Source organism: Sphingobacterium sp. JUb20 (genome assembly GCF_004342035.1).
Taxonomy (GTDB): Bacteria; Bacteroidota; Bacteroidia; order Sphingobacteriales; family Sphingobacteriaceae; genus Sphingobacterium; species Sphingobacterium anhuiense.
This window is the reverse complement of sequence record NZ_SLYV01000013.1, coordinates 1-57,671: the sequence shown is the minus strand read 5'-3', so window position 1 is coordinate 57,671 and position 57,671 is coordinate 1. Positions and strand designations below refer to the sequence as shown.

General features: G+C 37.2%; 48 protein-coding genes and 3 tRNA genes (1 of these 51 running past the window's edge). 21 read left to right on the top strand and 30 right to left on the bottom strand.

All coding sequences use genetic code 11. The features are described from left to right. The 3 genes from EDF66_RS20585 to EDF66_RS20575 all read right to left on the bottom strand — a co-directional run. Positions 1-934, bottom strand: the 5' portion of a protein-coding gene (locus tag EDF66_RS20585) for an EamA family transporter (protein WP_132844747.1). Its footprint begins 134 nt before the window's first position; only the first 934 of its 1,068 coding nucleotides appear in the window; its start codon is at positions 932-934; its stop codon lies off the left edge, out of view. 20 nt (positions 935-954) lie between these two features. Further along, entirely contained in the window at positions 955-1,428 is a 474-nt protein-coding gene (locus tag EDF66_RS20580; RefSeq protein ID WP_021189230.1) for an Lrp/AsnC family transcriptional regulator, read from the bottom strand. A gap of 206 nt (positions 1,429-1,634) precedes the next feature. Beyond that, positions 1,635-2,153 carry an FUSC family protein gene (locus EDF66_RS20575; protein WP_132844746.1) on the bottom strand — a complete coding sequence of 173 codons (519 nt, stop codon included), beginning with the start codon at positions 2,151-2,153 and terminating at the stop codon, positions 1,635-1,637. A 162-nt stretch (positions 2,154-2,315) separates the two neighbouring features. On the opposite strand from EDF66_RS20575, the gene EDF66_RS20570 reads away from it, so the two are divergent. Further along, complete coding sequence (locus EDF66_RS20570; RefSeq protein WP_132844745.1) at positions 2,316-5,234, top strand: FAD-binding and (Fe-S)-binding domain-containing protein; 2,919 nt, start codon at positions 2,316-2,318, stop codon at positions 5,232-5,234. Positions 5,235-5,320: 86 nt separating this feature from the next. Further along, positions 5,321-5,956, top strand: a complete 636-nt coding sequence (locus tag EDF66_RS20565; RefSeq protein WP_132844744.1) for a hypothetical protein — start codon at positions 5,321-5,323, stop codon at positions 5,954-5,956. A 57-nt stretch (positions 5,957-6,013) separates the two neighbouring features. Here EDF66_RS20565 and EDF66_RS20560 read toward each other — a convergent pair whose 3' ends face one another. Together EDF66_RS20560 and EDF66_RS20555 are read right to left on the bottom strand one after the other, a co-directional pair. After that, complete coding sequence (locus EDF66_RS20560) at positions 6,014-8,605, bottom strand: DUF5686 and carboxypeptidase-like regulatory domain-containing protein (RefSeq protein WP_132844742.1); 2,592 nt, start codon at positions 8,603-8,605, stop codon at positions 6,014-6,016. A 313-nt stretch (positions 8,606-8,918) separates the two neighbouring features. Continuing rightward, on the bottom strand, positions 8,919-10,613 hold the full coding sequence (locus tag EDF66_RS20555; protein ID WP_243656102.1) for an RluA family pseudouridine synthase: 1,695 nt from the start codon (positions 10,611-10,613) through the stop codon (positions 8,919-8,921). Between the two features lie 156 nt (positions 10,614-10,769). Here EDF66_RS20555 and EDF66_RS20550 point away from each other — a divergent pair, with 156 nt between their 5' ends. From EDF66_RS20550 to EDF66_RS20540, 3 genes are all read left to right on the top strand, one after another. Continuing rightward, positions 10,770-11,240, top strand: coding sequence for a Dps family protein (locus tag EDF66_RS20550; RefSeq protein ID WP_132772702.1), 471 nt, complete (start codon positions 10,770-10,772; stop codon positions 11,238-11,240). 74 nt (positions 11,241-11,314) lie between these two features. Continuing rightward, positions 11,315-12,121, top strand: coding sequence for a hypothetical protein (locus EDF66_RS20545; protein WP_132844740.1), 807 nt, complete (start codon positions 11,315-11,317; stop codon positions 12,119-12,121). A 6-nt stretch (positions 12,122-12,127) separates the two neighbouring features. Continuing rightward, on the top strand, positions 12,128-12,919 hold the full coding sequence (locus EDF66_RS20540; RefSeq protein WP_132844738.1) for a zinc-dependent peptidase: 792 nt from the start codon (positions 12,128-12,130) through the stop codon (positions 12,917-12,919). Positions 12,920-13,059: 140 nt separating this feature from the next. Here EDF66_RS20540 and EDF66_RS20535 read toward each other — a convergent pair whose 3' ends face one another. Further along, positions 13,060-14,835, bottom strand: coding sequence for an ABC transporter ATP-binding protein (locus EDF66_RS20535; RefSeq protein ID WP_132772705.1), 1,776 nt, complete (start codon positions 14,833-14,835; stop codon positions 13,060-13,062). Between the two features lie 172 nt (positions 14,836-15,007). On the opposite strand from EDF66_RS20535, the gene EDF66_RS20530 reads away from it, so the two are divergent. The 7 genes from EDF66_RS20530 (at position 15,008) to EDF66_RS20500 (ending at position 20,504) form a co-directional block, all read left to right on the top strand. Continuing rightward, positions 15,008-16,081 carry a Glu/Leu/Phe/Val family dehydrogenase gene (locus tag EDF66_RS20530; protein ID WP_031287814.1) on the top strand — a complete coding sequence of 358 codons (1,074 nt, stop codon included), beginning with the start codon at positions 15,008-15,010 and terminating at the stop codon, positions 16,079-16,081. A 56-nt stretch (positions 16,082-16,137) separates the two neighbouring features. Continuing rightward, the gene (gene nusB, locus EDF66_RS20525; protein ID WP_021189220.1) at positions 16,138-17,085 is read left to right on the top strand and encodes a transcription antitermination factor NusB; all 948 of its coding nucleotides are present in this window, start codon (positions 16,138-16,140) and stop codon (positions 17,083-17,085) included. 10 nt (positions 17,086-17,095) lie between these two features. Beyond that, positions 17,096-17,563, top strand: a complete 468-nt coding sequence (locus EDF66_RS20520; RefSeq protein WP_021189219.1) for a DUF1573 domain-containing protein — start codon at positions 17,096-17,098, stop codon at positions 17,561-17,563. A gap of 21 nt (positions 17,564-17,584) precedes the next feature. Beyond that, the gene (gene yajC / locus EDF66_RS20515) at positions 17,585-17,896 is read left to right on the top strand and encodes a preprotein translocase subunit YajC (protein WP_021189218.1); all 312 of its coding nucleotides are present in this window, start codon (positions 17,585-17,587) and stop codon (positions 17,894-17,896) included. Positions 17,897-18,016: 120 nt separating this feature from the next. Next, positions 18,017-18,967: a hypothetical protein gene (locus tag EDF66_RS20510; RefSeq protein ID WP_132772709.1), complete on the top strand. Its 951-nt coding sequence runs from the start codon at positions 18,017-18,019 to the stop codon at positions 18,965-18,967. A 1-nt stretch (position 18,968) separates the two neighbouring features. Continuing rightward, entirely contained in the window at positions 18,969-19,550 is a 582-nt protein-coding gene (coaE, locus tag EDF66_RS20505) for a dephospho-CoA kinase (protein ID WP_031287811.1), read from the top strand. A 6-nt stretch (positions 19,551-19,556) separates the two neighbouring features. Beyond that, entirely contained in the window at positions 19,557-20,504 is a 948-nt protein-coding gene (locus tag EDF66_RS20500) for an MBL fold metallo-hydrolase (RefSeq protein ID WP_132844736.1), read from the top strand. A 67-nt stretch (positions 20,505-20,571) separates the two neighbouring features. On the opposite strand, the gene EDF66_RS20495 is transcribed toward EDF66_RS20500, so the two are convergent. The 5 genes from EDF66_RS20495 to EDF66_RS20475 form a co-directional block, all read right to left on the bottom strand. After that, positions 20,572-21,762 carry an MFS transporter gene (locus EDF66_RS20495; RefSeq protein WP_132772712.1) on the bottom strand — a complete coding sequence of 397 codons (1,191 nt, stop codon included), beginning with the start codon at positions 21,760-21,762 and terminating at the stop codon, positions 20,572-20,574. A gap of 94 nt (positions 21,763-21,856) precedes the next feature. After that, on the bottom strand, positions 21,857-22,663 hold the full coding sequence (gene metQ / locus EDF66_RS20490; RefSeq protein WP_132772714.1) for a methionine ABC transporter substrate-binding lipoprotein MetQ: 807 nt from the start codon (positions 22,661-22,663) through the stop codon (positions 21,857-21,859). 18 nt (positions 22,664-22,681) lie between these two features. Continuing rightward, positions 22,682-23,335 carry a methionine ABC transporter permease MetI gene (gene metI / locus EDF66_RS20485; protein WP_132772716.1) on the bottom strand — a complete coding sequence of 218 codons (654 nt, stop codon included), beginning with the start codon at positions 23,333-23,335 and terminating at the stop codon, positions 22,682-22,684. Continuing rightward, positions 23,328-24,347, bottom strand: coding sequence for a methionine ABC transporter ATP-binding protein (locus EDF66_RS20480; RefSeq protein WP_132844734.1), 1,020 nt, complete (start codon positions 24,345-24,347; stop codon positions 23,328-23,330). Before EDF66_RS20480 ends, metI begins: the two co-directional genes overlap by 8 nt. A gap of 158 nt (positions 24,348-24,505) precedes the next feature. Beyond that, positions 24,506-25,471 (bottom strand): TIGR01777 family oxidoreductase, encoded by a 966-nt coding sequence (locus tag EDF66_RS20475; RefSeq protein ID WP_132844733.1) that lies wholly within the window; start codon positions 25,469-25,471, stop codon positions 24,506-24,508. A 91-nt stretch (positions 25,472-25,562) separates the two neighbouring features. On the opposite strand from EDF66_RS20475, the gene EDF66_RS20470 reads away from it, so the two are divergent. Then, on the top strand, positions 25,563-27,473 hold the full coding sequence (locus EDF66_RS20470) for an AAA domain-containing protein (protein WP_132844731.1): 1,911 nt from the start codon (positions 25,563-25,565) through the stop codon (positions 27,471-27,473). A gap of 94 nt (positions 27,474-27,567) precedes the next feature. Then, positions 27,568-28,182 (top strand): hypothetical protein, encoded by a 615-nt coding sequence (locus EDF66_RS20465; protein ID WP_021189931.1) that lies wholly within the window; start codon positions 27,568-27,570, stop codon positions 28,180-28,182. 145 nt (positions 28,183-28,327) lie between these two features. Here the strand turns inward: EDF66_RS20465 and clpB are convergent, their stop codons facing one another. Beyond that, positions 28,328-30,931 (bottom strand): ATP-dependent chaperone ClpB, encoded by a 2,604-nt coding sequence (gene clpB / locus EDF66_RS20460; protein ID WP_132844729.1) that lies wholly within the window; start codon positions 30,929-30,931, stop codon positions 28,328-28,330. Between the two features lie 280 nt (positions 30,932-31,211). Here clpB and EDF66_RS20455 point away from each other — a divergent pair. Continuing rightward, positions 31,212-31,284 (top strand) — tRNA-Thr (locus EDF66_RS20455). Positions 31,285-31,307: 23 nt separating this feature from the next. Then, positions 31,308-31,380 (top strand) — tRNA-Thr (locus EDF66_RS20450). 145 nt (positions 31,381-31,525) lie between these two features. Here EDF66_RS20450 and EDF66_RS20445 read toward each other — a convergent pair. Then, complete coding sequence (locus tag EDF66_RS20445) at positions 31,526-33,871, bottom strand: glycosyl hydrolase family 95 catalytic domain-containing protein (RefSeq protein ID WP_132844727.1); 2,346 nt, start codon at positions 33,869-33,871, stop codon at positions 31,526-31,528. A gap of 443 nt (positions 33,872-34,314) precedes the next feature. Further along, positions 34,315-35,019 (bottom strand): TIGR00730 family Rossman fold protein, encoded by a 705-nt coding sequence (locus tag EDF66_RS20440; protein ID WP_037526690.1) that lies wholly within the window; start codon positions 35,017-35,019, stop codon positions 34,315-34,317. 119 nt (positions 35,020-35,138) lie between these two features. Here EDF66_RS20440 and recR point away from each other — a divergent pair, with 119 nt between their 5' ends. The 3 genes from recR to EDF66_RS20425 all read left to right on the top strand — a co-directional run bounded on the left by recR (position 35,139) and on the right by EDF66_RS20425 (position 40,579). Beyond that, on the top strand, positions 35,139-35,753 hold the full coding sequence (gene recR / locus EDF66_RS20435) for a recombination mediator RecR (RefSeq protein WP_021191006.1): 615 nt from the start codon (positions 35,139-35,141) through the stop codon (positions 35,751-35,753). A gap of 140 nt (positions 35,754-35,893) precedes the next feature. Beyond that, positions 35,894-37,162 (top strand): Gfo/Idh/MocA family oxidoreductase, encoded by a 1,269-nt coding sequence (locus EDF66_RS20430; RefSeq protein ID WP_132772727.1) that lies wholly within the window; start codon positions 35,894-35,896, stop codon positions 37,160-37,162. Between the two features lie 18 nt (positions 37,163-37,180). Continuing rightward, a complete protein-coding gene (locus EDF66_RS20425; protein WP_132772729.1) occupies positions 37,181-40,579 on the top strand; it encodes a family 16 glycoside hydrolase in 3,399 nt (1,132 codons plus the stop codon). A 159-nt stretch (positions 40,580-40,738) separates the two neighbouring features. On the opposite strand, the gene EDF66_RS20420 is transcribed toward EDF66_RS20425, so the two are convergent. The 12 genes from EDF66_RS20420 to xerD all read right to left on the bottom strand — a co-directional run bounded on the left by EDF66_RS20420 (position 40,739) and on the right by xerD (position 50,786). Then, positions 40,739-41,068 carry a DMT family transporter gene (locus EDF66_RS20420; protein ID WP_132772730.1) on the bottom strand — a complete coding sequence of 110 codons (330 nt, stop codon included), beginning with the start codon at positions 41,066-41,068 and terminating at the stop codon, positions 40,739-40,741. A 97-nt stretch (positions 41,069-41,165) separates the two neighbouring features. Further along, positions 41,166-41,726 (bottom strand): Crp/Fnr family transcriptional regulator, encoded by a 561-nt coding sequence (locus EDF66_RS20415; protein WP_132844726.1) that lies wholly within the window; start codon positions 41,724-41,726, stop codon positions 41,166-41,168. 479 nt (positions 41,727-42,205) lie between these two features. Beyond that, positions 42,206-42,418, bottom strand: coding sequence for a hypothetical protein (locus tag EDF66_RS20410; RefSeq protein ID WP_021191783.1), 213 nt, complete (start codon positions 42,416-42,418; stop codon positions 42,206-42,208). A 34-nt stretch (positions 42,419-42,452) separates the two neighbouring features. Then, positions 42,453-43,163 (bottom strand): siderophore-interacting protein, encoded by a 711-nt coding sequence (locus EDF66_RS20405; protein ID WP_132844724.1) that lies wholly within the window; start codon positions 43,161-43,163, stop codon positions 42,453-42,455. A gap of 78 nt (positions 43,164-43,241) precedes the next feature. Then, positions 43,242-44,105 (bottom strand): AraC family transcriptional regulator, encoded by an 864-nt coding sequence (locus tag EDF66_RS20400; protein WP_132844722.1) that lies wholly within the window; start codon positions 44,103-44,105, stop codon positions 43,242-43,244. A 97-nt stretch (positions 44,106-44,202) separates the two neighbouring features. Then, a complete protein-coding gene (locus EDF66_RS20395) occupies positions 44,203-44,811 on the bottom strand; it encodes an alpha-ketoglutarate-dependent dioxygenase AlkB family protein (RefSeq protein ID WP_132844720.1) in 609 nt (202 codons plus the stop codon). Between the two features lie 29 nt (positions 44,812-44,840). Further along, the gene (locus EDF66_RS20390) at positions 44,841-45,692 is read right to left on the bottom strand and encodes a methylated-DNA--[protein]-cysteine S-methyltransferase (RefSeq protein ID WP_132772738.1); all 852 of its coding nucleotides are present in this window, start codon (positions 45,690-45,692) and stop codon (positions 44,841-44,843) included. Between the two features lie 44 nt (positions 45,693-45,736). Continuing rightward, positions 45,737-46,240 (bottom strand): GNAT family N-acetyltransferase, encoded by a 504-nt coding sequence (locus tag EDF66_RS20385; protein ID WP_243656101.1) that lies wholly within the window; start codon positions 46,238-46,240, stop codon positions 45,737-45,739. A gap of 370 nt (positions 46,241-46,610) precedes the next feature. Then, positions 46,611-46,682: transfer RNA gene (locus tag EDF66_RS20380), tRNA-Arg, on the bottom strand. A 73-nt stretch (positions 46,683-46,755) separates the two neighbouring features. Next, a complete protein-coding gene (locus tag EDF66_RS20375) occupies positions 46,756-47,295 on the bottom strand; it encodes a hypothetical protein (RefSeq protein ID WP_132844719.1) in 540 nt (179 codons plus the stop codon). 20 nt (positions 47,296-47,315) lie between these two features. Continuing rightward, positions 47,316-49,628 carry a TonB-dependent receptor gene (locus tag EDF66_RS20370; RefSeq protein WP_132844717.1) on the bottom strand — a complete coding sequence of 771 codons (2,313 nt, stop codon included), beginning with the start codon at positions 49,626-49,628 and terminating at the stop codon, positions 47,316-47,318. 252 nt (positions 49,629-49,880) lie between these two features. Next, positions 49,881-50,786, bottom strand: a complete 906-nt coding sequence (gene xerD, locus EDF66_RS20365; RefSeq protein WP_132844715.1) for a site-specific tyrosine recombinase XerD — start codon at positions 50,784-50,786, stop codon at positions 49,881-49,883. 88 nt (positions 50,787-50,874) lie between these two features. On the opposite strand from xerD, the gene EDF66_RS20360 reads away from it, so the two are divergent. Next, on the top strand, positions 50,875-53,730 hold the full coding sequence (locus tag EDF66_RS20360; RefSeq protein WP_132772741.1) for a M16 family metallopeptidase: 2,856 nt from the start codon (positions 50,875-50,877) through the stop codon (positions 53,728-53,730). 79 nt (positions 53,731-53,809) lie between these two features. Here the strand turns inward: EDF66_RS20360 and EDF66_RS20355 are convergent, their stop codons facing one another. The 4 genes from EDF66_RS20355 to EDF66_RS20340 all read right to left on the bottom strand — a co-directional run bounded on the left by EDF66_RS20355 (position 53,810) and on the right by EDF66_RS20340 (position 56,619). Further along, positions 53,810-54,271: a copper resistance protein NlpE gene (locus tag EDF66_RS20355; RefSeq protein ID WP_132772742.1), complete on the bottom strand. Its 462-nt coding sequence runs from the start codon at positions 54,269-54,271 to the stop codon at positions 53,810-53,812. Between the two features lie 132 nt (positions 54,272-54,403). Next, the gene (locus tag EDF66_RS20350) at positions 54,404-54,691 is read right to left on the bottom strand and encodes a SelT/SelW/SelH family protein (protein WP_021191773.1); all 288 of its coding nucleotides are present in this window, start codon (positions 54,689-54,691) and stop codon (positions 54,404-54,406) included. Between the two features lie 104 nt (positions 54,692-54,795). After that, positions 54,796-55,680 carry a 4,5-DOPA dioxygenase extradiol gene (gene ygiD, locus EDF66_RS20345; protein ID WP_132772744.1) on the bottom strand — a complete coding sequence of 295 codons (885 nt, stop codon included), beginning with the start codon at positions 55,678-55,680 and terminating at the stop codon, positions 54,796-54,798. 108 nt (positions 55,681-55,788) lie between these two features. Further along, positions 55,789-56,619: a helix-turn-helix transcriptional regulator gene (locus tag EDF66_RS20340; protein WP_207898706.1), complete on the bottom strand. Its 831-nt coding sequence runs from the start codon at positions 56,617-56,619 to the stop codon at positions 55,789-55,791. Positions 56,620-57,215: 596 nt separating this feature from the next. Here EDF66_RS20340 and EDF66_RS20335 point away from each other — a divergent pair. Beyond that, positions 57,216-57,515, top strand: coding sequence for a hypothetical protein (locus EDF66_RS20335; protein ID WP_132844711.1), 300 nt, complete (start codon positions 57,216-57,218; stop codon positions 57,513-57,515). Positions 57,516-57,671 lie beyond the last annotated feature (156 nt).

Sequence of the window (57,671 nt, the reverse complement as noted above, 5' to 3'; positions counted from 1 at the left end):
ATTTCCAGTTCATCAGCAATACGGAAACCAATATAATAACTAGGCCTATTACTTGTATGTATGTCACGGCATGGCTACTGAAAAAGTAACTTAATACCAATGCTACAATAGGATTAACATAGGCATATGTACTTACTTCCGTAGCAGGTCTTACTGATAGCAACCAGATGTAAGAACTGAATGCTAAAATAGATCCAAAAACAATTAAGTACGATATATTAAACCAGTCGATAGGCGTTACCTGTTGAAAACTAAAATGAGCAAATTCACCATTTAAGCTGGCAACAATTGTAAATAATACACCTGCTGTAATCATCTGCCATGCAGTCTTTACGGAGACATGTAAATCTTCCGTCTCTTCTTGCTGACTTTTCTTCTGGTATTTGGAATATAATGAACCTGCGGTCCAGGCGATAGATCCAAGCACCATAATCACTAAAGCAATAACGGTTATTTCTTTATTTGCAGAAGATTTGCTTGCGATGATTTGCTCTACAAAGAGTAAAACAACACCAGCAAAGCCTAAAATCAAACCAGCGATGGTAGATTTACTGCTGAAATTTTCTTTCCATTTTGGTTTATCAAGAATAACAAACCAAATCGCCGCTGCTGCCGCAATAATCGCTGCAACACCACCTGAAACATATTGCTCTGCCCAGATAAGACCACCCATATCAATAAATAAGAGTAAAAATCCGACAACAATAGAATCGCGGATTGCTCTCTTGTTGAATATTTTATAACCCTTCAATACACAGTACCCCATCAGCAAAATACTTGCAGTAATAAACCTAAAAGATCCTAAAATGAATGGCGGGAAACTGTGAAGCGCTTTTTCAATAAAGAAAAAAGTCGACCCCCATACAATGTATACGACAGCATACGCGAGTACGATCATTAAAGGGCTTGCTTGTTGTACTTTATTATTTAACATCTCTCTATTCCTTTCCTAAATTATTCCGGTATAACTAATTGTTGTTCTTCTTTCACTGTTTGCAAAACAATTGTGGTTCTTGTTGAAATTATTCCTTCAATTTTTCCCAAAGTGTTACGCATCAAATCGACTAACGCAGTAGAATCAGCCGTCCGAACTTTGATTAGGTAACCATCATCTCCAGCAATATCATGCACTTCCTGCACTTCGGGTATCTCTGCTAGAAGAATACCGACTTTCTGTTCTCCAATTATATCGTTCGCTTTGATAAATATAAACGATAGTAATTTCTGATCAATTGCCGCTGGATTTATCTTGGCGTTGTATTGTAGGATTACATTTTTTTGCTCTAATTTTTTAACACGTTCTAAAATCGCAGAAGGAGCCATACTAAGCTCTCTTGCTATATCAGCATTATTGATTCGAGCATTATCCTGCATTAAACGCAAGATTTTGAAATCTACATGATCTAAATTATATTCTACTTTTGTCATATCGAATGCAAAGATAGTGATATTTCGAATAATATTCAAATTATTTAGTTAAATTCAGAATATAATTCTATTTGCGAGGTTATTTTTTTTAGAACAAGTAGTCTCTTCACTAGCCTGAGCACTAGTTTTTTTATTTAATAATCTGATTATTAGGGTGTTTGTGTTCTTTTGAATTATCTTTGGTATTTTAGGTGTCTCATCGAATATTATTCGCTAAAGGTTTCCATCGAGTATTTTTCACGTAATATTTTAATGATATAACTGGTGCTAAGGGTGACAATCAATCCTATGACACAACCAATAGTGACACAGGCAAAACGATCGAGTGCGGCAACATATGACTTTAATTGATGTTCATGAACCACGACAATGATCATGGCTACCATTGCTGTACGGGCCACACTTAGGATATTGAATAACCTGCATATAGCGACGGATGTGATGACGCCCAAAAGCATAGACCACATCTGAGGAAGATTGGTAAAATAAAACAGTATACCCGTCGCCGAACCAATAAAATTAGATTTAGTTCTATCAAAAGCAATTTTTGTTGCTTCATTATCATCCGGAGAAATCACTAAAACAATAGAAATTAAAGCCCATATTGCTGAATATTCAGGAAAGCTGATATATAAAAAGTAACCAATAGAAAAACCGATCAAAATACGAATCAGATAGATGATGAAGTCGGAGTGAAGGCTATATCGCATGAGGGTTTTACGCATCTTAAAATATTTTACTGCAAAAGTACATCTTATTTGCAGCATCAAAAAATCATATAAATGCGTTTTTATGCATGTTTAATATTGTTTTTTCATTTTCTTGCATTATCAATTCTTTTCATTATTTAAAATAGTTAGATTTGTTGATACAAATTATACCATACTGTGAAGGAAAATATTTCTTTAGATCAATTATCGCAATCTTTAACGGGGGACTTGTATTATGATGATTCTGCTTATCACCATACCATCCGTCTTGCCTATTCCACTGATGCATCCGTGTACCAAGAACTACCTTTAGCTGTAGCGATTCCCAGAAATAGTGGAGATATCAAAATTTTAATACAGTTTGCATCTGCAAACGGCATTACGATTATTCCGAGGACAGCAGGTACATCCTTAGCTGGTCAGGTTGTTGGAAATGGTATCGTTATGGATATCTCGAAGTATTTTAATAAGATACTTGAATTAAATGTCGAAGAACAATGGGTGCGTGTGCAACCAGGTGTTATTCGTGATGATCTCAATCATTACCTCAAACCATTTGGCTTCATGTTTGGTCCAGAAACCTCAACAGCAAGTCGTGCGATGATTGGTGGAATGATCGGTAATAATTCCTCCGGATTACATTCCATTGTATGGGGCGATACCCGTCAAAATTTATTAACAGCGAATGTCATATTAGATGATCAGTCTGAGGTCGTATTTGAAGCGTTGGACGAAGCATCTTATTTCAAGAAATTAATACAAAAAGATAGGGAAGGTGCAATTTACCGCGAATTGAATGCGATGTTGACAGTGGAAGAAAATATGCAGGCAATAGCATCGGGATATCCCAAGCGGTCGATAACAAGACGAAATACAGGATATGCACTGGATATGGTATCGGATAAAACTGCTCCTTTCAATATGTGCCGTCTATTAGCTGGTTCTGAAGGAACCCTAGCGATCGTTACAGAGGCCAAGTTGCAATTATTACCATTACCGCCTAAAGAATTAGGTCTCCTATGTATCCACTTTGACGATATGATTGCGTGTATGGAAGGTAATGTGATTGCTTTGTCACATAATCCCGAAGCCTCGGAACTTGTCGATAAGTATATCATGGATTTTACTGTCGGGCACCCCACTTATCAATATAATCGTTTTTTTATAGAAGGTGATCCCAAAGCTTTGCTTATAGTGGAGTTCAGAGGAAATACGCCAGATGAAGTGGAAGCAAAGGCGATGGCATTGAAGGCCGCGTTGATTCAAAAGCATTTGGGTTATGCTTATCCATATATAACAGGTGAGCAGACCAATTTGGTTTGGGATGTACGGAAGGCGGGTTTAGGGTTAATCCGTAATTTACCCGGAGATAGTCAGCCGGTTAATTTGATTGAGGATTGTGCGGTTTCTCCGGAAGATTTACCTGCATATGTAGCAGATATTCAAAATTTATTGATTGCAGAGGGAGTTCACGCATCTTATTACGCGCATGCTGGAGCAGGAGAACTCCATATTGAGCCTTTTGTTAATTTAAAAACAGAATCGGGGGTAAAAACTTTTCGCTCGATCTTAGAAAAGACAACAGATTTAGTTTTAAAATACAATGGATCTTTAAGTGGTGAGCATGGTGATGGTCGTCTGAGAGGTGAGTTTATTGAGAAAGTTTTAGGAGGAAAAGTCTTTAAACTCATTGAGCAGGTTAAAGAAATATTTGATCCTAAAGGCGTATTTAATGCCAATAAGATTGTAAATACACCACCAATGGACACCCATCTCCGTTATGATAATAATAAAAATACAACACAGATAAAGACCTATTTCGATTTTTCGAAAGAGGAAAATATCCTACGTCTGGCCGAGAAGTGTTCCGGATCAGGTGACTGCCGAAAAACAGAAATTACCGGTGGAACGATGTGTCCCTCTTTTATGGCTACACGCGATGAAAAGGATACGACACGCGCTCGTGCCAATATGTTGCGTCAATTTTTGACAAATTCAACAAAAGAGAACCGGTTTGACCATGAAGAATTAAAAGAAGTGATGGACTTATGTTTATCATGTAAAGGTTGCAAAACTGAATGCCCTTCTAGTGTTGATGTAGCTAAGATGAAAGCCGAGTTTTTACAACATTATTACGATGAGCATGGTGTACCCTTCCGGTCGCGAGTGATTGCAAATTTCACAGAATCTCAAAAATTAGGATCACTGGTAGCGCCCTTATACAACTTTGTTGTCAAAAATGACTTTTTAGCGGGCCTTGTAAAAAGAACCATTGGTTTTGCCCCTAAGAGATCACTGCCGTTGGTAGCTGGTACTACATTGTCACAATGGGTGAGAAAACAGAAAAACAAGACAGATGCAAAGCGGCGCGTATACTTATTCGCAGATGAATTTACAGAATATAACGATGCCGAAATAGGTATTACAGCATATAAATTACTAACTGCTTTAGGCTATGAAGTGATTATTCCAAAACATATTGAGAGTGGCCGAACTTATCTTTCAAAAGGTCTGGTTAAAGAAGCGAAGAAGATCGCTAATAAAAATATTACTTTTTTGAAAGATCTAATAACAGAGGAGACCCCCTTATTAGGAATAGAACCATCCGGTATCATTACCTTTAGAGATGAATATCTTTCTTTGGTAGATTCGGATCTCTATGAAGATGCAAGTAGAGTAGCTAAAAATGCATTGATGTTTGATGAGTTTTTACTGAAAGAGATTGAAGCTGGCCGTATTCAAAAAGAGCAGTTCAGTACGCGTGAGAAAACAATTAAGTTGCATGGACATTGCTATCAAAAAGCATTTCATTTAGTAGAAACAACAGAGAAAGTCTTGTCATTTCCTCAAAACTACCAAGTAGAGGTGATTCCATCAGGCTGTTGTGGTATGGCGGGATCATTTGGTTATGAAAAAGAACACTACGACATCTCGATGAAAGTAGCAGAATTGGTTTTGTTGCCTACGGTCCGAAATACGGATTCTTCTACATGGATTGCTGCGGCAGGTACATCTTGCCGGCACCAGATTAAAGATGGAGCGGCAAGACATTCTTACCACCCTGTAGAAATCTTATATGATGCTTTAATTAAGTAAAACAATCAATCTATTTTATTTGTTTATCAGTAAAAATCGTTAGTTTTAGTAAACGATTTTACTGATAAACATAATTACTGAAAAAGATGAGAAAAATAAATCAAATTGCTGTTCTATCTGCGTTAGCTTTTGCGACAGCATGTGGCAACACTACCCAAAACCAACAAGGTGGCGATAAATCAAAAAAAAGTAACATTCCTATTGAGGAATTGACCATTGATGGACCTGTCACTAATAATAAACATCTTTTCTTACGTATTGTTGATGATGTGAAAACGGATTCTAGTTACATCTATACGGCTAAAAGTACCTTCAAAGGAGATACTGTTGGATTGAAAGTAGAAGTCGTAAATCTTATCCCTGCCGGAATTATTGATGATGTCGCTAATGAAGATGTTGGTTTTACAAAAGGTAAAATTAAAATTTCTTCTTTAGGTGCAGAGAGTGATGCTTTTATAAAAGCATTGGGTAAAATATATGAAGTACCAGCTTCTGGCCCTTTCGCAAGTGCAACATTGATACCGACAGTTTTCTCTTCAAATAAAGTAAATGCTGATCTTGATAAAACAGCAACTTATAGCTTTAAATTATTTTTAGAGCAAAAGTCAGGGGAACCGGCTGAAATGTTTTTCAACATTGATACGTATAAAAAATCTTTAGAATTTAAAGAGAAAGATCCTAAATTCCGCGCTCCGTTTATTTCCGCACTGGAAGGTAAATAAGCTTTAAAATCATATTATAAAAAAAAGGCTTTCTATTATTAGAAAGCCTTTTTTATGTTAGAAATCAAATTTTATTCTAGCCCTTATGCCCGATTTAGGAGCACCTGGGTGATCAAGATAATTTAATCTCCGGACATAATCTACGCGAAGTATTTTGAAAATATTGGACAATCCAACACTAGCCTCCATGTATGGATCCGATCCAAAGGTGTACGAAGATTGTATATTGTCAGCATTTTTCTGAAAGTCAAATACTTTGTCAGAATGATCTGGGTTGTTCTCATCTCGAAGCCCACCGTATACAGCTTTAAAACTAAATACTTCACGAAGTTTTAGCTTTTTAATACCAGGAATTTTGTTTAACAAGAAACCATTCATGTAGTATTGGATGTTAGCGGATGCATGGTGGTCACTGACAAATTCCAAGAAGTTCATCAAATTGTAAGAATTAAGCTGATATGCATAAGTCTGATTCGCACGGTGTATCGTTAAGAAAGGAAATGGAATTCCTTTACCAGCAATATAAGTACCTGCGACATCAATATCTGCATAGCCGAACTGGCTCAGGTAAAATCTTTTGAATGCTCCTACGTTAAAGTTGTGATAACTATATTCGCCTTTGAATACATCTTTAAGTCCAGCCGTGTAGTTAAAGTTAAAAATAGGGTATTCATTAAATATAGGAGTACGATAAAGCTTTCCTTGATAAAACTGTTCATTCGGAGCGTAGCGAATATTTACTGATAACTCCGTTGAATTGATTTCGTTGAACACTTTAGTTTGACCATTATCATCTATGATCTGATACCTTAAAGATCCTGCTGGCGATTGTTTTGTTGCATTAAATCCCAATCCAATACTTAAGCGATTTTCAAATTCTTTTCTATAATCAACGCGATAAACATCATTATAGATGTAATTTTCATTATCACCTCTTTTGAAGGATAGCAAAAAGTTATCTTCTTGTATAAATTCTAAAGCTTGACCAGGAATCTTGGTGTCACGTTGGAACGATGCCCGGATGTAGTGTTGTGGAAATGAATAAACAGACTTATTGTTGAAAGCATAAGTTCCGCTTAAAAAGTATTTCCATTTTTCATCTTTAAATCCATATGCTGCATACGATTCAGCATAAAATCTTTTACTGAATGATTCTGTAGTTCTACCACCAACACGAAGTCTAAATCCTTCGACAGGGTTAAAGCTATAAAAAGTATTTACCGGACCAATTTCAACAGGACCAGCCTGTTTATATCCCGATAATACCAAAGCTGCAATATCCATAAAGGTTTTAAAAGAAGGAATCTGTTGCAGGGTGTCGATATTATGATAAATATTCAGCTCATTTTTCGTTAAAGGAATTTGACGTTGCGTATCAAAAAGTTTTCGAGTACCTTTTCCATCTGCTATATTGTAAGCAATTACCGTTTCAGGACCACTGTAAATACTATCCGGTTGAACAACGCCAGTTTTATAATTTTTATAGTTGACAGTTCTATTACCACGAATACCTGTTCCTTTATCTGTTAAAGAAAAATCAATACCAAGTGTACTTTGACTTAAATAGAATCTTTTACTCTCATCCTGATCAAATTTGAGTTCAATATTCATGTCCCTTACAAAGTTCAAATTGATATCATCAGCGACAGTCATATTAGCACCTTGTACAGCATAGTTACCATCCAGTGTAATATATAACTGGCCTTTGAAAAGCATGTCCGCTTTATTGCGTGGAAAAAAACTAAGTTCAACTAACCACGGTTGCTGTGTTTTTATCGTATCTGTGATAAAAAACTTGTAAAATGTGGGAGCCGAGTTGGCGATTGGACTTAAAAATTGATTCGTTACCAGCGTGATATTGTTATCGTAAATATCTACTGTCTCATAAAGTTTATTGAAATATGCACTTAAACCATCATTATCAATAAATTTGGGATCAAATTGCGCACGTTGCTCTCCTATGATATATTGTTTTGTTTTTTTAGGGTCCTTACGAAAATATACTTTTGAAAGTTTCTCTTCCATAAAAGCAGGCAATAGATATTTATTTGCAGTTTTAGCCGAATCATCTACTTCAAAAAGAAATTGGTAATTTTTGAATATCTTCTTGTTTACAAATTTCTCTGACAAATTGCTCAGTCCTAAAGAGATCTTTTCGTATTGGTCATACTGCGCGAATTGTTGCCCTGTTAATCTATTTTTACTTTTATTTTCGATTACTTTACGGATCAATGCGACAGCAGGATTATCTTTGTTTGTATACTTTCTCTTTTTTGCTCTGACTACAACCTCATCAAGGGTATTGTCCTGAGATTCCATCAATACCTCGATCTGTTGCGTTTCGTCATTTGTAACAAATACATCTTTATAATCATACCCAATACTTGATACACGGATTTTCACATAATTCTTTGGAAATTTTAAGGTGAACCGTCCGGATTCTTCAGTCGAAGTCGCATTGCCGGGGGCAGCAGGTGCTCCAACAACAGCAACTGTCGCATAGCCGATCGGTTGTTTTGTCTTGCTGTCCTTAACGACACCCTGTACTGTTTTTAATTGGCCTAATACTGCAGTAATACTTACTAACATGACTGATGCCAGTAAAAATAGTGTTTTTGCAATTGTACTGCTACTACGTTGGTATTCCATAATTTTACATTAATTATATCACAAATTACCGATACGTGTTATAACACCATCTTAATTTCTGACTTTTTAACTTAAAAGTTCTAATAAGTTGTATGCAAAAGAAATAAAAAATTAAGAATTAATAAAACATTTACAATTTTTTAACTTCACTATTTTTATTAATCGACTATTAACTTGTTGAATAGCAGTACATTTGTTTTAATGTCAGAATAAACTGACTATAATTTTACTTCTTTATGATGAAATTCGACCTAAATACAACCAATCTCGTTGACTATTGTAACAAAAAGGTCAACGAAGTTGTTTTGATTTTTTAAAAATTGGGTTCTGACGCAAAATGAATGGGCTCTTTTGTAGTGGGGTGGTTAAACTCAATATAAGCAGCATGCAAGTGTAATCGATCAGATTTTTGACCATAAAGATCGTCTCCAACAATAGGACAGTTCATTCCTTTAGGATGAGCAGAATGAAGGCGAAGTTGATGTGTTCTTCCTGTCAATGGAAAGTATCGCACTTTGGTTTTACCGTTTATAATTTCGATTTTTTCCCATTTAGTAACAGCTTTCTTTCCATGTTCATAACAGACTAACTGTCGAGGTCTATCGTCAAGATCAACCCGTAGAGGTAGTGATATAATTCCAGAATCGGTATCGATAATGCCATCAAGTAAAGCAATATATTGCTTGATGATGGTATGGTTGATAAATTGACTCTGAATAAATTTGTGAGCTTCTTTAGTTTTGGCTATCACAAGAATTCCGGATGTAGACATATCTAACCGATGAACAATTAAAGGCCCTGCATCGGGATATTTTTTAAGCATGCGTGTATAGACCGAATCTTTAACATGTATGCCAGGGACGGATAGGAATTCTTCAGGCTTATCTATAATGATCAGGCTTTCATCTTCGTGAATAATGGGGAGTTCAATGCCTTCATCAGGGCTTTCGAGCATCGGATTTTTATCAACCTGTAATCCCTCAAGCATAAAGCCGAGAATAGGTTCACATTTATTGCGACATGCAGGGTAGTAGCTTTGATGTCTTCGTACTTCAGCTGAAGGCGATTGTCCCCACCAAAATTCGGCAAGTGCAATTGGCTTGTAATCATTTAAATAAGCATACTGCAATAGTTTTGGTGCGGCACATTCACCAGATCCAGCAGGTGGTTGCAAATTGTATGCGTTAAAAATGTCAATGACATTTTTAGTTTCCCCTTTCGCATTTTTAAAATTGTATTGTGCAAATAATTGATTTTGCAACTGTGCAGAACGTTTTTTACGCTCTTCCTTTAAATCGGCTATTATATTGAGGTGATCATTTAGCGGTTTTTCAGCGATGGAAATATCATGGTGATATTGTTTTTGGAAAACACTCAGTTCAAACTTATCTCTTAAACTCTGTTTGATCAGATCTTCTTCAAGCAGTTGATATGATGCAGCTGATAGGGTTAATTTTGATTTGTCTCGAAGTTGTTTACGTTCTTTCTTTTGAATTTTCAGATTTTCTTTAAAGTTGGCCAATTGCTGATCCAGCCTCACTTTAGTATCATCGAGCTTTTCTTTCAGTTGCGTACCTGTTTCACTCTGCTCTAATGCTGTAATTTGTTTATTAAGGTTATTGAGGTGTTCCTCTTCTAATAGAAAAAAAGAATTTTCCGTTAACATATCAAAAACCGGAGGTACAAAATAGCGATGATCATTTTTGCCAGCCAGTTTACCGGAGAAGCCAGCTAGAAATCCAATATGACCATCTTGATCTTGGACAATTAATACACCGAACATTTTACCAATGGCCTGTCCATCCATTTTTTCGTTTAAACCAAAATTATGAACCCATTCCGTTTGAGTAAGAATATATTCTTGAACAGATGCGCAGGCTTGTTTTGCCAGTTCATGTGGTTCATAACAGAAGGGGAAAGTAAAATGTGTAGGTAAAAGTATTTCCTTGATTTCCTCATTAAATTCGTGAAAGTATAGATCACCGTTCAAACAATTCCCCTTCATCATTGTTGTTTTCATTATGCGTACAAAAGTACAAAAATGATGTTATTTTTATGACAATATTATTTCTTAACTAATGGGCTTTACGGCCTCATTTTATTAATATTGTATATCAAGTAACAGTGATTTTAATAATTTAAATAAATTGTAAAATAATTCATTATGAAAGCAAAAATTGGTATTAAAGAAGCAGACTTGGCAAAGGTAGCCGCTATTTTGAATAATGTGTTAGCGGATGAAAGTATTGTGTATCAAAAAACAAGAAATGCACATTGGAATGTTGAAGGTCCAGATTTTCATGCCGCGCATTTATTTTTGGAATCGCAGTATAATGAATTGGCAGAAATTATTGATGAAGTCGCAGAACGCATCCGTCAAATCGGACATTATGCAGTAGGTTCATATGCCAAATATCTAGAATTGACCCATCTTACAGAGACGAAGTACGAACATACAGATAGTAAAGGGTTTTTCAAGGAATTACTGTCAGATCATGAATCTGTTATTATGAATATTAGAGGAAATTTGGATGCGGTCGAAAAAGCTGGAGATCAGGCGACTGAAGATTTTCTTGTTGGTTTACTAGCGCAGCATGAAAAGATGGCTTGGATGTTACGTGCTCATGTAGCATAACTTTTATAACAATCTTTTCAATAAAAAAGCAGTACCCTCGGTACTGCTTTTTTATTGAAAATACTAAAAACTGCATGATAATTGTAAAGGGCATTACATCACTGCAAATTTATTTTTCCATTAGTATGCGCTATTATTTTGTTTTAATTATCTTTTCGCTTCTGTTTTTCTCATGTGCCGAATCCCTTATGGTACAATCGACTGGAGTTTTACAAAATGCATCGCGGACACATCACTTAAAAAATGGTGAACGTGAGCTGATTTACATTCCCATGCGGCATTTAGGTAAACGTAATTATTACGATTATATTCAGCGAATGGTTGACTCATTACAAAATCAAGGGTTTGTTGTATTTTATGAAAGTATTGCCTACCAAGTGGATAGTGCCCAACAAAGAGATGTATATGATCGAAAGTTTCGAAAATTAGTAGGACACGTAATAGGTAGTACCAAAGTCTATGAAAAAACTTCCGATACAACAAAAGTATTAATGGCTCCACTTTATAAAAATCTCGGAAGTAGAATCATCCAACAGCCCCAATATTCGTTTTTTAAAGTTGATTATAATACAGCAGTTATTGCTGATATTCCCAAAAATGAACTTTTGGACGAATTTGAATACAGCTATGGTGATATTATTCTTGATTCATGTGACTGGAAAACTCCTTTAAATGAGCCTTATACTTGTAAACCTATAAAAGCAAAGTTTAGAAATATTTTCGACCGAGAATTTATAATGAAAAAAAGAGAACAAAATTTAGCAGCTTTGGTGGCGGATGCTTCACAAAAGAAAATTCTAATTATGTTTGGGGCCGCGCATTACAAAGGCTTTCTCAAATATTTGAAAGAGCGTAACCCGGATTGGATAAATGTAAAATAAGAAAATATGGAGAAATTGTTTATTGTTATTTTGGTACCCGCTGTTATATATCTGGTGTATTACCTTTTAAATAAAACGGAGAAAAATAGCAAAGCCATCAGGCGTGTTCTGAGTAAAGAGGGAAAAGATATTCTTTTGAAAGAAGTACAGTACTATCGAAATTTGAACGAAGCGGATAAAATTGAATTTGAAAAGCGCTGCTTACATTTTTTAGATCATGTATCTGTAGAAGGAATTGGTGTTGAGGTTTGTTTAAAAGACTATATGTTAGTAGCGGCAAGTGCTATAATACCTGTTTTCGCTTTTAAAAATTGGAAATATACAAATTTAACAACTGTACTGCTTTATCCCAATACTTTTAATCAAGATTACCAGTTCGAAGGCAGTCAGGGGCGCAATATTTTAGGAATGGTAGGCGAGGGGTCCATGAACGGTCAGATGATTTTATCAAAAGAGGCTCTTGAAGCTGGTTTCTCAAATACAAAGGACGGCCAAAACACAGCCATTCATGAGTTTGTCCACCTGTTGGATAAAACGGATGGTGAAGTCGATGGATTACCGCAATTTTTGATAGATCATACGTATAGTCTAGCCTGGTTAGAAATGATTCGTAAAGAAATTTTAAAAATTCAGGAAGGTAAATCTGATATCAATCCGTATGGCATTACAAATCGGGCGGAGTTTTTTGCCGTTGCTTCCGAATACTTTTTTGAAAACCCTGAACGGCTTAAAAATCATCATCCAGAGCTTTACAAAGCATTAAGTATGGCATTTCAGCAAGACCTGAGTCCTGCTTAATCATGTTATCTGGTTGTTATGGGTTACTATTCAATAAATGTATGGTTATCTCTTAAGTAATGAATAGACTTGAAACAAAAAAGCTCTTCCATATGATGAAGAGCTTTTTTATTGTCTTATTAAGCGATCTTTATTAAAACCTATATCGCTTCTAAAAGTTGTTTTTCATGTAGTTCAAAATATTGTCCTTTTAAGTTCATAAGTTCATCATGAGAACCTTCTTCCGCAATTCTTCCCTGATCCAACACAATGATTTTATCGGCATTTTTGATTGTCGATACACGATGCGCTATAAACACACATGTCTTTCCTTTCATAATACGGCTTAGGGAAGTCAATATCTGTTCTTCCGTTTTGGTATCTACGGCAGACAGACAGTCATCAAAAATCAAGATCTTAGGTTCTTTAATTAAAGCCCGCGCGATGGAGACACGTTGCTTTTGTCCTCCAGAAAGCGTGATTCCACGTTCCCCAACCGAAGTTTCAAAACCTTGATCAAATCCCATTATATTTTCATAGACTGCGGCATCTTTCGCTGCCTGCTCGACTTGCTCCTGTGTAAAGTGGTCTAGACCAAATGCGATATTGTTACTGATCGTATCTGAAAATAGAAAAACCTCCTGAGGCACAAAGCCTGTTTGTTGCCTTAGATCCTGAAAATCTAGCTTTGTGATAGCAGTGTCGTCATATTTGATGGCCCCCTTGTCGATATCAAACATACGAAGCAGTAAATTCGCTAAAGTCGATTTACCCGATCCCGTTTTACCAATGATCGCCAGTGTTTTCCCTGCAGGAATATGAAACGATAAATCCTTGATCGCTTGAATCCCCGTTTCAGGATAGGTGAATGAAATGTTTTCAACCTTCAGATCTCCTGTAAGTACTTTTTTAATTTCGCCGTTAATAATAGGAGACTCGGTATTTAAAAATTCGTTGATCCGTTTTTGCGATGCTGAGGCGCGCTGTACCAGTGAAGTTACCCAAGCTAAAGACATAGCAGGGAAAGTCAATTGGTTGACATAAATGATAAACTCAGCAATATTTCCCGCAGTGATGGTACCTTTTGCAACTTCCAAACCACCCACATAAATGGTTATTATGGTGCTTAAACCAATTAATAATAGAATTAGCGGAAAGAAGACTGCCTGTACTTTGACAAGTGATAAAGCCGTATTCCGATAGATGGTACTCTCTTCTTCAAAAGAATCCATTTTATATTTTTCTCTGTTGTATGTTTTAATGACTCTGATACCTGCAAAGTTTTCTTGAACAAAAGACGCTAAACGTGCCAGTTGCTTTTGAATTTTCTCACTTCTTTTATTGATGATCTTATTTACAAATAAAATAACCGCAGAAAGAATAGGGATAGGGATAAGTGCATATGTCGCTAGACGGGCATTAACATCATACATAGCATAAATCACCATGATCGATAAGACAACGGTATTGATGGCATACATAATAGCAGGGCCGAGGTAATTTCTGACCTGGTTGACATCTTCCGTAGCCCTACTCATAAGATCTCCCGTGTTATTTCTTCTAAAAAAAGCAAAATCTAGTTTTTGATAATGTCTGTAGATTTCATTTTTTAAATCATACTCAATATGGCGAGATGTCAGAATGATTGTCTGGCGCATCATAAACAAGAAAATACCACGAAGCAGAGACAGTAATAAAACTACCCCACCGAAAAATAGCAAACTAGATCCAAAAACTTTATAGATCAATTCTTGTCTTTCAAATCCGTGGTAGAGTTTATATAAATAGATATTCTCTTGTACCAGATCAAAAGCTTCTCGAATTACTTTTGCAGGAAGGATACCGAAATAATTGGAAATTATAACAAAAATTACCCCAGGAACAAGCTTCCAGCGATATTTGTAAAAATATTTATTTAAATAAGCTAACTCTTTCATATGATAATACAAATGTAAAACTTATTCGGCATTTAATTTTCTATTTTACGAACTTATACTGTCACAAACAGTTCATAAGTTTTGTATTTATTTTGAAAGAAAAATTTAGTGTGAAATATATTTTCTACTTTTGTTCCCAAATTACCATAAATAAAACTTGAAGCAGAATTTTATGTCAGCATCTCAAACTCCAATTTTCGAATTATTGGGACAATTTGGTCACCAGAATTTGTTTTTTTGTAATGATGAAGTAGTTGGTTTGAAAGCAATAGTTGCGATTCATGACACTACATTAGGTCCAGCAATAGGCGGTGTCCGCATGTTGCCATATTCCAGTACAGAAGAAGCTATCGAAGATGCTCTTCGCCTTTCTAGAGCAATAACTTACAAATCAGCAATCACGGGCCTTAATCTAGGTGGTGGTAGTGCCGTGATCATCGGTAATCATCGTATAGATAAATCTGAGGTTTTGCTGAGACGCTTAGGGCAATTTATTGAGGGCCTAAATGGTAATTTCATCGCTTCGATCGATGTAGGTATCGGTCAACGCGATTTGGAACATATTTTTACAGAAACTTCACATGTGGCAGGCTTGCCTAAAGCGATCAATGGCGGGGGTGATACTTCAGTCTTTGCGGCACAAGGCGTACTCTATGGTATTAAAGCTTCCTTAAAAGAACTATACGGTTCAGACAGTTTAGCGGGACGTAAAGTTATCGTGCATGGTATAGGAAGTGTTGGTGAGCGTTTGATCGAAATGTTACGTGATGAAAATTCGCGCGTATATGTAAGTGATATTACGGAAGACCGGATGTTGAAAACAGCAGCAAAATACAAAGTTGAAACCATTGCTTTCGATAAAGTTTTTGATTTTGACTGTGATGTTTATGCACCTTGTGCATTAGGGGGGACTGTTAATCCAGAAACTGCCGCAAAAATGCAATGTAAAATTATTGCTGGTGCAGCAAATAACCAATTGAAGGATGAATTGGTTACGAGCAACATCCTGCATGAAAGAGGTATTTTATATGCACCGGACTATTTAATTAATGCTGGAGCATTGGTTAGTTGTTATTCCGAAATACAGGGCTATGGCGCTGATCATACCGAGTTTGTCATTAAAAATATATACAACGCAACACGCGAAGTATTACAAAAATCAAAACAAGAAAATATTTCTTCGTTCCAAGCTGCTAATCAAATCGCAGAAAAACGTATCTTTGACATTCGAAAACTCAAAAGATAGAGAAAACAAACAAACAAAACAATCGTTCTTACATACAAATCGTTCTTTAAAATACTATGTTAAATAGAAGACACCTAAGGGTCAAAGTAGTGCAGACGCTTTATGCGTACAGTTTATCTGAAGATAAAGATATCAAAGCCTTTGAAAAGGCATTATTGCAAAATGTGGATGAAGTGTACGAAATGTACATTTGGACTTTAAATCTCCTGGATGAAGTGGCCGATTATGCATTAATAGATGCAGAAGGTCGTGCAAATAAGTTTTTGCCAACAGAAAAAGATTTATCGCACAACACCAAACTAAGTAGCAATACTTTTATCGAGTCTTTAAGACAAAATCCGCAGTACGCAGAAGGAGTAAAGAAATACGGTGTTTCTTGGAACTTTGATCCTGAAATCGTTCGTACAGTATTCGCTCAATTGAAGCATTCTGAAGATTATGCATATTATATGCAGTCATCAGATCGTTCGATTGCAGTGGAAAAAGATATTATTAAGTTTATCTTCAAAAAAATTATTTTAAAGTCCCCTGTTATTGAACAGGTTTTTGAAGAGAAGTTTATCAACTGGACGGTCGATAAGGAAGTTTTACAAGCATTAATTGCCAAAACATTTAAAAACTTCAGTTCAGAAGAACCGAGACAAAATAAGCTGGCAGAGCTTACGCAGAACTGGTACGATGATAAAGATTTCATCTTAAATCTGATTGCAAAAACAATCCGATATACAAATGAATATCAAAAAATGATTACCGAGAAAACAAAAAATTGGGAATCAGATCGTATTGCATTAATCGATACTTTATTAATGCGCATGGCTATTTGCGAATTGGTGAATTTCCCTTCTATTCCGGTAAAGGTTACAATTAATGAGTATATTGAAATCTCAAAAGTATTCAGTACACTGAAGAGTAATACCTTTATTAATGGTATTTTAGATAAAATTTTAAGTGATTTAAATCAAGATGGCCGTATTCAAAAACAAGGTCGTGGATTGAATAATTAAAAATATTGATATGAAAAAAATGAACTATTCACTGCTTTTAGCATTCGGTATCTGGACTTTAAGTTCATGTGGTACCAGTAACAAGAGCGAAAATACAAGTTCAGATTCCGTAAATGCAACAGCAGATACATCTGTAAATACAGAAGCTGCAGCTGGTGCAATCGGTACTATCGAATTTGCAGAGCCTGCATTTGACTTTGGACAGATCAAAGAGGGAGCTGAGGTTACACATACTTTTACGCTGAAAAATACAGGAAATGCACCTTTAATTATTTCAGAAGTTAGAGCTTCTTGTGGATGTACACAACCTGAGTTTTCAAAAAGTCCAGTTCTTCCAGGTAAGACCTCAGATATAAAGGTCACTTTCAAAAGTGAGGGTCAGGTGGGTAAACAGCAGAAAATTATTACCATACACTCTAATGCTTCAAATGGGTTGACGACAGTTCAGCTGAAAGGTGAAGTATTGGCAGCTAAATAATAAAATATAACAAAGATACATATGAACACAGTTTTTTTACAGGCAGCGGGCTCAGGAAGTAGTTTAATGAGCTTCTTACCGATGATTCTTATCGTGGTTGTTTTTTATTTCTTTATGATTAGACCTCAGATGAAGAAACAAAAAGATCATAAGAAATACATTGAAGAATTAGGTGTTAATTCTCAAATTGTAACAAATGCGGGTATTCATGGTCGTATTGTTGAAGTTTCAGAAACAACGTTTTTAGTTGATGTGGGTTCTGGTGTTAAAATTCGTTTTGATAAATCAGCAGTAGCTTTAGATGCTTCTAAGGCATTGAATGCAAAAGCATAACACAACAGAAATTCCAGAAGGCCGATCTTACTAAAATAAGATCGGCCTTCTTATTTAATCACATTCAAATTGCCCTATATTTCATCAGGATATGAAATACAAAATGTTTAAGTTTGTAGTATGGCAAATATTATTCGTATCAGTAAATCACAAAAAAGGAAATTAATCACATTCACGCGGTGTGTTCTTATTTCTTTATTTGCCTGGCTGTTATTTTCCATCTCAAATGAATATGTTATTACTGTTAAGGCAGGAATTGAATATGTAAATTTGCCAGAAAAGCGTGCTTTTCATCCGCAACAATCGGATACTGTCAATATTAAGTTAAAGATGACCGGCTGGCAGGTGTTGTTTTCAAAAGTAAAATCGCAAATTCCGACGGTGCATGTTGATATCAGCGGTTTAAAAAATAAAAATTGGATCGTTTTCTCCAATCAGATCGGTTTCATTAATCGGCAGTTCCCACATGAGCAGCTAGTGGTTTCCGTAAGTCCTGATACCCTTTATTTTGATTTTTCAAAACAGACACAGCGTAAAGTGCCTGTAAAAGCAATGGCAGATATTCAATTTAGAAAGCAATATGGCTTTATAGGGGAGACGCTCGTCAATCCCAAATATGTGACAATTTCTGGTCCTTATGAGGATGTGGCGAACATTGAATATTGGGAAACAGATACGATCAGAGGAAAAGATGTATCAACAGATTTAAGAACAGTAGCCTATCTTAATAAGAATCAAAGGGCGAACATCAATGTGTATCCAACTTCAGTTGAAGTACTGATGCCTGTAGGCGAATTGACGGAGAAAATTATAGAACTACCTTTAAAGGTTGAAAATAACACACATTTTAAGTCGGTAAGAACGATGCCTAGTAAGGTTGCAATTACGGTTCTGATGTCTGTAAAAGATTATAATAATTATACTGCCCGAGATTTTGAAGCAGTTGTTGATATCAACGATTGGGAAGAAGCAAAAGTCAAATATTTACCAGTTATTTTGACCAAAGTTCCTGATTTTTGTTCTGTTCTGAGAATAGAACCTCAGAATGTTGATTTTTTTGTACGGAAGTAATATGGGAATAAAAGTAGGAATAGCTGGCGGTATCGGTTCAGGAAAAACAATCATATGCCATGTTTTTAAGGTTTTAGGTATTCCTGTTTACAATGCGGATCTAGAAGCAAAATTGATCATGAATAAGAGTGATCAAGTGCGATTGGCAGTGATGCAGGAATTCGGTGATGAAGCCTACAGTAATGGCGTGTTAAACCGAGCGTTTCTCGCAGCTCAGGTTTTTAACGATGCTGCTAAGCTTGCGCAATTAAATCGCATCGTTCATCCGGCAGTCATTCAGGCAGCGGAGGATTGGGCTGATGCACAGACAGCTCCATATTCGTTAAAAGAAGCATCTATTTTGTTTGAAAGCGGCTCTTATAAAAAAGTTGATTACAGTATTTTGGTTACAGCTCCGATAGAAATACGCATTGCTAGAGTAATGGAGCGCGATCAGGTTACTAGAGAGCAAGTCCTAGCGCGGATGAATAATCAGATGTCTGACGAAGAAAAGACTAAATTAGCGGATTTTGTCATTATCAATGACGGCATTACCCCAATAATTCCACAAGTGATGGCATTGCACCATCAATTTCAGAAATAAATTTTTATGTTAAATATATTATCAGACTTTCTGGTTCGAAGACCAGAAGGATATTATTGTCAATATGGTGACTTCTATATTGACGCAATGTTACCCGTGCCGGTAGATGTTGTCTCTCACGGTCATGGAGATCATGCAAGACCCGGTCACGGTATTATTTACTGCACAGCTGTTACAGGCGCTATTATGCATTATCGCTATGCGCAGCAGCCACTATCAAGCTACCGAAAAATAGATTTTAAAAGTAGTTTTCACATTGGCCAAGTTGAATTAACCTTTATTCCAGCAGGACATATTTTAGGTTCTGCTCAAATTTTGATGGAGTACAAGGGGGTGAGGTATCTATATACTGGAGATTACAAATTGCAGGAAGATGAAACCTGCGAGCCTATAGAGATTGTACAAGCAGATGTACTGATTACAGAATGTACTTTTGCCGATCCAGATGTTATCCATCCTGATCCCATTGCGGAAATAAAAAAACTAAACGAGCAACCTTTTAATATTCTCTTAGGAACATATGCACTTGGGAAGGCACAGCGGTTGACCGATCTGATTAATAAACATTGCCCTGATCGAAGAGTACTGGTTCATCACGGGATACTGCCACTTCACCGTATTTATGATGATCTGGGGCCTAAAAAGCTGGTGTACGAGCAGTATAATCGACGGGAGATGAAAGTGGGCGAACCTAATAAGGTTTATATGGTGCCACCTATGACATTCAATAGTTATATTCGTGCCACCAACGTTGTCCGTGCTTTTGCATCCGGATGGAAGAGGTTGCAGCAACATAATGATCTTTCGCTCTTCATATCCGATCATGTGGACTGGAATGACATTTTGTATTTTATTCAAGCGGTAAAACCACAGGAGGTCTGGACACTGCATGGAGATGGCCGAATATTAAAACAGCATTTTGAAGGTAATCTCGATGTTCGTGATATTTATTAATATCTTATTGTCAACTATTTAATAGCATTTATATAAAAATTTTATTTATATAAATGCTAAAATTTTGCTAAGAATTTCTTTTTGATTTTTGTAGAAAAATGCAGACAACAACTCCAGATAATACGAGAATTAAACTAAAAGGAAATATATAATTCATGCCAAATTGCTTTGCCACCAATCCTACAAGTGGACCGGAGATGCCTAGTGAAATATCAATAAACAAACCATATGCGCCCAAGGCCGCACCTTTGTTTGCGCTCGAAGCACTTTTTACAGCTTCTACTCCTAACGCTGGAAAAACCATTGAAAATCCCAATCCTGTAATAGCCGCACCGATGATGGTTACAAAAGGTGTAGGGGCAAAGGAGATTAATAATAAACCAACACTTTCGATCAACATGGAGTAGAGGGCTATTTTGACGCCTCCAATTTTATTAATGCTTCCCGTGAGGACAAATCGACCTAAAACAAACATTGTACTGAAGCAGGTGATACAAATTGCAGCATTCTCCCAACCTTTATAATTATAGTACAGGGTAATGAAGGTTGATATCGTTCCAAAACCTATACCCGCCAATGCGAGTCCTGTCCCAAAAGGAGCAACAGATTTGAGAACCGAAAAAAACGAATTCCGAACCTCTTTCGATATAGCATACAGTGCTTTTTTATTAATGGTTGTAATCAGGCCAATAAGCCCGACCAAGGTAGTTAAAAGTGCGATAGACCAATTGCCCAGGTGCAGCGACATTAAGACGCCTAGCGGAGCTCCTATGGCCATTGAGCTGTAATTGAAGATTCCATTGTATGAAATTGCGGTACTGGTATGTTGTTCCCCAACACGTAAGATCGCCCAGTTGATCGGACTGGCACCGACCATTCCTTCTCCACAGCCAGTAAGTAATCGGGAGACAGCCAACAAACTTAAAGCAAGAAGCGGAGATGAGCTATTGGAGAATGCAGCCCATAAAAGTATCCCTGTAAGGATAAAGCAGATCATACTGATGATGATAGCAGGCTTAGGACCTTTTTTATCCACAATTGTCCCGGCATAAGCACGCATAAAAAAGGTCATAATATATTGTGAGCCAATTACTGCACCAGCGATAATGGTATTGAATCCCAAAGTTTGATGGATGAATATAGGAAGGACTGCTAACGAAAGACCAATGGTGAAGTAACCGTAGAAGGTTAGAATCGCATAGCTAGCAATCTGAAAGCGGTAGTCCTGCGCCGCTTTTTGTAAAGATTTGGATAACATGCTGCAAAGGAAGCAAACCTAAAGGGGATAAAAAAATAAAAGCCAATATTCTGCATCAGAATATTGGCTTTTATCGTTAATCAATTAAAGTTGATTACCACCCTTTGATCGCTCCGCCTTTGAAAACTTTTTTAGCGATGGCTTCTACTTCCGGTGATTGATAAGCTTCTATAAATTGTTTGATACGCTCATCATTTCTATTATCCTCTCGCGATACAATTAGATTCACATACGGTGATTCTTTGTCTTCAGCAAATAAACCTTCTTTTTCAGGGTCTAAACCAGCCTGAGCAGCAAAAGTATTGTTAATAATAGCAATGATAACCTCTTTGTCATCTAAAACCCGTGGTAATTGGGGAGCTTCAAGCTCCATAATATTTAATCTCTTCGGATTTTCTATGATATCTGTCTTTTTTGGCAGAAGGCCCACATCATCTTTTAATTTTATTAATCCTTCTTTTTGAAGTAACAACAGCGATCTGCCCCCATTCGTTGGGTCATTAGGAATGACAATAGTTGCTCCTGGCTGTAATTCATTGATTGACTTGATTTTTTTAGAATAAGCAACTATAGGAAAGACAAAGGTATTGGCGACTGCGGCTAATTTATATCCGCGCTGTCTCGATTGTTCTTGAAGATAAGGAAGGTGCTGAAATGAATTAACATCAATATCACCTTGGTTCAACGCTTCATTAGGGACTACATAATCGTTAAAAGTTACAAGCTCGACGTCAAGATTAAATTTTTCTTTTGCCACCTTTTTTGCCTCTTCAGCAATGTCTTGCTCTGGACCGGCGACAATTCCTACTTTAAGGACTTTTGAATCTGTTTTTTTTCCGTTACAAGCTGTTAAGCCAAATAGAGCCAATGCTACAACGCAAATTTTAGAATGTAATCTCATAGTTTTTTAAAATAGATGTTAACGATGATTAGCTTTTTTAGACAGGTAATCTCCTGTAAATTGAAGAATAAATACAATTAAAATTAGTAAAATTAATACAGCATTCATAATAAAAGTATCATAACCGATATAACCATATTGGTATCCAATCTGTCCAAGTCCACCTGCACCTACTGCTCCGCCCATAGCTGAATAACCGACTAAGGTAATCAATGTAATTGTCAGATTATTAACGAGTGATGGTAGAGACTCGGGGAGTAAAACTTTGTATATTATCTGTAATGTAGTGGCTCCCATGGCACGCGCAGCTTCAATTAGACCATGCGGAATTTCTAATAGACTGTTTTCAACTAACCTGGCAATGAAAGGTGCGGCAGCGAAACTTAAAGGTACCAAAGCTGCAGTAACACCAATAGAAGTGCCTACAAGCTGCCTGGTAAAAGGTATCATCCAAACGATCAGGATAATAAAAGGTATGGATCGAAATATATTGACCAGTATGGCAAGTAATTGATGAATATATTTATTTTCATGTAATTGGTTTCTTCGTGTTAAAAAAAGAAAAATACCAGTAGGGAGGCCAATCAGAAAACCAAAAAAGCCAGACAGAAAAGTCATGACGATAGTTTCGATAGTACCTTTTATCAATAAATCAATAACTGTATCAGACATATCCTATGATTTCTATTTGTGAGTAATTTGATTTTAAATAGTGGAGACTGTTGCTGATATTATCAGCATCACCAATAAGTTCCAGATTAAGTATGCCAAATTTGATTGAACCTACATAATCAATCTGCGCACTGATAATAGCCACATCAATTGCATATTGCTCATGCAGATGCTTGATAACAGAAGTTTGATTAAAATGTTCTGCAAGATAAATCTGGACGATGGGATTTCCACTATCTTTCAGACGCTCTTGATAGATTGTCGGTAATTCGGCATGAAGTGACGATTGAATGAAGTGCTTTGTTAATGTCTGCGTAGGTGATGTGAAGATCTGTTCCACTGTGCCAGTTTCGATTAATTTTCCGCGATCAATGACAGCAACTTGATCACAAATGATCTTAATGACTTCCATCTCATGTGTAATCAGTAAGATGGTTAAATTTAATTTTTTATTGATTGCTTTTAGCAACTGCAAAATAGATTTGGTTGTAGCAGGGTCCAAAGCACTGGTTGCTTCATCACATAACAAAATCTCAGGATCACTTGCTAGGGCTCTAGCAATAGCAACACGCTGTTTTTGACCGCCAGATAAACTTGCAGGATAGTCATGTGCTTTGTCTTCCAGTCCTACCAAAGCCAGTAGCTCCATTACCTTTAGCTGAATATCATTTTTCGAAGTGCCGGTCAGTTCCAGCGGAAAAGCGATATTCTGATATACCGTACGGGAGGAAAGTAAATTGAAATGTTGAAAGATCATACCGATCTTGCGTCGATGCTGAATTAAATCCTGATTGGATAATTTCATCAGGTCGACACCGTGAATCAAAATTTGTCCCTCGTCGGGTTTTTCCAATAAATTGACGCATCGGATTAATGTGCTTTTTCCTGCACCTGAGCTACCTATAACACCAAATATTTGCCCTTTTGGAATAGCAAGTGTTACTTGATCCAATGCTTTCGTAAACTTATTTTTTACTGCAAATGTCTTGGAAATGTTAATTAATTCTATCATTTATGTATAGTAAAAACTAATCTTACAAAAAAACCTTTCAAACATGTCCTGAAAGGCTAATGGATATTCAGTAATGGCCATATTAAACAAAGGCATATTACTATATTTTAGCGCAAATGTATCAAAAGTAGCCCTAAATCACAATACTTATATTCACATTACAGGGTTTTGATGCATTCTTCAGTTAGAAATGGGTATTTAAAATTAAAGCCTGTATCAATTATTTTTTGGTTGCTCGCTGTTGTACTTGTCAGCAAAACTTCTTCGCCCATTTGTCCAAGAGCAAATTTTAAAAGAAAAGCAGGTACGTAAATCGGTAGGTAGATTGAACCTACTTTTTGTTTAGCGATACGATCGATTATTATTTGTTGTGCCAGTACTTCTGAGGATACAGCATTGTAAATTCCTACTATTTCATTGTTACGTATGGCTGTTAAATACAACTTGCACAAATCATCGATGTGGATCCAGCTCATTTTTTGTTTTCCCGAACCTAAGTAAGTTGCACTTTTAAACTTTAATGATTTGGTCAATTCTTTTAAAGCACCCTCATCTTTACTGAAAACTACGCCTAACCTGAAAATGACCACTCTTTTATGCAATAATTCAACAGGTTTTACGCTGTCTTCCCATAGCTTGCAGGTCCAGCTTAAAAAATCCGTACCCTGTTCTTCATTTTCAGTAAAAGCATGTCCGGGTTTTTTGTCTGCTCCATACCAGCCAACTGCCGATGTTGAAATGACAGCTTTAATTTTGTTAGGAAGTTGCTGTAGCGCTTCTGCGATTAAATTACCACTATTAACCCGGCTGGAGATCAGTTCTTGACGACGCTTCTTCGTCCATCGCTTGTCAGCAATGCCAGCTCCAGCAAGATTGATAATATAATCTGCCCGTTTTATCGCATCATTGTTTATACGTTTAGTATCTGGATCCCAGTGTAAATGTTCAATATGATCGCTGTCTTTATTTACGCTGGGGTTTCGACTGAATATAATGACATGAAACCCTTCGCTAACAAGCAATTTTGTTAAATGTCGACCAATAGTTCCTGTACCTCCTGCTAGAATGACTGTTTCCATAGTTCCAAGATCTTTAAGCTTATAAATAATGTGATCGTTTCTCATAGCCAATTTAATTTTTATTTATCATATTCCACCCTTATTCAAATTAAAAAATGGTTATTTTGCTGTATATAATAGAGTAGGATTTTAAAATATGAATTATTTTGATGAGCTTAAAACGCTCTTGAATATAGAACAAGACTTTGATCGTGAGCAATATGAAACCCTTTTGCTAAAGTCAAGCTTGAATGAAAGAAAGTTAAAAGGTGTGACCTGGTTTCCGATTCAGATTAAAGGTGAAGAGATGGGGCGTGGTGATTATCTGACCATTACATTGTCCAAAACAAATAACCAGGAGGATGAACATCGTTTTCGCTTTGGTATGCCGGTCGCTCTTTTCTCGAATCATGATCCCCTGGTCGATCGGGCAGAAGGACTGATTTCTTTTGTGAATAGAGATACAATGAAAATTGCATTGCGGGTCGATGAACTGCCTGACTGGACGAGAAGAGGTAAACTTGGGGTGGATCTTTTATTTGATGAAAATTCATATAAAGAAATGCATGAAGCATTGAGGAAAGCCAAAGAACTGCGTTTAGATTTAAATGAAGGAAGACTGATCCGCGAGATAATAGGTGAGGAGGAGTTAAAGGGATATAAAAAAGAAATTAATTACGATAACGGTACTTTAAATCAGAGTCAAAATGAAGCCATAGCTCATATTCTAAGTGAGAATCCGATTTCCATTATACATGGCCCTCCCGGTACAGGAAAAACGACAACTTTGGTCAAAGCAGTACAAGCCCTACTGAAAAAGGAAAATAAGCAAATTTTAATTGTGGCACCGAGTAATACGGCAGTTGATGTTTTGACCGAACGATTAGATGCCGCAGGAGTGTTAGTGACACGTATTGGAAATCCCGTCAAAATTTCAGAACATTTACAAGAATTAGCACTTGATGCCCAAGTGGATCAGCATCCGGCAAACAAGGAAGTCAAGTTGCTCAAGAAAAAAGCACGGGCTTACACCGAAATGGCTCAGAAGTATAAACGAAGTTTTGGAAGATCTGAACGGGAACAGCGTAAAGCACTTTTTGATGAAGCAAGAAAAATAGGGAAAGAAATTGGCGATATACAAGATTTTATGGTCGCAGATATTCTGGATAAAGCACAGGTTGTTACTGCTACTTTAGTCGGATCCAATCAGTACGCAGTCAGAAATAGAGTATATCAGGTTGTTATTATCGATGAGGCAGCACAGGCTTTAGAACCCGCTTGTTGGATTCCGATTCTAAAAGCAAATAAGGTGGTGCTTGCAGGTGATCATTGTCAGCTTCCTCCCACGGTGAAGTCAAATGCCCAGATGAATATCGGTCTTTATCATACGTTGTTTGAAAAATTAGTAAAACGTTATCCTGAACATGTTTCTTTATTAAACGTTCAGTATCGGATGAATGAAAAGATTATGCAATACCCTTCTACGGCACTATATGATGATCATCTCATTGCAGGAGATCATGTACAGCATTGGACGCTCAAAGAAGATTCGGAACCTGTTGTTTTTATTGACACTGCAGGGGCGGGTTTTGAGGAAGAACAGGATGGTACAGCAACATTTAATGTAGGGGAGGCTCGTTTTGTTATCAATCATTTGAAACAATCATTGGTATCTTTTGAACAGGTTTATGATGAAAGTGATTTTCCGGCGATTGCAGTTATTACTCCTTACCGGAGACAAGCGACAGTGCTCAATGAATTATTAGTAAATGATGAGCAGATTGTTCCCTTTCGTCATCATATCCAAATTAACACTATCGATAGTTTTCAGGGGCAGGAAAAAGATATCATATATATCAGTTTAACAAGGAGCAATGATCAGCAGGCAATCGGTTTCCTTTCCGATGTGCGTAGGATGAATGTTGCTATGACAAGGGCAAAGAAAAAGCTCATTGTGGTGGGGGATAGTGCCACTGTGGGTAAGCATGAGTTTTATGATAATTTTATTAAATATGTAGATACCATGCAAAGCTACCATAGTGTTTGGGAGTGGGATTTGGGCGAATAGTTAATATAACATGAAATTCTAACGGAAATTAGTAGCAGATGTATTGAATTAATCTGCTATTTTAGCAACTTGACGAATTTTTACTGAAAAAATTATGGATAAGTATTATCAAAATAAAGAATTAGTTTTTAAAACGCGTTGGATGACAGCAACTGGATTTTACTTCGCCGAAGCGGAATTGCCAGAAGCATCTTTAACAGCATATTTAAATAATTCTGAAGAATCAGAAGAACATATTATTTTCATCCCTTTTAGTCAAATAAAAAGAGCTGTACCACTTTTTGATAATCAGCCACCATTGCTTGATATTGATGTATTAGATCCAAAAGATTATCAAGCTGTAGTTGCAGACTTTGAGAATAAAGCCCAATTGAAAGAAGCCATTCAGGCAATTGAAGAGCAATCAGGGCTTAGAGAAACAGTAGAAGTTATAAAAGACAAAACCTGGATACGTAATTTGCTTTATACAATTGCAATTGCTTTTTTCGGTTTTTCGCTGGTGATGATGGCAAGGGAATTAGAAAATGGCGAAGTGCCTGATACGAGTGGTAACAGATCGGGTTTCAAAAGTGTTTTAGCTGCTATTGCAGAGCAGTTGGGTTTTATGGGCAGTGCTGCATTAGCTATAGTATTGTTTTCTGGTTTCGCATACTTTACTTACACGATATATAAAAGTTCAAATACAACAAGAACTGTCTGGAAAAAGTAAGGCTTATCCATGACTTTCTGATGAACTAAAATCATGTTCAGCGTTAAGGATAAATGAAAATTGTTTTCAACTATTCTTTAAAATTAAAAAAGTGGCTAACTCTTGCGAGTAGCCACTTCTTTAATTTTAAAAGGTGCTTTGACCTTTATTCAACCTCATTTTTATTCAAGAAGACAAATTGACCATCAAATACATCCAATTGGATTACCGCATCTTTATTTACTTTTCCTGAAAGGATTTCTTTCGAAAGTTCATTCAGGATGCGTTTTTGCATAACACGTTTCAATGGCCTTGCACCATAGATCGGATCATATCCTAATTGCGCTAGCCAATCCATAGCATCATCCGAAGCAGTGATGAAGATATTTTGCTCAGCCAATTGTTTTTGAATATGGCTAAATTGCATCCGTACGATGCTTGCAATTTCATTTCTGCTTAGAGGTGTGAACATGATGATTTCATCAATACGGTTCAGGAACTCTGGGCGAATTGATTTTTGTAAAAGCTCAAACACTTCACCTCTTGTTTTTGCAATAACCTCATCTCTGTTATTATCATTCAACTGCGAGAAATTCTCTTGAATGATATGCGATCCGGTATTGGAAGTCATGATGATGATCGTGTTTTTGAAATTCACCGTTCTACCTTTGTTATCTGTTAAGTGACCATCGTCGAGTACTTGCAGTAAAATGTTGAACACATCAGGATGTGCTTTTTCAATTTCATCCAAAAGTACGACAGAATACGGACGGCGGCGAACAGCTTCAGTCAATTGTCCACCTTCTTCATAACCTACATATCCTGGAGGTGCTCCGATAAGCCGGGACACTGCGTGACGCTCTTGGTACTCGGACATATCGATTCGGACAAGCGCATGTTCATCATCAAATAAGAACTCAGCTAGTGCTTTTGCTAACTCCGTTTTACCTACACCAGTAGTTCCCAAAAAGATGAAAGAACCAATGGGACGCTTAGCATCACTAAGTCCTGCTCTTGAACGGCGGATAGCATCAGAAATCGCTTCAATCGCCTCTTCCTGTCCGGCAACCCGTTTATGTAATTCCTCTTCTAGAGAAAGAAGCTTATCGCGCTCAGACTGGATCATCTTATTTACAGGAATACCGGTCCATTTAGATACCACATCAGCAATGTCTTCAGAAGTTACTTCCTCTTTTAACATCCGTTTGCTATCTTGCTTTTCAGCTAATTCTGCTTTTAATTTTTCGACCTTATCCTGCGCATCTTTGATACGGCCGTAGCGAATCTCAGCTACCTTTCCATAATCGCCTGCACGTTCCGCCTGATCAGCTTCCTGCTTATAATTTTCTATATTTTCAATCTCCTGGTTGACACTGTCCACCAACGTTTTTTCTGACTGCCAGGATGCACGTAAAGAATCGCGTTCGGCAGATAGATTAGCGATCGTTTCAGAAAGTTCACTGACTTTCTTATCATCATGCTCACGCTTTATTGCCTCCCGTTCAATTTCGAGTTGCATAATACGGCGGTTCAGTTCATCTACAGCTTCAGGAACAGAGTCCATTTCAAGACGTAATTTTGAAGCCGCTTCATCCATTAGATCAATCGCTTTATCTGGTAAGAAACGATCCGAGATGTAGCGGGTTGATAATTCGACAGCGGCAATGATTGCTTCGTCAAGAATGCGCACTTTATGGTGCGTTTCGTAACGTTCTTTTAATCCGCGCAGGATTGAAATTGCATCTTGAGTAGTTGGTTCGTCAACCATTACTTTTTGAAAACGACGTTCCAATGCTTTATCCTTTTCAAAGTATTTTTGATACTCGTTCAATGTTGTTGCACCAATAGCACGAAGTTCTCCACGTGCTAACGCTGGTTTTAAGATATTGGCTGCATCCATTGCACCCTCACCACCACCAGCACCAACTAAGGTGTGGATCTCATCGATAAACAGGATGATTTCGCCGTTACTGTCTGCAACCTCTTTGACAACAGCTTTTAATCTTTCTTCAAACTCACCTTTGTATTTTGCACCGGCTATTAAAGCCCCCATGTCCAAAGAGAATACGATTTTTGATTTCAAATTCTCGGGCACATCACCATTGATGATGCGGTGTGCAATACCTTCGGCAATAGCGGTTTTACCAACCCCTGGTTCACCCACCAAGATGGGGTTATTCTTAGTTCTACGGGATAAGATTTGCATCACGCGACGAATTTCTTCATCACGGCCTATCACAGGATCTAATTTTCCCGATTCAACAAACTCGTTTAGATTACGGGCGTATTTTCCCAAAGCATTGTAGGTAGCTTCGGCATTTTGATCCGTCACTCTTGTGTTGCCACGTAGTTCTTTGATCGCTAATTTAAGATCCTTTTCATTTACACCTTGATCCTTCAGTAGACTAGATGTTTTATCGCCTGCATTTAGAATACCTAGAAGTAGATGCTCTACAGATACAAATTCATCATTAAACTCCTTCAAGTAGCTTTGCGCTTTTTGCAAGGCCGAATTTGAGGTGTTACTCAAATAGACATTTGTGCCGCTGACTTTCGGGAATGCCTGAATTTGCTTATCCAGTTCTCCACTTAAGTAAGGGATATTTACATTTAATTTTTTTAACAGATGACTGATTACATTTTCATCAACTGTTAGCAAGGCTTTAAGTATATGTGCGGTCTCAATAGCCTGCTGTTGATTGCCTGTGGCAATCTCCGAAGCTTTTTGAATCGCCTCTTGTGCTTTAATTGTATAGTTATTGAAATTCATGGTTTTATTTGCTTTTTGATTTGATAATTGGATAACAATCAAAATGCCATATCTGTTTTTATTCTTTTTTCGGAAAAAATGTCTTGTATTTTTATTGTGAAATGACAAAATTTCATGTTTGTGTGTTTTGCCGCGATGGGTTCCGATTTGAATTGAAAATAAATGGCTTGATTTTCAGAAAATTATTAAAAATATGAAAAAAAATGCCAGGAAAGTTTGATTTTGTTGTCAAAGGTTTCGATATTTGCACCATCATAATTCGAAAGGGTTATTTAAAAAAGCCTCTTTAGCTCAGCTGGTAGAGCAACTGACTTGTAATCAGTAGGTCATTGGTTCGATTCCGATAAGAGGCTCTTTTTTAACTTTCACACATGATGCCTCCTTAGCTCAGCTGGTAGAGCAACTGACTTGTAATCAGTAGGTCATTGGTTCGATTCCGATAGGAGGCTCAAAAAGGTCAATCTCAAAAAGATTGACCTTTTTTGTGTTTATACTGATCGAAAGATTTAATGCCCAATTATTTATAGATCGTGTGCTTTATATAAATTAAATTTATACCAGCGATGAACCGGCATAAATTTAATTTTATTGAGCTTAAGCCCCTATAGTCTTGATTATATAGTGGCGACCTATTTTTGTTTCAAATGAAAACCTTTCTCCTGTCTTACTTACGGCTATTTGCTTACCATTTTCCATTACTTGTATTTCTTTTTCTTTCCAAGGATTGTGGATCTGGCATTTTGTGCCTTTTTCACTATAAATGGATAGATTTGTTATGGTAGTGCCATCATAATCTGCAGAAACTAAAAAGGCACCTTTAGTCCGTAGGCGCGTAAATGAAGCGCTTGATTTTACCCAGTTGGGAAATATGTACAACGTGTTATCAAGCGTTTGAAGCATCATTGAGTTGACCGTTTCAACTAGGGCTGTTTTTTCCGAAGCATGATGGCCATCTGTAATCAAGAAGTTTTTTTGAGCACCGCTGGCCAATATGCTTAGGTTTTTAATAATTATTTCAGGGGAGAAGCCAACGCGTGCAGCCATAATATAACCGCTTAGACCTAACGCATTCATTGATCCTTGAAATCCATTTTGGTCAACTTCATAGTATTCAACCGTATTTTTAGCTATCTGTAAAGAATCTGGATCTGAAAGTAAATCGAGTACTTCGCAGGGGTAGACCGGATGCATTTGTATCATGTGGTTTGGTAGATCCCATCCTGCTTCATTTTTTGCAAAAACAGGCAAGCCTTTATTCGGTGTCTTGGTCGGCTGTATTACCTTGTATTTAGGAAGGTGATCGAGAATATCCTGCCAAAGCATTCTCCGGTTTTCATCCACATCCAATAACTTACTATACTTGAGAAGTAAGCTGAAGGTTTGCTTGACGAAACCTAGATCGGAGGGAGGATTGAGATCCCAGGAACTCTCATGTGCGCCAGTAGTGATACTGTATCGATAAGTATCACCATATGGCTCCTTTTTCAGGTAATCTTCATAGAAATCACCACATTCTTTAATAAAGGGGTAAGCTCTGTTTTTTAAAAAATCCAAATCACCAGTATATTCATAGTACCAGCTGAAGAGTGGTACATTGAACGGCGCATTCATCGTTTGTTGCCAGTAATAATTGTAAGGTATGCCAATTCCCAGTCCACCAACTAAGAAAACAGCTCCTCTAAATGATTTCCCAGCTAAAGAGGGATGGACAGTTCCCATGTCATTTTGCGCACGTCTTCTTCCGTCAGGTAAGATTGCTTCAATGAAGTTGTAAAAAGGTTTTGCAATTTCGGGTCTATTCGCGGAGAAGACGCTATAAAATCCAGCTTGGCTATTATAATTTAAATGGATATCACCATGATACATCATTTTGTCATCCATATTCCAGACACCATACATGCCGCCACATGCCGGGGAATGTTCGTTATAGGCAGAAGCTAGAAAATAGATCGAACTTAAGTACTGTCTGTTGATCAATTCATCATTTGTTTCCACATATGACCTATTCCACATATCCTTCCACCATGCTATTTTTGTATTTCTTAAAGCATTTAAACGGTTATTTTGCAAATCATGAAGTGTTTTATATGCGTTTTCCATCTGTGCATCGTTCTTCATACCGCCACCCGATATGTAAGACAGTACATAGACAGTTTTTCCAGCTTTAAGAGTAAAGTGCGTATTGGTCTGGGCTTGGGATTCTCTACTGCAAATTGATGATGCGCCAAGAACCTTAGTCGATATACCGGCTTTAGAGACCCATCTTACATCTGTAGTTTTAGTTTGTCTAGTTACCTGCGTTACGTTACTGTTCACATCGGCTGTTGTGCCATATGTTGCCGATATGCTATCGGCATAAGTATATACAGATATTTTGATTGGAGTTTTTGTGTTATTTACCAGTTCAGTGACTAAAAGATTTTCATTAACAGATATCCAGCTTTTCATATGCACAGGTTGTGTTGTTGCTGTACGCATGCGCAATTCATTACCTAGTTGGTCCATCTCATACTTAAAACCAGCGCTTATCGGTGATTCTACGGTTATTTTAACCCCGCCAACAGGAAGGGCAGCGGGGCCGGATCCGGCCCAGTCCGACCAGCCATCTGTTACAAAATCGACTTTTGAGATTCTGAAAGTCTGGCTGTTTTCAGCAGTATGGCACACCACACCAACATCACCATTGCCTATATAAGGTCCAATAGGTGCATGATTACTGCGGATACTTTCATAGCTAAAAGGTGCGTTCCAGACGGCAGTCATTAAGTTTTTTTTACTTAAAAAGAATTGATTATCTGCATCAGAATTTTTTATCAAACTTCTCTTTTGCTGTGATTGTGCACGACTGCCTATATTATGAGATGAATTGACGTTTTGTTGCGCCTGACTTGAAAAACTTAATAATAATATACAACAGGTTAGATTTCTTTTTATCTTCATTATATTTTGAGAGGTTACAGTAGTAGGGAATTTAGAGTTTAGTTATAAGTTTTGGAACTATTAGAACCGATATAAAGATTCAATATATTTTTTCAAAATACTACCTTTATATTTGCCAATAATGTTACTTTTTTATCATTATCAGGTTGTGGCATACTGCACCGATCAAGTCCAAAGTAACAACTGGCTTTAGCCTTAATTTTGATGTAGGGTCTTAGCTATGCCACTAATCATTTGGGATGGTTTAAATAGAGGTGTTTTCAGTGTCAATTATCGGACACGGAGATGAGATGAGTTTTTGCATGTTCCCATTTTTTAAAGCTTAAGATTGCGAAGTTGTGATAGCGTAGCGTATGGTAGTTTTGCAAAATCCCTTGTTATAACAAAAAAAAAGGGTTCCATACATATGTATGGAACCCGTTGTATATCGATACCGGTTATTATTAAAAGTTTGGTTTTAATAAATACTTGTCGTAGAATCTGAAAATATGATCTGCGGCTTCTTCCGCCGTATCAACGATGCGGTAGAGTTTTAGATCTTCTTCGCTGATGTAGCGTTCACCTAGCATAGTGTTCTTGATCCAGTCGAAAAGGCCACACCAATATTCGGAACCCACTAACACGATCGGGAAGCGTGCGATTTTACCTGTCTGGATTAATGTAATTGCTTCAAATAATTCATCCATTGTTCCAAATCCGCCCGGCATAACAATATACCCCTGCGAATACTTCATGAACATGACTTTTCTAACAAAGAAATAGTTAAATTCAAGAAGTTTATCACGGTCAATATATCTGTTGTGAAATTGTTCAAACGGCAATTCTATATTTAATCCTACTGATTTACCGCCGGATTCATAAGCTCCCTTATTTGCAGCTTCCATGATACCGGGGCCACCTCCAGATATAATTCCATAGCCACGTGCAGTTAATAAACTTGCCACATCGACAGCCATTTGATAGTATTTATGATCTTGTGGAGTTCTTGCAGATCCAAAAATGGAAACACAAGGACCAATTTTAGCTAATTTTTCAAATCCATCTACAAATTCGGACATGATCTTAAATATTTGCCACGAATCTTTTACTTTTATCTCCTGCCACGTTTTGTTTTCAAAGGCACTTCTTATTTTGTCGTCTTTTGTAATATCCATGCTATACTCTTATTATAAAAATTACTGTTCCTTTTCATTTGAAGGGAATACAAGATAAGGAATATTTTTAATTTGAACAGTTTCTTTAACTATTATATTGTTAAATTTGTGCCATGAATTTTTCTTCTAAATTATTAGAAAACGCTGTATCCGAGTTTGGACGTTTACCTGGAGTAGGTCAAAAAACTGCATTGCGACTTGTTTTACACCTGTTAAAGCAATCGGATGCTGAAGTTGCACGATTTACATCTACTATTAATCAATTGAAAGAAGAAATTCAGTATTGCCATATCTGTTTTAATATTTCAGACTATCATGAATGTGAAATTTGTACCTCTCCAAAGCGGGATCATTCCATTATATGTGTCGTGGAAGATACGCGTGATGTGATGGCGATTGAAAATACCAATTCTTACCAAGGAATCTATCATGTACTAGGGGGACTTATTTCACCAATGGATGGGGTAGGACCGTCTGACTTGAAGATTGACGGTTTGGTCGACCGTATGCGTAAGCAAGATGTCAAGGAGGTGATATTGGCATTAAGTGCTACGATGGAAGGAGATACAACGATATTTTATTTGTATCGTAAGCTCAAAGAATTTAATATCCAGGTCACCACTATCGCACGTGGTATTGCTTTCGGCGGTGAGCTTGAATATGTCGATGAATTGACCTTAGGAAGGTCAATAGCGACGAGAACATTATATGAACGACCGACGTTCTAAGGGTTAGAATACCGTATTATTTTGATTGTAAAAGCTTTGTTACCCGACGAAGCTTTTTTTTGGCCTGCTTTTTAGTGAAAAGTTGTATTTTAACAGATTATTAAATCTAACACAACCAAACTATCATTTATTAAATAAGTATGAAAGAAAAAAATAGCTCCAGAAGAGATTTCTTAAAGAAATCCATCACAGGAGCAGCGGCATTTTCAATTGTCCCTAGATTCGTATTAGGGGGACAAGGATATTTGGCTCCAAGTGACCATTTAACGAAGGGCATCATTGGCGTAGGTTCAATGGGGCGTGGTCATTTTGGATACGCGGGAACAAAAACAGTGGCGATATGTGATGTCGACACAAGACATTTGGCTCTAGCGCAACAGGCTTTAGGTGGCGGAGTTAAAGAACATCATGATTTTCGTGATTTAATTAAAAACCCTGAAGTAGATATCGTGCATATTGCAACTCCCCCGCATTGGCATGGTTTGATGTCTTTGGAAGCAGCGCGTGCAGGAAAAGATATCTGGTGTGAAAAGCCGATGACACGTACTATCGGTGAAGGAAAACGTGTCAAAGAAGCGATCGCACAACATGGTAATATGTTTAGATTAAATACCTGGTTCCGTTTTGCCGATAATTTCTACGGAATGAATGTTCCGGTTAAAAAAATTAAAAAATTGGTAGATACAGGTATGTTGGGTTGGCCGTTGAAAGTAACGATCAGCAAGCATACTGGTTTTGACTGGAAATTTTTCTGGGTAGGGAAAGAAAACCTTCCTGTTGAACCGGTACCAGCAGAATTGGATTATGAATTATGGTTAGGTCCTGCACCTTTCAAACCTTATAGTACGCATCGCGTGCACACAACTTTTAGAGGATACTGGGATTATGATGGCGGTGGTCTTGGTGATATGGGCCAACATTATTTGGATCCTGTTCAATATTTCTTAGGAAAAGATGGCGAAAGTCCTGTATCGGTAGAAGTTGATGCGCCGCAGCAACATAGTGATGCGGTCGGTACCTGGAGAAGAATTGTTTATACATATGCTGATGGCTGTCAGATTATTTTAGATGGTGAAGGTAAAGATGAAGGCATGGCTTATATAGAGGGACCTAAAGGGAAGCTGTATAAAGGCTTTGTGTCTGATATACCGGATATGGAAAGAAAACTGGCACAATTTCCTGAGCCAGCACCACAGATTACAGATTTCTTGGAATCGGTACGTACACGCGAGAAATTTGCATTAAATGAAGAGAACGGATACCGTTCATGTACATTGGTCAACATGGGCTTGATCGCCTTACGTTTAAACCGCTCATTGAAATTTGATTCTACAAAAGATGAGTTTATCAATGACGATGCAGCAAACCGTTTAGTTTATCAACCGATGCGTGGCCCTTGGTCAATGTAATTTTCTAATCTATCTAAAATGAAAAAAGTTTTTAATACGATATCTGCCTTATTAATACTTCAAGTGGCAGCATATGCACAACAGCCCCAAAATAGAACGACTGCTACTAAAATAGCTGATGTACTGGGGCAACAACCTGCCGAAGAAAAGGCTAAGTTTTTATACGCGATGAACGAGTTGGAAAACTTTACATCAAGTGAAATCGCGGCGATGCTAAATCAATTGAAACCGCAGGGCCAAAACAATGCGCAAGTAGAGTATGCCACAAATAGCTATTCTTTCTTTGTTAACCAACCAGGCAAAGAAAAACAGAAAGAAGTATTTGTACAAGGTCTATTGGATGCATTGGGTACGGTGAAAGAGGATACCAACAAAGCTTTTGTATTGCGTCTTTTACGTCAGTGTGCAACGAATGCTGCTGTGAGTAAAGTAGCTACTTATTTAAATACACCATATTTGGCTGATGGTGCGGCACGCACATTGGTCTCGATCAATACGAAAGAATCAAGCGATGCATTAGCACAAGGATTAGCGAAAGTAACAGATGAAAAATGTGCAGTTGCGCTCGTGACCGCTTTGGGAGATGTTAAAAATCAAGATACCGAGACGGCTATCATCGCTTTGATCGATAAGTTCAAATCGGATAGCTTCAAACGTACTGCTTTGATTGCCCTGAGCAAAATTGGAGGAACAGCAGCGCTTCCGATCTTTGAAAAAGAGCTTAAAACTGCAAATTATAGTTATGATAACCTAAATGGTATCGGTTTAGGTCTGGACTATGCCGAATCTCTAATTGAGAACAAAAAAAATAAAGAAGCAATTGCTTATTTAAATACTTTGTTTGCTGAGGCTTCTAAATTGAAAGCAATCAATGCACAAGTAGGATCGTTAACTTTATTGACAGGATTGGATGCTAAAAAACAAAAGAAAAACTTGTTTGCGGCAGCTCAAAACGAAAATAATGTCTACCGTCACGTTGCTTTAAATCTATTGCACAAATACGGAGATGCAAATGATACTAAAAAACTATTAGGACTAGCAGCGAAATCAAGCCCTGCTGTGCAAGAATCATTATTGAACTATATTGCTCAAAACGGTTCGATAACTCAATTAAAAGCAATCGAAAAAATTGTTGGTAAGTCTACAGATGCACATGCTAAATTAGCGGGTCTCTCGGCGATCAACCTCCTTTCTAAAGGTGCTGACTCGAAAGCTTTAATTGATAATTTGTCTACAGATGCGCAACTGAATGAATCGATCAAAGCACTTTTGTTAAGTTCAAAAAATGAACAGACAATGGACGTGATCAACAATTCATTAGCAACTGTTGATGATGCTAAGAAAATCCAATTATTGGACATTTTGAGCACAAGGGCAAATGCTAATTCTTCGCAAGCTGTATTGGCTTTGAATAGCACCAATGCTGATGTAAATAAAGCCATCAACAAGGCTTTACCAAATGTTGCACAGGAGAAAGATCTAGAAATACTTGTTAATTTATTGACAAAAGCGGATGAGGCTTCAAGCAGGAATTTAGAGGTTGCGATTGCAAATGTGATCCAGTCTAGTCCTAACAAAGAACAACATATCCAAAAACTTGCCGCGAATATTTCCCGTTCTGCAGCACCTAGTGCAACCAAATTCTTTCCAATTTTTGCCAGACTTGGCGATCAGGAGTCTTTGAATGCGGTTACGAATTATTTGAAATCTGATAATCCTGCTCTTCGTGATGCCGCTGTTTTAGCGATCGCAGACTGGTCGACTCCTTTAGCATTAAATGAGCTCATCCAGTTGTCAAGAACAAACTTATCAGGTGGTTTAAGTGAAAAAGTATTTGCTGGATTGATCAAGAATATCAATAGATCGAGTGAAACAAACGATCAGAAGACCCTTTTATTGAAAGATGCTTTTGCAGTTGCTAAAAATAACAACCAAAAAAGAACTGTTTTAGGTTCTCTACAAAGTACGGGCACCTACCAGGCAGTTGTATTTTCAGGTAAGTTTTTGAAAGATCCGGAACTGAAGGGTACTGCCGTTAACACTGCAATGAACATTGCTTTAGATAATAAATCTTTTATAGGTTCTGACGTCCGCAACATCTTGAATGAGGTGATCAACAATTTAAGCGGAAGCGAAAGTGCATACTTAAGAGAAGCTGTTGTTAAGCACCTTGCAGAAATGCCTAAATCTGAAGGTTTTGTAAGCCTGTTTAATGGACAGGATCTGACAGGCTGGAAAGGTCTAGTCGCAAACCCGATTAAAAGAGGTCAAATGACTGAGAAGGAATTGGCTGCTGCGCAGGTAAAAGCTGATGAGCAAATGCGTCAGGGATGGGCTGCTAATAATGGTGAATTGATCTTCAACGGTAAGGGAGATAACATTGCTACGGTTAAACAATATGGCGATTTTGAGATGTTGGTTGACTGGAAACTGGATAAAAACGGTAAAGAAGGTGATGCTGGGATTTATCTTCGTGGTACACCACAGGTTCAGATCTGGGACATATCTCGCGTAAAAGATGGTGCTCAAGTGGGTTCTGGTGGTCTTTATAATAACCAAAAGGCTGAATCAAAACCATTATTGGTGGCGGATAATGCCCTTGGTGAGTGGAACACGTTCAGAATTAAGATGGTTGACGACAAGGTGACAGTTTACTTAAATGGTAAATTGGTTACCGATAATGTGCCTTTAGAAAATTATTGGGATCGCAATCAATCTATTTTCCCTACCGAGCAGATTGAGCTGCAGGCTCATGGTACGGTGGTGTCTTACAGAGATATCTATGTAAAAGAGCTGGCTAGAAAAAATGTATTTCAATTGAGTGACACAGAAAAGAAAGAAGGTTTTGAGGTGTTATTTGATGGTACAAACTTAGATAAGTGGACGAAGAATGATGGTTATGTAATCAATGATGAAGGATATCTTAGGGTGGTGCCAGACGCTAAATTCGGCGGTAATCTTTATACAAAAGAAGAGTATGGAGATTTCATCTATCGTTTTGATTTCAAATTGACAGAAGGTGCAAACAATGGTGTGGGGGTCAGAGCTCCTTTAGAGGGTGATGCCGCTTATGCTGGTATGGAAATCCAAGTGTTGGATAACACTGCAGATATCTATAAAGATTTGAAACCTTACCAATACCATGGTTCGGTGTATGGTGTTGTAACGGCAAAAAAAGGATTTTTAAAGCCAGTAGGCGAGTGGAATACGGAAGAAATCGTTGTAAAGGGTAACCGTGTTAAAGTTACTTTGAATGGTACAGTGATTCTTGATGCTGATATTGCAGCGGCAAGCAAAAATGGTACTTTGGATGGTAAAGATCATCCCGGTTTAAAACGTACAACGGGTCATCTTGCCTTCTTAGGACATGGTTCGGAAGTATTCTTTAAAAATATCAGAGTAAAAAAATTGAAATAAGGGTTATACCTTTTCATTTTATAAGGTCCTTATTACTTTAAGTAATAAGGACCTTTTTTTAACATTAAACCAAGAACGATGAGTAGTTTTCGGTAGCTCCATCGTGCCACTCAAGGTATATTTTATGGTTGAAAAAAAATATATTTCAAATGCTATCGCTTAATGTGAAGCAGCTTTTGAAAAGAAATTCATTATAATGACTCCGGCAACAATCAAAACAATACCAATCACTGCTGGAAGATCTAGTGATTGTTTGAAAATAACAACCGAGATAACAGTTGTTAAAACAATACCGATACCACCCCAAGCTGCATAAGCAATACTAAGAGGAATAAATTTAAGCGCCAGGGAAAGAAAATAAAAGCAAGCTATAAAGGCCAGAATAGTGACAATAGATGGAATTAACTTTGAAAACCCATTGGATACTTTTAAAAAACTACTGCCAAGTAATTCAAATGCAATAGCTAAGCCTAAAAATAAATATTTCATTTTTTTATATGATTAATAATCATACAAAGGAACGGTAGATTGAGATTGTTTTTTTTGATATATATCAAATTCAGTTAAATTTCAATACAAACTATCATTATTTTTTTCGGATCCGGCTTAATGTTTCCTGAGTAATACCAAGATAAGAAGCGATATGTCCTAGCGAAATGCGTTGTGCCGCTGCGGTTTCATTCTTCAGTAGCGTATTGTAACGCTCTTCAGCAGATTCAGTCTGTAAAGAAATGGCACGCTCCTCTAATATTTTGCAATATTCTTCCGCTAATTTTCTCCCAATGGTTTCCATTTGATGATATTTTTGATAAAGCTCATTCATATCTTCTCTGGAAATATAGTAAATAGAGGAATCTTCTAAAAACTGAATGCTCTCTAAAGAAGGAAGATTGAAGAAAAGAGGAATCACTGAACCTAATATCATATTTTCGATACCAAACCAAACATTGATCTCCCGATCTTCTTTATTGTAAAATGCGCGCACAATTCCTTTTTCAATAACAAACATATTGGATACAACTTGACCCTGTTTAAGAAAAAAATCACCCTTTTGTTTGGTCATGAATTTAGTTCTCTTAATCAATTCTTCTTCAAGATCAGTATGAATTGGTCCGTATTTTTTTAGCTGTTGAATTAATAAATTCATATTTTCTGTATTACTTCCCTATAATATTAAAACTTGCAAGTGCCGGTTTTACCGCTTGCGTAAGAACGCATTGCAACATAAGGAGTATCTATAAAAGATAATCGTTTACAAAACAAACCATATGTTGTCATGAGGTTTTAAATATACCTATCGAAGTTGGAACTACCAATCTGCAAAGTGAATTTATTGATGTCATGTAAAGCACAAAATTCCGCATGTTTATTTGTGATTCGTAGATATTCTATCTTATTTCCAAAAATCATATACCTGCTAATTGCTAATTTTCATCAACTGATCTTACGATTTGATTCGTGACTCCGTTACATAAATCTTTGGTTTTAGAACAGCATACTGCTCGAACTATAACAATTTTATCGTTGCTGCAACAGAGAGCTTTATCCTGATAAAAAATCTAGATCAGTAACTAGCGTAAATATGTTGATATTTAGTTTAGCTACACGATTCCATATTTGATCTTGTTAGTAGGGAAGCTCTTCGCAGTGAAAGCCTTTATCCTGCAATAGTCCAATGATAGATTGTGGATTTTCCTTTAAAGTATCGATGCGTAAGATGCGATCGCAATCCTGTAGATCGAAATTCCATCTGCCCGGTGTGCAGTGTTCATTTAAACCATATTCTAAAATGAGAATGTCTTTTTCAGTTTCTACTGAGGTTTTAAATACATAAATCATGCAGTTTTTAATTTTAAATTTTTAATACAATCTGTTATAATCCTTTTTTTCCTTTTAGCCAATATCCTTGAGTAGTTATACGGTTTACACCGTTTCTTTTAAGGGCCTTTCGAAAAGCTTGAACGGAAGTGACATTGCCGACTAAAGTGTAGCTGGCATGAAGCCAGTTTTCATGATGAAAAATAGGAAGACCATCGATCCATTCCGCATTGGCAAACGATCCATTTTTTGGAAAGATACTACAGTTTTCTAAGCCCAACAGCTCAGGAACTTCGTGATTTGAATCGTCTAGTTCTAGATAGAACTGGAAGGAATGATTGTTTTTTTTGAGTGTGGGAAGTAGCGAACAGGCCAATCCGAGCGAAGTTTCATCGCCGAAGAGTAACTGATGCTGAAATTTTGGGTTATACACTTTATGCCCCCTCGGACTACTGATATAGAGATGATCACCAACGCTTAAAGTGTCTGCATAACTGCTTCCGGGACCATTATTGTGAATATGAAAGATAATATCCACAATACCCAGTTGCATATCATGATAGGCAATCGTATAATTCCGGTATTCGATTTCGTTTACACGGATCACACTCGCATAGCCAATCTGGAAATTCATTTTGGCAAGGTCGCTCTGAAAACGCACCTTTTTAAGATGGGGGCTGAGGTAAGTGGTGCCGATCACTTCAGCACGCTGGCCAACGAGACTCTCTAGTATTCCGCCTGCCCATTTGGGTAGTGTTGATATCATGGTATTGCTTTTTTGTTCATGACAAAGAAACAGCTAATTTGTAACGCAAACAATGGAGCAAAGGAAGAGGGTATTGGACTAATCGCGGTTTTTGTTCCGAAAGGATAGTGCCGACATTCCGGTGACTTTGCTGAATAATCTCGAGAAGTAGGGGTAATCCTCGAAACCTAGGGCATCGGCGATTTCTTTTACTGACTTGTCAGAATGATAAAGCAGGCGTTTGGCTTCTAAAATGATATGCTGTTGGATATGATAGGACACAGGGTAGCCGGTGACGTCTTTGACACATTCATTCAGATAGGGGGTAGAGATATTGAGACGCATAGCATATGCAGCGGGTCTTTTTATAGCGAGAAAGTCACGTTGCAGGGAAGCCTTAAATGCTTTTGTGATAATCTCAGATCGGGAAAGTTTGTCGACAGGTATAGCGCCCTCGAGGTACATCGAAGTCAAGAGCCCGATCAAAGTATTACAGCTATCTTTTAGCAAGGATTGATGTAACTGCTTTTGTTTACGGTCGGATAGTGTAATGCATAAAGAAACGCTAGTTTCCAAAATAGAAAATATTTCCTCAGAAAGTCGAAGCGGTTTTAATGGTGTCATTTCTTCCAGCAATTGCAGATATTCTGGATTTATATGTTCACTATTAATCCCCAAAAAACTGCCACCTACTTTTTTCATCGCCACAATGCGATGTACTTGATGTGGGTGAATATAGAGGATGGAGTAGGGGGTTATCGTATATTGCTGAAAATCAATTTCGATTTCGGTGGTGCCATTTTCCAACAGAAAGAAGGAGTGATAGTCATCCCGATGTGATCGTCTTGCATCATCCAGATTCATGAGGTCCTGTTCATCGAAAGATGCTTTGGCTATAATAATTCCCGAACTGAAAGCATCAGTCATTGTTTTAATAGGAATGGAACTGTTTTTCTTACGCATAATGCTAACGACTATATCTTAAAAGCTGAGCACAGCACACGCTGTTTGGTATAAAAATTTATAAAAAATAGAAACACGCAATTGAAATAACGGTATTTTATTCGACAATTGTTCTAAATGTGAGATTAATCCTTGGAGAGTGAATCTTTTTAGTAGGTGGCAGTCGATGTAGCCAATGGGATTGCGTCTCATCTTTCATGACCAATAAACTGCCATGTTCTAAGATCAATCCTACATTTTCTTTCGTTTGTTTATGCTTAAAAGCAAATTTACGGACAGCCCCAAAACTCAATGATCCGATAGCACCATTTTTCTTTAAATCTTTTTCGCCATCACTGTGCCATGCCATACCCTCATCCCCGTTATGGTAGAGATTTAATAAGCAAGAATTGAACGTTTCTCCCGTTGTTCTTTCAACTATTTCTTTTAATTCCAATAATTCTATTGACCATGGAAGAGCATGCTTGGTTGTATTGGAATAGGTATACTCAAAAGGTTTCTCACCGTACCAAGCGACTTTTCTTTTCGTTAATATATGTTTACCAAAAATAACGGCTTCATCGTTACGCCATTCGATGGCTGTCAATAGTTTTTCATAAAAGTAATCTGCACGTTCCTGTCCCACTACTTTCCCATAATAATGTACTGTTCCGTCCTTTGGAAGCCAATTTTTCGTACTATCAATCGGATATTCAAATAATTCCATACATAATGTTTAAATGGTGGTGCTTCGTATTATAATTCCTGCTGTGTTTTGGCACTTTCCCATCCTATAATAGCTGTTTTTCGAGTTGGTCCCCACATGTATCCTCCTGTTATGCCAGAAGATTGGATAATGCGGTGGCACGGAATAAGAAATGCAATGGGGTTACTGCCAACAGCTGTGCCAACAGCTCTAGCTGCTTTTGGATTTCCGATCTGTTCTGCTATTGTTCCATATGTAGCCAGTTTCCCCATGGGAATTTTGAGTAAACTCTCCCACACACGCAATTGAAAGTCGGTGCCTTTGAGATGTAATTTAATCTGTGAAAGAGCAGACCAATCGTTTTGAAAAATGGAGAGGGCATTTTGTTGCAGATCATCATCCCGTTGCTGAAATAGGGCATTTGGAAACTTAGCCTGTAAATCGGTGAAAGCTTTTGCTTCATTACTTTCAAATGCGATATAGCATACTCCTTTGGCTGTAGATGCAATAATTATTGGGCCAAAAGGACTGTCTGCATAACGGTAATTGATCTTGAGAAATTGACCTCCATTTTTATATTCAGCAGGAGTCATACCTTCGATATTGATAAATAGATCATGTAAACGGCTGCTGCTCGAAAGTCCGGTATGGTATGCGGCATCAAAGAGTGTAAGTTCTTTGTTGTCATCAAGCAGTTTCTTGGCATATTGCAAACTGATGTACTGTAAAAATTTTTTAGGACTTGTACCTGCCCAGTCAGTAAAGAGCCGTTGAAAATGAGCGGGGCTTAAATGAATTTTTTCAGCGACTTCATCCAAGTTTGGCTGTTCCTTAAAATGATGTTGAATATATTCGATAGCTGAAGCTATTCGATTGTAGTTGAGATTTGATTGTGTTTCCATTTTCATTTTAATTTATACCCAAATTTCATCATGATTGTCGCTGTTTACAATCCGAAACATGCGGAGTTTTGATTAGGCCTGATCATTTTAACCATTTTGTAATTGATAAATGGTACATTTTTTAAAATCACTTCCTGCTCCTTTACGGTTGTAAATCCCATTTTTATAAAAAATGGTTTTGCCGTCTTGCTTACATCTGCAGTTAAACGATCGGTGTTCTGTCGCCTTGCCTCCGCTTCTATATATTGGTAGAGCTGGGATGCTATTTTTTGACCTTGGTAATCTTTATGAACAAAAAATAAATCAATATAACGACCTTCAGCTAAGGTGCAAAAGCCGACAATACTGTTGTTTAACGCTGCTATGAGTACATACTGCTCCGTTAACACCTGAGTCCATCGTTGCATATTCTCACTGCTGGAGCTCCAAACCGCTACCTGCTCTGCGCTATAATCTTGGATGCAAATGCGCTTAATAGTATCGACAAACAGTTCCTGCAGGGAAACAATATCATGAAGGGTGCCAAATCTAAACGTAATTTTTTCCAAAATATACTGGTATAATGTTTTTCCTTTGATTGTATGGGCTACTCTAGACCATTCTTTTTATTGATATGATGTACTGCTGATTGATGAGTCAAACTTAATAATATTGTCTTTTATATCCAAAGTACTGGCTTGACAATTCATGTTCATTGCGCAAATTGCTTTACTATTATTTGCAATACGCAGTGATTTTAGATTTTTGATGATGAGGTTTTTTAGTTTTAGTCACAAAAAAATATCAGGGTGCTGCTGTGGGCTGTTTCACCGTAATATAGGATTTACCTAAAGATGCTGGATGGAATGAAATGGGGAATATGTGCGTTAGAAATTATAAAAAAAGCAGCGTTTAATACTATTAAACGCTGCTTTTGTGTGTCCCCGAAGGGAGTCGAACCCATATCAACAGAACCGGAATCTGCAATTTTATCCATTAAACTACAGGGACATGCTAGCAAAGATATACTATTTCATGAAAAATGAAAATAGCTAAATGCAATCTCTTGCCAACATCCTCATCTTTAGTCAATAAGATTTAAAGTTACATTTACTGAAATGTCTGGAGTACCGCCACCAATGCTTTGGTAGCTTGAATTGTTCCAGTCTGCTGCGGTAACCTTTGTTTTATTTAGACCGTGCATCAAGACAATTTTCATTGGAATAGCACTTGCTTTGTCTAATACTTTCCAGTTGCTTTTTAAACCTACCTGTTGATCTAAATACGTAAAGGTGATCTGCTCCTTTGTAGGGCCTACGAAGAAAAACTGATGCTCATAGGCATCGTAAGAAATTTCCTGTTGTACCTCATGTCCATCAAAATCTTTTAATTTGATATCTAAATCATAGTTGCCTTTTTTTAAGTTTAACGACTGTGGTTTTGTATCGGTAGCATCGATGATAACTTCGACTTTGGCATTTGTTGTTTTTTCTGTAAAACTTAAAGTCATGGTTTTCATTTCTTCATTATCATGTTCGTGGACAGGATCGTCTTTTTTACATGAGTTGAAAAGGAGAACTGCTGCGATCAGTACTAATTTGCTGCTGTTAATGATTTTTTTCATGATAGCTGTATTTGTTATGATTAGAATGTGTAATTAATTGTCAACTGTATATTTCGGCCTACACCATGACTGTAATAACGGAATAGATCTGTGTAAGATTTGTAGGTGCTATTGAATATGTTTTCTACCAAAAGGCGAGTTTGCAATTTATTGTTGCCAATAAGAGAGCCTAAACTAATGGAACCATTGATAAGCTGATACGCCGATGGTGCGGGAGCCATCTCCATACTTGCTGTTGTTAAAAACTGTTTGGCATAGATTTCTTGACCTAAGGCAAATTTCACGTCATGCATCCAGTTCGTCTTTCCCTTTGTTGTAAAAGCGATTTCATGTGTATACGATAGGGGCGGAATAAGAGGCAGATAGTTTTTGTCATCTAGGTTACGGGCGTAGATAAATGATGTGTTTGCACTGTAATCTAAATGTTCACTGATGGCATATTTTCCCTGTACGTCAATCCCGGCCAATAATGCATTGTTTTGACTATACTGCCAGATCGGAAATGTACCTGAAAGATTTTGTACGTATTCTTCGGTCGGTTTTACGTAAATGTAATTATTGATGTAGTTAGCATAGATGTCAATGTTTAAGAAATTTTTCTGCTCATGGATATTTAAACTGGTGATCCACTTTAATCCTTTCTCTGCTTTTAATGCCGCATCTCCTCTTTCATAGCGTGCTGTACTTTGGTGTACGTTTTGGCTGTACAGTTCTTGTGCAGATGGAGCTCTCCAGGCAAGTCCTAAGTTTGATTTAAAAGTCATATGGTTGTCGACAGTATAGGATAAACCGAGGTTGGTCGACAAGTTATGAAACTGATTGTCGCCACCATAAGCTTTACCATAAAAGTCATACCCTGCAGCATCGAAATTCTTAAAATCATAACGAGCTCCTAATTCGTAGGCCAATCGGTCTTTTTGCCATTGATATATACCGTATGCTCCGATATTAAAGGCATTGTAATTAGGAATTAATGGGGTATTAAAAGTCCCAGCAATATTATTGTTAACTTGTGTCTGCCCCTGAAGGCCTGTGATAAATTTTTGATTTAAGCCCTCAATAGTATAAGATGCATCAAGTGCATGTGTCCGTAAAACCATATCCATGCTTGGAATTGCGCTACGGCCTGCACGTCTTTTATCATATTCCTGCCGGTGGTTATTCTGGTAAGCATATTTTATGGATAAGGTTTTAGCATCGCTCAAGCGCTGGCTGTAAGCAAACTGAAATACCTCGTGTTTAACCTCTTGACGGGGAGCATCAATTTGGTATGAGAATCCGAAGAGTTCGCTGGGATACGGTCTCCCATAGGCTAGACGTTCCTGAAAAGAAGTAATATCGCCGATATGAGTAGAAGATAAAATGCCCGCTTCATTGTGATATTGTTTATAGGAAGCTTCAAAATTAGCGTCTTTGTATTGATAATTTACTGCAGCATTTAGGTTGTAAATGCGCTGCCCGGTATTGTTCAGATAATAATCGGGAGTTTTTCGATTACCACTTTTGCTGTAGTTTCCATTGAAAGACCATTTCAGTCCCGCTATGGGAGTGATGCCCTCCAGGTTTAATGCGCTTTGCATACCTCTGCCATTTGTGAAACCGTTTAGACTAACTTGCCCTCTAAGACTATCAATTTTATTCCAGGGCTTAGTGGAAAGCAGAATTGCTCCACCTAATGCTTCACCACCATAACGTAAGCTTTCTGCTCCCTTTACGACCGTAATCGCATTCGCCGCGTACACATCAATTTCTGGAGCATGGTCATTACCCCATTGCTGACTTTCGAGTTTCATACCATCATTAAGTATCGCCAAGCGATTGCCATAAAGACCGTTAATAATGGGCTTATTGATGGTAGATCCGGTCTGTAGGAGATGGACTCCGGAGATGTTTTTTAAAACTTCTGCTAGCGAACGGTTTCTATTTTCAGTTAAAGCTGTCGCATTGACCTGTTGTGCAATCTGTGTTTTGGCGGCAACCTGATAACCGTAAACCTGTGTCTCGGCGAGTCTCTTAACGTCTTTTTTTAGTCTTATCAGTACGGGACGGTCATTTTTCACATAAGTAGTGTCATTTTCGTAGCCAACGAGTGAAGTCACTAATTTTATCGGGAAGTTCTGTTCAGTACTAAATTGAAATTCACCCGAAAAGTTGGAAGTTATCGCTTTCTTATGTCCTTCGTAGTGAAGGTTAGCTCCATGAATGGGACTGGTGTTTTCTAGCGCAATGATCTTTCCGCTTATTTGTCTTTTTTGTGCAAATAGGCTGTATGAAGGCCATAATGAGATGAATACGGGTGCCAATATAGAGATGACGCTGAACTGTTTTGTCATGCTTAAATTAAATTACGCCTCAAAAATACAACATTGTTGCATTAAATTAAAATAATAATGCAACAATGTTGTATATAATTTAAAAAGTCATGGTTTATACCGTTTTATAGTACAAATGGATTACCCCTTTATTTTTTTGAACCGTGGAGATTGGTCCAAATAATCAAAGTGGTACAGGTATCAACTAACGAACTAACGAATAAGTTAACTGTAAAAAATTAGGGTTGTGATTTTAGAGTTGTAAATATCCGATTAGGAACGGGGATGATATTGGGTAATCACGCTCTGTAGATAATCGCGGTCGATATGGGTGTAGATTTCTGTAGTTGTGATACTTTCGTGCCCCAGCATATCTTGTACGGCGCGTAAATCTGCCCCACCTTCCACAAGATGAGAAGCAAAGCTATGTCTAAAAGTGTGAGGGCTAATGTTTTTTTGAAGACCAATTTTTGTAGCCAGCTCTTTTATGACAATGAATACCATAACACGAGATAAAGCAGCTCCACGCTTATTTAGAAAGACAAAATCTTCCTGCCCCGACTTGACTTTAATGTGCGGTCGGACTTCATTGATATAAATTTTCAAGTATTTAATGGCTTGGCTCCCGATTGGAATCAGACGTTCTTTATTACCCTTTCCTTCAACTTTGATAAATTCTACGTCTAAGTAAAGATTTGATAGTTTAAGACCTACCAGCTCCGAGACCCGAAGTCCACATCCATACAACACCTCCAGAATTGTTTTGTTGCGCATACCTTCGGGAGTTGATAAGTCGATGGCATTGATAAGTTGATCGATTTCTTGGATGTTAAGCACACTAGGTATCTTTCGTGCAATTCGAGGGGCTTGAATTAATTCGACTGGATTATTTTCCCAATCGTATTCCAAGAGTAGGAAATTATAAAATGTTTTAAGTCCTGACAATAGGCGTGACTGCGTGAAGGGAGAAATACCAAATCCATTTATCCAGATCAGGAAGCGCTGTATATCCTTACTGGTTATTTGTTGCAATGTCAATTTATTTTCTTCACTGTATACTTCCAGTTTGGAAACATCATTGAGGTAAGCTTCAATAGAATTATCGGACAGACCGCGTTCAAATTTCAAAAAATGGCCGAATTCTCGTTTTAAAAGCAACCAATTATTTTCTTCCTTCATGCATAACAAAAATACAATAGATTAATTGTACTTTCGAACATTAATTTTATAAAACAACTAAATTAAAAACTTAAGGTAAATCAAAAACATGAGATTTATTAAACCAATTGCATTAACATTTTTGTTGCCAACTCTTTATTGTACAACCCCTAGTACTGCGGCAACATCACTTCGTGCTGAAGCGAGAGCAATTTTAGCACAAGACACCGTTAGTTGGAATCAAAAACTTCCTTTTGACAATGAGGTGCTTACAGGTAAACTTAAAAATGGTTTCACTTACTACATCCGTCGGAATGTAGAACCAGAAAAAAGGGTTACGATGTATTTAGCAAACAAAGTAGGTTCTATATTAGAAACAGATGACCAATTAGGCTTGGCTCACTTTTTAGAACACATGAACTTTAATGGTCTAAAACACTTTCCTAAAAACGAGTTGGTCAATTACCTACAAAAAGCTGGTGTTCGTTTTGGCTCCGATTTGAATGCTTATACCGGATTTGATGAAACGGTTTATCAATTGCCCATTCCATCTGATGATCCTGAACTGTTGAAAAATGGTTTACAGGTGATGCGCGACTGGGCACAAGATGCATTGCTTGCTGATGATGAGATTGATAAAGAACGCGGTATTGTGATGCAGGAAATGCGTGGCGGACGTGGTGTAGGTCAACGTTTGCAGGATCAATATTTTCCAATTGTTTTAAATGGATCTCGCTATTCTAAACGTTTACCGATCGGAACAGAAAAAATTATTACAACTTTCAAACCGGAGACGATCCGGAAATTTCATCAAGACTGGTACAGACCGGACTTACAGTCTATCATCATTGTTGGTGATATCGACGTGAAAGATATGGAAGCTCGAGTTAAAGCCTTATTTTCGGATTTAAAAGCTCCTGCTAAAAAGCTGGAACGTACCAAGTATAATGTTGATTTATTGAATAAAAATCAGTTTATTGCCATTACAGATCCTGAACTTCCTTATACAGTTGCTCAGATTATGATCAAAAGTAAAGAGGAAAAAACAGTGACCGTAAAAGATTATCGCAAACAGTTACTGATTTCGGCATTTAACTCGATCGTTGCCGATCGTTTTTCTGAAATCATGCAACAGGCAGATGCTCCTTTTATGCAAGCTGGAGGCAGTATATCTGGTTTCATTGCTGGATTAGATGTGTTTTCGTTGATGGTAGTTCCTAAACCAAACCAATTGGAAGTAGGATTTAAAAAGATGATGACAGAATTTGAGCGCATCCAAAAATTTGGATTTACACAGTCTGAATTGGATAGAGCCATCGTTTCAATGAATAAAGGTAATGAGACTGCTTATATAGAAAAGAGCAAGAAAAAATCGGATAGTTATGTGGGTCGTTATTTGAATAACTTCTTAAAAGATGATGCCGCATTAAGTAACGATGATAGTTATAAAATAACAAAACAGCTATTACCAACATTGACCTTGAAAGAAGTTAATGCACTGATTTCAAAATATTATACTGATCTGAACCGTGATATCATCATCATGGGGCCGGAGAAAGATAAAGCTACTTTACCTGCTGAACAAACAGTCAATAATTGGATAAAGGAAGTGGAGTCTCAGAACTTAACAGCTTATGAGGATAAGGTTTCTAAATTGCCATTATTATCGAAGGAACCTGTTAAAGGATCTGTTGTTTCCAATAAGGAATTAAAAGAGATCAATGTAAAAGAATTGACCTTAAGCAATGGTGTCAAAGTAATCTTGAAACCTACCAATTTCAAGAATGATGAAATACGTATCTCAGCTTTTAGTCCAGGTGGTTCTTCTTTATATCCAGATGCAGATTATTATTCAGCGAGTAATGCTGCGGGTCTAGTGGATGCGAGTGGTGTGGGTCAATTGAATAATGTTGAATTACAAAAGTATCTCACAGGTAAAAATATCGGGATCACACCGTATATTTCAGAAAGATATGAAGGAATCTATGGAAGTTCGGACAAAGAAGGTTTAAAAAATGCTTTTGAATTGATTTATGGCTATTTTACTGAACCTCGTCTGGATCAGGATGTTTACCAAAGTATCATCGCCCGTTCTGTAGGAAGTTTAGAAAATAGAGATAGTGATCCGTCAAATGTTTTCTCCGATAAAGTGAAAGAAACGCTTTATGGGGATAATATCCGCAGAAAAAATGCGACTGCCGATTTAGTGAAAACTATTGACAAAGATCGAGCTTTTCAAATTTATAAAGAGCGATTTGCTGATGCTTCGGACTTCACCTTTACCATCGTAGGTTCTTTTACTGAAGAAGAAATTAAACCTTATTTAGAAAATTACTTAGCGGCCTTGCCGAATCTTGGACGTAAAGAGTCTTATAAAGATTTAGGTATAGTAGAACCAGCTCAAGGAAAGCGTGTTGTTGTTCATAAAGGGAAAGAGGATAAAGCTTCTGTACAATTAGCTTATTATGGTGATTATACTTATTCGGAAAGCGAAAATATCAATATGGAAGCCTTAGAAAGTATCTTGACCATTAAATTATTAGAACGTCTTCGTGAAGCCGAAAGCGGGGTTTACAGTGTGGGCGCTTCTGCTAATTACGGCAAGTTGCCACGTCAACGCTATAGTTTTGGTATCGGCTTTGGCACGGCTCCGGATAAAGTGGATGTGCTGATAAAATCTGCTGTAGATGAAGTCTCTAAAATTAAGAAAAGTGGACCTGTAAAAGAGGATATTGATAAATTTGTTATTGAACAAAAGCGTCAATTAGAGCTACAGCTTAAAGAGAATGGATTTTGGGTTAGCTATCTATCAGGATCTTATCAAAATCAAGAGGATGTAACGGAAATCTTGAGAAAATTAGATGACCTGAGTAAAGTGTCTGTAGAAAGTGTAAAAGCTGTCGCTGATAAATATTTAAAAGAAGACCGCATGTTTGAATTTATTTTGTTACCAGATGCAAAATAGATCTTAAAGTCTAAAAAAGAAAGCTCCTGAATACTATTCAGGAGCTTTTTTTATGTCATATGACGCTGATGATCAGCATCTATTTTATCTTTTTGAAGTTATAGAATTCTTCTAATTCTCCTTTAATTTCTTTACCTTCCATATCTAATTTCTTCATCATACCTTCACCGACTTTATATTTGCTTTCGCCATCTTTCTCCTTTAAAATAATCGAGCCGCCGTCTGGAGTCCATGTGAACGTACCAGTTTCTTTAAAAGGTCCACCTTTTTCAAGATACTGTTCAGATTTTTCAAAAGTTCCATCCATATTTAAGGTTAAGATAACATGAATGCCCGAACAGTCTGCACATGGAAGAGTTCCTTCGTAGGTTCCAGCCCAATCAACAGAGTTTTGTGTATTATGCTCATCGTGAAATGCCGTATCTTGTTTAGTAGCAACTGTACTGCTGTCTTGTGCTGTTTTTTCTTTTGTTTGTGTTGGATTTTGGCAAGATGTAAATGAAGCAGTAATTACGAATAAGCCTATGAAGATTTTTTTCATTATAATATGTTTTATTTCTAAAAACGTGATGTATTAATGTATGTACTTTTGCAATTTTTGTATTGTTTTAAGAGCTAAAACAATACTGTTCGTTTATAGTTTTTGTAATATACTTAAAAATGCAAAATATAACTATTTCTTTTCAGAGTGACCTAAATCTTTATCCGGGTTAATGTGATCTCTTATCAATTGTTTTAATTCCTTTATTTCAGGAAACCTTCCCATTTCTTTACGGTCAAATATGGGTTGCTGATCGATTGAAATGGAGTATTTACCCGCTATTTCACTCGGAATCAGTAAGACACCATGAATATCTTCTGTAAAAGTACTTAAAATTTCTTGCGCCATATAGGCCGCGCGTAACATCCAGTTACATTTCGGACAGTATTCAACTGAAATTGTAGGTTTTGATATATCCATCTTTCTATATAGCTTATATGGCGAATATAAGGGATTTATTTTTATATTCTTAAACTGTGCTATTACTATTTACTGTGCAGCAATACGGATAATTGTCGTGTTTATCAGCCAATTTTGAATGAGGTCATGGCAAGAGATCCTCCTATAGAGTTGTCGTTAAACAGCAGTAAATCATCTTGTCTATCTTTTAGTGCCAGGCTGTAGATCATGGGAAGATAATGTTCTGGTGTGGGTATAGCTAAATCAAATGCTTTTCCCTGATTCCGGAAGTCGATCAAAGCTTTGTGATTACCATCTAAAATGTAATTTTTCATTTTTTCTTTTGCTTCCTGAGCCCAGTCCCATGCAAATCCCGCCTCATTTAATTTATCCCAGGCTACCATACGCAGGTTGTGGACCATATTGCCACTGCCTATTATCAATACACCTTTGTGACGTAAGGAAGCTAATTCCTGTGCTAATTCATAATGGTAAGACGCAGGTTGCGTATAATCGATACTCATTTGAATAACCGGAACCTCAGCATCTGGGTATAAATGCTTGACAACAGACCATGCCCCGTGGTCAAGGCCCCACTTATCATCCAATAATACATCAGTTTTTGTGATGATTTTTTTTGTTTCCTGTGCAAGTTCAGGGCTTCCGGGAGCTGGATACTGTACATCAAATAATGCTTGAGGAAATCCGCCAAAATCATGAATTGTCGGAGGATTGTCCATAGCAGTAACGAATGTACCACGCGTTTCCCAGTGCGCTGAAATAACTAATATTGCTTTTGGTTTTTGAAAAGTCTTACCGATATTTCGGAATCCGTCCACAAATTCATTTTCTTCGATCGCATTCATAGGACTTCCATGTCCCAAAAATAACACGGGAAACTTCTCGGTTGCTTCAAAATTTTTAGATAAGTTGCGTAAGGAGTTTACTTTTAAAGCAGCTCCTGTTAAAGGTAATACAGCCATAGCGGTTATAAATTTTTTTCGATTCATGCTATTAACTCCTGGTGATATATTGTTGTTGACAGCTTTTTAATAGTTAAAACAAATATCGGAAGTATAACAGGAGGATAGGTATTGTTTTTTGGTAATAATGTTGTACTATTTGGAAATGATCGCTTTTATATCAGTCCTAAATTCTGTAGGCGTCTGCCCCGACTTTCGCTTAAAAACATTTGTAAAGTAGGCTTTATCACTGTATCCTAATTCAAATCCAATTTCCGAAATTGTTTTATCGGTATTCATCAACAAATTTTTAGCTTCTATCAATTTTCTGGTTTCAATAATTTCGGAAACACTTTGCTGTAATATTTGATGACAGATCATATTAAGACCACGTGCACTCATAAAGAGTTTTTCCGCATAAAAATTTACGGATTCTGGGCGATGATAATTTTCTTCTAATATGGTTAAAAAGTTTTTAAATGTTGTACTAGAGGTCGATGAGTAGGGTAGGCCTTCTGGAAACTGTTTCCGATATTCGGATTCGATCATCGTAAATAAGGTGCTTAATAATTGTCGGACGATACCCAAATCACTTTGTGTTTCGTGCATTTCGTCGGCTATCATTTGAGCTATATGAACTATCCTTTGAAAACAAGCGGATGGAGTGATCCTAAATGTAGCTTGGTCATGAAAATGATTGTACAGTTGAAAAGTCGTTTCGGCAATAAATTCACTTTTGAATCGCAATACCCAAAATAGACATTTTCCTGCTTCTAGCTTGGGTTTTACGCGATGTGTTTTTCCTTTGGTAACAAAACTTATAAATGGTGCTGCATAAGTTTCGGATTTAAAATCAATAAAATGTTCTAATTCTCCTTCAATACCAATAATTAACTCTTCGAAATCATGGTGATGAACATTATTTTCGCTTTGGGCGATGCGGTTTGCTTCAGCTACATCGACTTGATATATTTTGAAAATTTCCATCAAAACTTTTTTGATTTCTTGTTGATTTTAAAGTTATAAAAAAAATGCAAAACCTTTGTTATATATCGGTTTATTTCACTTTTGTGTATTAGGCATAGTGGTCTTCAATACCATGATAGTGAGTATGTGAAAAATCAGCTTTATAGTAAGCAAGAGATGGGAGAGGTGCTTACAGCAATTGGACCTAATAATAGGGATTGGATTTGTGTTCGTCAGTATAATGATAAAGCAGCTCTTTAAACCAATTGAATCTGGAGAAAACTGCTGTTGTTAGCAGGGTGATACCATATTATAAGCAAGTAGGAATCTTGTTCGCATATAATGGAGGTATAAGAGGGGGTTTAGAGGGGGTTAGTAGAGGTAAACCCCTAGAAACCCCCTATAAACCCTCAGTAATCTCTATATAAATCCCATCTTAAATAATAATCAGTTCCCTGTCAGTTCCGGATCAGGTTATAATATGCCTTATTCCGGAGTATCTGTACGGAGGGGAGCTGGCTATAGTAAAACACCCCGACTTCTCTGGACCCCTTTTGTAGTATATAGTAATATAGTATAAAGTAAAGATGTCGGCCCTGCGGAAAGCATGAGGAGACATGGATCACCTTATCAGTAATAGTAATAGTAATAGTAATAGTAATAGTAATAGTAATAGTGTCGATGATGCCGCTGTACCGAAAAAGATATCATTTCCACTTGGCTATTCCGTAAAAGCATACTGCATCCATAAAAGATGGCCCAGAACGAACAATCCCCCCGCTACCCTTTTTTACAGTTCAAAGCCAGGATTGTCCGTTTCTCAGCCCCGAGAACAGGTCAGAGGTAAATTTATCGGTCAGGTTATAAGCTGTTTACCGTTTCGCGGCAAACTATTTCCGGAAAAGATTAGGAAGTGATTATAAAAAGTCCCTATCTTTGCACCACTCCGCAAGGGAGGAACGGCTGATCCGAAAGGATAGGCACTGAAAAAAGAAGGGTTTAATTCAGGTTAAACGCAGAAACAGCAGGAAAACAAAAAAATAAATTTTCACATTTATTTTGGAGAAACCAAA

Coding starts and splice junctions, on each gene's coding strand:
- EDF66_RS20350 (WP_021191773.1), bottom strand. CDS start 54,691: ATGGATATATCAAAACCTACAATTTCAGTTGAATACTGTCCGAAATGT.
- EDF66_RS20425 (WP_132772729.1), top strand. CDS start 37,181: ATGAAAAAAGTTTTTAATACGATATCTGCCTTATTAATACTTCAAGTG.
- EDF66_RS20470 (WP_132844731.1), top strand. CDS start 25,563: ATGAATTATTTTGATGAGCTTAAAACGCTCTTGAATATAGAACAAGAC.
- metI (WP_132772716.1), bottom strand. CDS start 23,335: ATGTCTGATACAGTTATTGATTTATTGATAAAAGGTACTATCGAAACT.
- EDF66_RS20580 (WP_021189230.1), bottom strand. CDS start 1,428: ATGACAAAAGTAGAATATAATTTAGATCATGTAGATTTCAAAATCTTG.
- EDF66_RS20405 (WP_132844724.1), bottom strand. CDS start 43,163: ATGATATCAACACTACCCAAATGGGCAGGCGGAATACTAGAGAGTCTC.
- EDF66_RS20565 (WP_132844744.1), top strand. CDS start 5,321: ATGAGAAAAATAAATCAAATTGCTGTTCTATCTGCGTTAGCTTTTGCG.
- xerD (WP_132844715.1), bottom strand. CDS start 50,786: ATGAAGGAAGAAAATAATTGGTTGCTTTTAAAACGAGAATTCGGCCAT.
- nusB (WP_021189220.1), top strand. CDS start 16,138: ATGTTAAATAGAAGACACCTAAGGGTCAAAGTAGTGCAGACGCTTTAT.
- EDF66_RS20420 (WP_132772730.1), bottom strand. CDS start 41,068: ATGAAATATTTATTTTTAGGCTTAGCTATTGCATTTGAATTACTTGGC.
- EDF66_RS20390 (WP_132772738.1), bottom strand. CDS start 45,692: ATGGAAACACAATCAAATCTCAACTACAATCGAATAGCTTCAGCTATC.
- EDF66_RS20550 (WP_132772702.1), top strand. CDS start 10,770: ATGAAAGCAAAAATTGGTATTAAAGAAGCAGACTTGGCAAAGGTAGCC.
- EDF66_RS20355 (WP_132772742.1), bottom strand. CDS start 54,271: ATGAAAAAAATCTTCATAGGCTTATTCGTAATTACTGCTTCATTTACA.
- EDF66_RS20545 (WP_132844740.1), top strand. CDS start 11,315: ATGATAATTGTAAAGGGCATTACATCACTGCAAATTTATTTTTCCATT.
- EDF66_RS20510 (WP_132772709.1), top strand. CDS start 18,017: ATGGCAAATATTATTCGTATCAGTAAATCACAAAAAAGGAAATTAATC.
- EDF66_RS20535 (WP_132772705.1), bottom strand. CDS start 14,835: ATGAAAGAGTTAGCTTATTTAAATAAATATTTTTACAAATATCGCTGG.
- EDF66_RS20360 (WP_132772741.1), top strand. CDS start 50,875: ATGAGATTTATTAAACCAATTGCATTAACATTTTTGTTGCCAACTCTT.
- EDF66_RS20495 (WP_132772712.1), bottom strand. CDS start 21,762: ATGTTATCCAAATCTTTACAAAAAGCGGCGCAGGACTACCGCTTTCAG.
- clpB (WP_132844729.1), bottom strand. CDS start 30,931: ATGAATTTCAATAACTATACAATTAAAGCACAAGAGGCGATTCAAAAA.
- EDF66_RS20560 (WP_132844742.1), bottom strand. CDS start 8,605: ATGGAATACCAACGTAGTAGCAGTACAATTGCAAAAACACTATTTTTA.
- ygiD (WP_132772744.1), bottom strand. CDS start 55,680: ATGAATCGAAAAAAATTTATAACCGCTATGGCTGTATTACCTTTAACA.
- EDF66_RS20430 (WP_132772727.1), top strand. CDS start 35,894: ATGAAAGAAAAAAATAGCTCCAGAAGAGATTTCTTAAAGAAATCCATC.
- EDF66_RS20410 (WP_021191783.1), bottom strand. CDS start 42,418: ATGATTTATGTATTTAAAACCTCAGTAGAAACTGAAAAAGACATTCTC.
- EDF66_RS20340 (WP_207898706.1), bottom strand. CDS start 56,619: ATGGAAATTTTCAAAATATATCAAGTCGATGTAGCTGAAGCAAACCGC.
- EDF66_RS20540 (WP_132844738.1), top strand. CDS start 12,128: ATGGAGAAATTGTTTATTGTTATTTTGGTACCCGCTGTTATATATCTG.
- EDF66_RS20475 (WP_132844733.1), bottom strand. CDS start 25,471: ATGAGAAACGATCACATTATTTATAAGCTTAAAGATCTTGGAACTATG.
- recR (WP_021191006.1), top strand. CDS start 35,139: ATGAATTTTTCTTCTAAATTATTAGAAAACGCTGTATCCGAGTTTGGA.
- EDF66_RS20575 (WP_132844746.1), bottom strand. CDS start 2,153: ATGCGTAAAACCCTCATGCGATATAGCCTTCACTCCGACTTCATCATC.
- EDF66_RS20530 (WP_031287814.1), top strand. CDS start 15,008: ATGTCAGCATCTCAAACTCCAATTTTCGAATTATTGGGACAATTTGGT.
- EDF66_RS20370 (WP_132844717.1), bottom strand. CDS start 49,628: ATGACAAAACAGTTCAGCGTCATCTCTATATTGGCACCCGTATTCATC.
- EDF66_RS20395 (WP_132844720.1), bottom strand. CDS start 44,811: ATGGAATTATTTGAATATCCGATTGATAGTACGAAAAATTGGCTTCCA.
- coaE (WP_031287811.1), top strand. CDS start 18,969: ATGGGAATAAAAGTAGGAATAGCTGGCGGTATCGGTTCAGGAAAAACA.
- EDF66_RS20375 (WP_132844719.1), bottom strand. CDS start 47,295: ATGAAAAAAATCATTAACAGCAGCAAATTAGTACTGATCGCAGCAGTT.
- metQ (WP_132772714.1), bottom strand. CDS start 22,663: ATGAGATTACATTCTAAAATTTGCGTTGTAGCATTGGCTCTATTTGGC.
- yajC (WP_021189218.1), top strand. CDS start 17,585: ATGAACACAGTTTTTTTACAGGCAGCGGGCTCAGGAAGTAGTTTAATG.
- EDF66_RS20500 (WP_132844736.1), top strand. CDS start 19,557: ATGTTAAATATATTATCAGACTTTCTGGTTCGAAGACCAGAAGGATAT.
- EDF66_RS20445 (WP_132844727.1), bottom strand. CDS start 33,871: ATGAAGATAAAAAGAAATCTAACCTGTTGTATATTATTATTAAGTTTT.
- EDF66_RS20335 (WP_132844711.1), top strand. CDS start 57,216: ATGGATCACCTTATCAGTAATAGTAATAGTAATAGTAATAGTAATAGT.
- EDF66_RS20465 (WP_021189931.1), top strand. CDS start 27,568: ATGGATAAGTATTATCAAAATAAAGAATTAGTTTTTAAAACGCGTTGG.
- EDF66_RS20400 (WP_132844722.1), bottom strand. CDS start 44,105: ATGCGTAAGAAAAACAGTTCCATTCCTATTAAAACAATGACTGATGCT.
- EDF66_RS20415 (WP_132844726.1), bottom strand. CDS start 41,726: ATGAATTTATTAATTCAACAGCTAAAAAAATACGGACCAATTCATACT.
- EDF66_RS20555 (WP_243656102.1), bottom strand. CDS start 10,613: ATGATGAAGGGGAATTGTTTGAACGGTGATCTATACTTTCACGAATTT.
- EDF66_RS20480 (WP_132844734.1), bottom strand. CDS start 24,347: ATGATAGAATTAATTAACATTTCCAAGACATTTGCAGTAAAAAATAAG.
- EDF66_RS20520 (WP_021189219.1), top strand. CDS start 17,096: ATGAAAAAAATGAACTATTCACTGCTTTTAGCATTCGGTATCTGGACT.